The sequence below is a fragment of the Exiguobacterium sp. s142 genome (assembly GCF_018618455.1).
GTDB lineage: Bacteria > Bacillota > Bacilli > Exiguobacteriales > Exiguobacteriaceae > Exiguobacterium > Exiguobacterium aurantiacum_A.
Genome location: NZ_JACSMB010000020.1, coordinates 1 through 43,664 on the forward strand (window position 1 = coordinate 1; position 43,664 = coordinate 43,664).

The 43,664-nt window shown below is 52.1% G+C and carries 44 protein-coding genes and 2 tRNA genes; 2 read left to right on the forward strand and 44 right to left on the reverse strand.

Translation table 11 applies throughout. The features are described 5' to 3' along the window. The coding region (locus KNP77_RS13755; protein WP_214891315.1) for a hypothetical protein at positions 1-268 on the forward strand (268 nt) is incomplete at its 5' end. 43 nt (positions 269-311) lie between these two features. On the opposite strand, the gene lysS is transcribed toward KNP77_RS13755, so the two are convergent. The 35 genes from lysS to metG form a co-directional block, all read right to left on the reverse strand. Then, complete coding sequence (gene lysS, locus KNP77_RS13760) at positions 312-1,802, reverse strand: lysine--tRNA ligase (RefSeq protein ID WP_070329362.1); 1,491 nt, start codon at positions 1,800-1,802, stop codon at positions 312-314. Between the two features lie 148 nt (positions 1,803-1,950). Further along, positions 1,951-2,946, reverse strand: coding sequence for a tRNA dihydrouridine synthase DusB (dusB, locus tag KNP77_RS13765; protein WP_016509635.1), 996 nt, complete (start codon positions 2,944-2,946; stop codon positions 1,951-1,953). 22 nt (positions 2,947-2,968) lie between these two features. Then, complete coding sequence (gene folK, locus KNP77_RS13770; protein ID WP_070329364.1) at positions 2,969-3,472, reverse strand: 2-amino-4-hydroxy-6-hydroxymethyldihydropteridine diphosphokinase; 504 nt, start codon at positions 3,470-3,472, stop codon at positions 2,969-2,971. Continuing rightward, on the reverse strand, positions 3,469-3,834 hold the full coding sequence (folB, locus tag KNP77_RS13775) for a dihydroneopterin aldolase (RefSeq protein WP_201739247.1): 366 nt from the start codon (positions 3,832-3,834) through the stop codon (positions 3,469-3,471). The genes folK and folB overlap by 4 nt, the downstream gene beginning before the upstream one ends. Next, on the reverse strand, positions 3,827-4,612 hold the full coding sequence (gene folP, locus KNP77_RS13780) for a dihydropteroate synthase (RefSeq protein WP_131466528.1): 786 nt from the start codon (positions 4,610-4,612) through the stop codon (positions 3,827-3,829). The genes folB and folP overlap by 8 nt, the downstream gene beginning before the upstream one ends. After that, positions 4,609-5,442: an aminotransferase class IV gene (locus KNP77_RS13785; RefSeq protein WP_214891317.1), complete on the reverse strand. Its 834-nt coding sequence runs from the start codon at positions 5,440-5,442 to the stop codon at positions 4,609-4,611. The genes folP and KNP77_RS13785 overlap by 4 nt, the downstream gene beginning before the upstream one ends. Beyond that, complete coding sequence (gene pabA, locus KNP77_RS13790; RefSeq protein ID WP_131490782.1) at positions 5,426-6,010, reverse strand: aminodeoxychorismate/anthranilate synthase component II; 585 nt, start codon at positions 6,008-6,010, stop codon at positions 5,426-5,428. The genes KNP77_RS13785 and pabA overlap by 17 nt, the downstream gene beginning before the upstream one ends. After that, positions 6,007-7,386, reverse strand: coding sequence for an anthranilate synthase component I family protein (locus KNP77_RS13795; protein ID WP_353048835.1), 1,380 nt, complete (start codon positions 7,384-7,386; stop codon positions 6,007-6,009). The genes pabA and KNP77_RS13795 overlap by 4 nt, the downstream gene beginning before the upstream one ends. Positions 7,387-7,480: 94 nt before the next feature. Beyond that, entirely contained in the window at positions 7,481-8,434 is a 954-nt protein-coding gene (cysK, locus tag KNP77_RS13800; RefSeq protein WP_214891319.1) for a cysteine synthase A, read from the reverse strand. A gap of 86 nt (positions 8,435-8,520) precedes the next feature. Then, positions 8,521-9,447 (reverse strand): Hsp33 family molecular chaperone HslO, encoded by a 927-nt coding sequence (gene hslO / locus KNP77_RS13805; protein ID WP_285801030.1) that lies wholly within the window; start codon positions 9,445-9,447, stop codon positions 8,521-8,523. Between the two features lie 21 nt (positions 9,448-9,468). Continuing rightward, positions 9,469-10,233, reverse strand: a complete 765-nt coding sequence (locus KNP77_RS13810; RefSeq protein ID WP_070329371.1) for a type III pantothenate kinase — start codon at positions 10,231-10,233, stop codon at positions 9,469-9,471. 94 nt (positions 10,234-10,327) lie between these two features. Next, complete coding sequence (ftsH, locus tag KNP77_RS13815; protein WP_131458693.1) at positions 10,328-12,355, reverse strand: ATP-dependent zinc metalloprotease FtsH; 2,028 nt, start codon at positions 12,353-12,355, stop codon at positions 10,328-10,330. A 106-nt stretch (positions 12,356-12,461) separates the two neighbouring features. After that, on the reverse strand, positions 12,462-13,007 hold the full coding sequence (gene hpt / locus KNP77_RS13820) for a hypoxanthine phosphoribosyltransferase (RefSeq protein WP_016509617.1): 546 nt from the start codon (positions 13,005-13,007) through the stop codon (positions 12,462-12,464). A 35-nt stretch (positions 13,008-13,042) separates the two neighbouring features. Continuing rightward, complete coding sequence (tilS, locus tag KNP77_RS13825; protein ID WP_251139099.1) at positions 13,043-14,278, reverse strand: tRNA lysidine(34) synthetase TilS; 1,236 nt, start codon at positions 14,276-14,278, stop codon at positions 13,043-13,045. Between the two features lie 69 nt (positions 14,279-14,347). Beyond that, positions 14,348-14,419, reverse strand: a tRNA-Glu gene (locus tag KNP77_RS13830). 9 nt (positions 14,420-14,428) lie between these two features. Continuing rightward, positions 14,429-14,505: transfer RNA gene (locus KNP77_RS13835), tRNA-Met, on the reverse strand. A gap of 143 nt (positions 14,506-14,648) precedes the next feature. Next, entirely contained in the window at positions 14,649-17,051 is a 2,403-nt protein-coding gene (locus tag KNP77_RS13840) for a YhgE/Pip family protein (protein ID WP_251139100.1), read from the reverse strand. A gap of 199 nt (positions 17,052-17,250) precedes the next feature. Continuing rightward, positions 17,251-17,805, reverse strand: coding sequence for a S1 domain-containing RNA-binding protein (locus KNP77_RS13845; protein ID WP_070329375.1), 555 nt, complete (start codon positions 17,803-17,805; stop codon positions 17,251-17,253). 75 nt (positions 17,806-17,880) lie between these two features. Then, positions 17,881-18,255 (reverse strand): FtsB family cell division protein, encoded by a 375-nt coding sequence (locus tag KNP77_RS13850; RefSeq protein WP_071398636.1) that lies wholly within the window; start codon positions 18,253-18,255, stop codon positions 17,881-17,883. A 45-nt stretch (positions 18,256-18,300) separates the two neighbouring features. Further along, complete coding sequence (locus KNP77_RS13855; RefSeq protein WP_070329377.1) at positions 18,301-18,573, reverse strand: RNA-binding S4 domain-containing protein; 273 nt, start codon at positions 18,571-18,573, stop codon at positions 18,301-18,303. Further along, entirely contained in the window at positions 18,570-19,985 is a 1,416-nt protein-coding gene (gene yabN, locus KNP77_RS13860; protein ID WP_214891325.1) for a bifunctional methyltransferase/pyrophosphohydrolase YabN, read from the reverse strand. Before yabN ends, KNP77_RS13855 begins: the two co-directional genes overlap by 4 nt. 1 nt (position 19,986) lies before the next feature. Then, the gene (locus KNP77_RS13865; protein WP_214891327.1) at positions 19,987-21,534 is read right to left on the reverse strand and encodes a polysaccharide biosynthesis protein; all 1,548 of its coding nucleotides are present in this window, start codon (positions 21,532-21,534) and stop codon (positions 19,987-19,989) included. After that, entirely contained in the window at positions 21,518-25,045 is a 3,528-nt protein-coding gene (gene mfd, locus KNP77_RS13870) for a transcription-repair coupling factor (RefSeq protein WP_214891329.1), read from the reverse strand. Before mfd ends, KNP77_RS13865 begins: the two co-directional genes overlap by 17 nt. A 45-nt stretch (positions 25,046-25,090) precedes the next feature. Further along, positions 25,091-25,648, reverse strand: coding sequence for an aminoacyl-tRNA hydrolase (pth, locus tag KNP77_RS13875; protein WP_070329381.1), 558 nt, complete (start codon positions 25,646-25,648; stop codon positions 25,091-25,093). 55 nt (positions 25,649-25,703) lie between these two features. Next, a complete protein-coding gene (locus KNP77_RS13880) occupies positions 25,704-26,660 on the reverse strand; it encodes a ribose-phosphate diphosphokinase (RefSeq protein ID WP_016509622.1) in 957 nt (318 codons plus the stop codon). A gap of 45 nt (positions 26,661-26,705) precedes the next feature. Further along, a complete protein-coding gene (gene glmU, locus KNP77_RS13885) occupies positions 26,706-28,061 on the reverse strand; it encodes a bifunctional UDP-N-acetylglucosamine diphosphorylase/glucosamine-1-phosphate N-acetyltransferase GlmU (protein ID WP_070329382.1) in 1,356 nt (451 codons plus the stop codon). Positions 28,062-28,244: 183 nt separating this feature from the next. Next, positions 28,245-28,544 (reverse strand): septation regulator SpoVG, encoded by a 300-nt coding sequence (gene spoVG / locus KNP77_RS13890; RefSeq protein WP_070329383.1) that lies wholly within the window; start codon positions 28,542-28,544, stop codon positions 28,245-28,247. A 138-nt stretch (positions 28,545-28,682) separates the two neighbouring features. Next, positions 28,683-29,507 (reverse strand): pur operon repressor, encoded by an 825-nt coding sequence (gene purR, locus KNP77_RS13895; RefSeq protein WP_071398630.1) that lies wholly within the window; start codon positions 29,505-29,507, stop codon positions 28,683-28,685. A gap of 73 nt (positions 29,508-29,580) precedes the next feature. After that, complete coding sequence (gene ispE / locus KNP77_RS13900) at positions 29,581-30,444, reverse strand: 4-(cytidine 5'-diphospho)-2-C-methyl-D-erythritol kinase (protein ID WP_131466514.1); 864 nt, start codon at positions 30,442-30,444, stop codon at positions 29,581-29,583. 101 nt (positions 30,445-30,545) lie between these two features. Continuing rightward, positions 30,546-30,782 (reverse strand): Veg family protein, encoded by a 237-nt coding sequence (locus KNP77_RS13905; protein ID WP_070329386.1) that lies wholly within the window; start codon positions 30,780-30,782, stop codon positions 30,546-30,548. An 83-nt stretch (positions 30,783-30,865) separates the two neighbouring features. Next, positions 30,866-31,744 (reverse strand): 16S rRNA (adenine(1518)-N(6)/adenine(1519)-N(6))-dimethyltransferase RsmA, encoded by an 879-nt coding sequence (gene rsmA / locus KNP77_RS13910; protein ID WP_071398628.1) that lies wholly within the window; start codon positions 31,742-31,744, stop codon positions 30,866-30,868. Continuing rightward, positions 31,741-32,301 carry a ribonuclease M5 gene (gene rnmV, locus KNP77_RS13915; protein ID WP_016510695.1) on the reverse strand — a complete coding sequence of 187 codons (561 nt, stop codon included), beginning with the start codon at positions 32,299-32,301 and terminating at the stop codon, positions 31,741-31,743. Before rnmV ends, rsmA begins: the two co-directional genes overlap by 4 nt. Further along, a complete protein-coding gene (locus KNP77_RS13920) occupies positions 32,294-33,598 on the reverse strand; it encodes a 3D domain-containing protein (protein WP_251139101.1) in 1,305 nt (434 codons plus the stop codon). Before KNP77_RS13920 ends, rnmV begins: the two co-directional genes overlap by 8 nt. Then, positions 33,598-34,365: a TatD family hydrolase gene (locus tag KNP77_RS13925; RefSeq protein ID WP_214891333.1), complete on the reverse strand. Its 768-nt coding sequence runs from the start codon at positions 34,363-34,365 to the stop codon at positions 33,598-33,600. The genes KNP77_RS13920 and KNP77_RS13925 overlap by 1 nt, the downstream gene beginning before the upstream one ends. 53 nt (positions 34,366-34,418) lie before the next feature. Beyond that, positions 34,419-36,377, reverse strand: coding sequence for a methionine--tRNA ligase (gene metG / locus KNP77_RS13930; RefSeq protein ID WP_214891335.1), 1,959 nt, complete (start codon positions 36,375-36,377; stop codon positions 34,419-34,421). Between the two features lie 330 nt (positions 36,378-36,707). Here metG and KNP77_RS13935 point away from each other — a divergent pair, with 330 nt between their 5' ends. Then, positions 36,708-37,001, forward strand: a complete 294-nt coding sequence (locus KNP77_RS13935; protein ID WP_070329391.1) for a transition state genes transcriptional regulator AbrB — start codon at positions 36,708-36,710, stop codon at positions 36,999-37,001. Positions 37,002-37,017: 16 nt separating this feature from the next. On the opposite strand, the gene rsmI is transcribed toward KNP77_RS13935, so the two are convergent. The 9 genes from rsmI to KNP77_RS13980 form a co-directional block, all read right to left on the reverse strand. Continuing rightward, the gene (gene rsmI / locus KNP77_RS13940) at positions 37,018-37,887 is read right to left on the reverse strand and encodes a 16S rRNA (cytidine(1402)-2'-O)-methyltransferase (protein ID WP_070329392.1); all 870 of its coding nucleotides are present in this window, start codon (positions 37,885-37,887) and stop codon (positions 37,018-37,020) included. Further along, the gene (locus KNP77_RS13945) at positions 37,859-38,137 is read right to left on the reverse strand and encodes a GIY-YIG nuclease family protein (RefSeq protein ID WP_016510809.1); all 279 of its coding nucleotides are present in this window, start codon (positions 38,135-38,137) and stop codon (positions 37,859-37,861) included. Before KNP77_RS13945 ends, rsmI begins: the two co-directional genes overlap by 29 nt. Next, positions 38,130-38,864, reverse strand: a complete 735-nt coding sequence (locus tag KNP77_RS13950) for a tRNA1(Val) (adenine(37)-N6)-methyltransferase (protein WP_070329393.1) — start codon at positions 38,862-38,864, stop codon at positions 38,130-38,132. Before KNP77_RS13950 ends, KNP77_RS13945 begins: the two co-directional genes overlap by 8 nt. Positions 38,865-38,929: 65 nt before the next feature. Further along, positions 38,930-39,265: a DNA replication initiation control protein YabA gene (gene yabA, locus KNP77_RS13955; protein ID WP_016510808.1), complete on the reverse strand. Its 336-nt coding sequence runs from the start codon at positions 39,263-39,265 to the stop codon at positions 38,930-38,932. A 23-nt stretch (positions 39,266-39,288) separates the two neighbouring features. Next, positions 39,289-40,119: a PSP1 domain-containing protein gene (locus KNP77_RS13960; RefSeq protein ID WP_070329394.1), complete on the reverse strand. Its 831-nt coding sequence runs from the start codon at positions 40,117-40,119 to the stop codon at positions 39,289-39,291. A gap of 6 nt (positions 40,120-40,125) precedes the next feature. Continuing rightward, the gene (locus KNP77_RS13965; protein WP_251139102.1) at positions 40,126-41,136 is read right to left on the reverse strand and encodes a DNA polymerase III subunit delta'; all 1,011 of its coding nucleotides are present in this window, start codon (positions 41,134-41,136) and stop codon (positions 40,126-40,128) included. Further along, a complete protein-coding gene (locus tag KNP77_RS13970) occupies positions 41,136-41,465 on the reverse strand; it encodes a cyclic-di-AMP receptor (protein ID WP_070329395.1) in 330 nt (109 codons plus the stop codon). Before KNP77_RS13970 ends, KNP77_RS13965 begins: the two co-directional genes overlap by 1 nt. Further along, positions 41,462-42,103, reverse strand: a complete 642-nt coding sequence (gene tmk, locus KNP77_RS13975; protein ID WP_071398623.1) for a dTMP kinase — start codon at positions 42,101-42,103, stop codon at positions 41,462-41,464. Before tmk ends, KNP77_RS13970 begins: the two co-directional genes overlap by 4 nt. 2 nt (positions 42,104-42,105) lie before the next feature. Beyond that, complete coding sequence (locus KNP77_RS13980; RefSeq protein WP_236633567.1) at positions 42,106-43,527, reverse strand: aminotransferase class I/II-fold pyridoxal phosphate-dependent enzyme; 1,422 nt, start codon at positions 43,525-43,527, stop codon at positions 42,106-42,108. Positions 43,528-43,664: the final 137 nt, after the last annotated feature.

The following is a 43,664-nucleotide window of genomic DNA, read 5'->3' on the forward strand; positions in this document are numbered from 1 at the left end:
GCTCTTGAAAATGACGAAGCTTGCGCTTCAATCAAAACTTGTAAAACTTTTTTTGCCTCATCGTTCAGTTTTCAAAGTTCGTCTGCCGCTCTTAACGACTCTTACAATATTACAAGTCATCGACACAGTTGTCAACCACTTTTTTAATTCTTTTCCGCTGCCATCAGCGGCAACGTTTATTACTTTAACCCATCCTCAAATAGAATGCAATAGTTTCGGCAAAAGTTTTTCTGAAAAAGTTTCCTGCCACGTTATGGCTTGGCTGTAGAAACCAAAAACCTCTCACCGCAATGGTGAGAGGTCGTAACTTGTTACTGTTGGTGACGCATTGTCGGGAAGAGCAATACGTCGCGAATCGATGGTGCGTCTGTGAGCAACATGACAAGACGGTCAATCCCGATTCCGAGACCACCTGTTGGCGGCATCCCGTACTCGAGCGCTTCTAGGAAGTCATTATCAAGTTCATGGGCCTCATCGTTCCCAGCTTCTTTTTCAAGTAGTTGGGCTTCGAAGCGCTCGCGTTGATCGATTGGATCGTTCAACTCTGTGAACGCGTTCGCGTGTTCACGACGAACGATGAACAGCTCGAAGCGATCTGTGAAGCGCGGGTCTTGATCGTTCTTCTTCGCAAGCGGCGACACTTCGACCGGATGTCCCGTGACGAACGTAGGTTGAAGCAACGTCTCTTCGATTTTTTGTTCGAAGAACTCGTTGACGATATGACCGAACGTCATATGGTCTTGGACTTCTACCCCGTGCTCTTTCGCAAGTTCACGTGCCTGTTCATCAGACATCTGCTGCCAGAAGTCGACACCCATCTCTTCTTTAACCAAGTCGACCATATGGGCCCGCTTCCAACCGACACCAAGATGGATCGTATCTTCTCCATACTTCACGTCTGTCGTACCGAGTACTTCTTTAGCAACGTGCGCAACGAGTTCTTCTGTCAAATCCATGATGTCGTTGTAATCAGCGTACGCTTCATAGAGCTCGATCATTGTGAACTCTGGGTTATGTCGTGTCGAGATCCCTTCGTTACGGAAGACACGGCCAATCTCATAAACACGCTCAAGGCCACCGACGATGAGGCGCTTCAAGTGAAGCTCGATCGCGATGCGCATATAAAGTTCCATATCGAGGGCGTTATGGTGCGTCAGGAACGGACGGGCAGCTGCTCCGCCTGCAATCGTATGGAGCATCGGTGTCTCAACTTCTAAGTAACCGCGATGGTTCAAGAAGTTACGGATCTCTGAAATGATTCGGCTACGCAAAATGAATGTTTGGCGCGAATCATTGTTCGTGATCAAATCGAGATAACGTTGACGATAACGTTGTTCGACATCTTTTAAGCCATGATATTTGTCTGGAAGCGGACGGAGCGCTTTCGTCAAAAGTTCAAACGTCTCGACGTGAATCGATAACTCGCCAACATTCGTTTTGAACAGCTTACCTTTCACGCCGACAATATCACCGAGGTCAGACGATTTGAACAAATCAAACGCCTCATCCCCTACGTCATTTTTACGGACATAAATTTGAACCTGTCCCGTGACATCTTGGATGTGGGCGAAGAAAACCTTCCCTTTTCCACGTTTCGTCATAATCCGTCCCGCGAGCGTGACTTCTACGTCTTGCTCAGCGAGCGCCTCTTTCTCAATCGCTTCATATTGCTCATGTAATTCACCGGCATGGGCTGAGCGTTCGAACCGATGTCCGAACGGGTCGAGTCCTTGCGCACGCATCTCAGTCATCTTTTCAAATCGAACCTGCATTTGGTCGTTCATTTCCAACTCGTGACTCACTACTCCATTCACTCCTCTATACATATTGGGTTTGGTCCTAACAAAAAGCTGTCGACCTCACGGCCAACAGCACAGCCTAAGCTGTTCGCTCTTTGCGTATCACTTTTTCGCCAAACAAGCTTACCATAAATCACTTTTTTACACTAGTTCACACTTCTTGTGGCGCGTTCTCGATCTGTCCGACGAAATCGTAGAGCACACTCCCGACGGCATCCCGTGATTCCAACTCGAAGACTTGCTTACGGACCGGCCCGTTCCCTTTGAGACCTTTCAAGTACCAGGCCACGTGTTGACGCATTTCACGAACTGCCGCCACCTCGCCTTTCAAGTCGATCAAACGATCGAGATGCAGCATGCAAATGTCAATTTTCTCGCGTGCCTCCGGCTCGGCCGGAAGTTCACCCGTCTCGAGGTACTGCACCGTCTGATAGAGCATCCATGGATTTCCGAGGGCAGCCCGCCCGATCATGACCGCATCGACACCGTAATGGTCGAGGGCATGCTTCGCTTGTTGCGGCGTCGTAATATCACCGTTCCCGATAATCGGGATGCCCGCAATTTTCTTCGCCTCACCAATAAGCTCCCAGTTGGCTGTTCCTTCATACAATTGGGACCGCGTCCGTCCGTGAATCGCGATCGCCGCCGCGCCACCGGATTCGGCCGCTCTGACGTTATCTAGGAGGTAGATGTGCTGACTGTCCCAGCCGGTGCGCATCTTGACGGTCACAGGTTTGTCCACCGCCTTCGATACAGCGTTCACCATCTCATAAACCTTATCCGGATCGAGGAGCCACTTGGCACCCGCTTCACATTTCGTGACTTTCGGGACCGGACACCCCATGTTGATGTCGATGATATCGGCGTTCGTGTTTTGATCCACGTATTGCGCCGCTTTCACGAGCGTGTCTTTCGAACCGCCAAAAATTTGCAGGCTGAGCGGCTTTTCGCGCTCATCGACGTATAACATGCGCAGCGTTCTCGCGTTTTCAAATAAAATCCCTTTGTCGCTGACCATCTCCGCACAAACGAGTCCGGCACCGAATTCCTTCGCAATCAAACGAAATGCCGGGTTCGTCACTCCGGCCATCGGGGCGAGGACCGCCCGATTTTTTATATCAACGTTACCAATTTTGAACCCTGACATTGCTTCACTTCCTTCAATAGCGTTAAACAGAACCGACTAATGACGTTAACGACTGTAGACGTACGACGTCGCGCCGCTCCGATTCCGGCAAGGCGTCGCATAATTGTCGTACCGTCTTCCCATTAACCTCGAGCGTCGGAGCAATCTCCGCGAGCGGGGCAAGGACAAAAGCACGTTCATGCATTCGCGGATGCGGAACAGTTAAGTGCTTCGATTGTATATATTCGCCGTTATAGAGCAAGATGTCAAGGTCGATCGTACGCGGCCCGTTCTTAAACAGACGCTCTCTCCCAAGACCGCGCTCAACCTGTTGGAGACGAACGAGCGCATCGTCCGCCCCTAGCGATGTCTCGACTTCGACGACCATGTTATAAAACGATGGTTGATCTGTATAGCCGACCGGTGCCGTCTCGTATACATTCGATTGCTTCGTCACATGAAGACCGGCCGCCTCCATCTCTTGAAGGGCACCGAACAAATAACGCTCCCGTTCACCGATATTCGAACCAAGCGCCACATACATCATCCGTTACGCCTCCGCGTCATCTCAATCGCGACTGAATCATAATGACCCGGAATCGGCGGGTCCGGTTTGATGACCTTGACCGTCACACTTTGAATCTTGTCACTGTGGGCGAGCACGGCCGTCGTGATCCGTTCACCGAGTGCTTCGAGTAAGTTGACCGCTTCGCCTGTGACGATGTCTTCTGTCAGTTGATAGAGTCCGGCATAGCTGACGCCGTCCTCCAAATTATCGGACTGGCCGGCAGGGGTCAGGTCTAACTCACACATCAAATCAATATTAAATCGCTGACCGAGCCGGTTCTCTTCTTCAAATACACCGTGGTAACCGTAAAAACGCATCCCGTTCACAAACATCTTATCCAACTTGTCCGCCTCCTAACATCGCATCCATCATCCGTGACGCCCGTTTGTTCTCTAACACATCATGCACCCGTACCCAGGCGCACCCCTTCACAATCCCGAGACATGTCGTCGCGACCGTCCCTTCGACCCGCTCCTCGGTCGGTAAATCAAGTGTCTGGCCGATGAACGACTTACGTGACGTCCCGAGCAGAACGGGGAACCCGAGATTCGTGATGACGTCGAGCCGATTCATGAGCTCTAAGTTTTGGTTGTAGTCTTTGGCGAAGCCGATGCCGGGGTCTAACCAAATCTGGTCATCACGAACACCGGCGGCACGAGCGATCGCGATTGATTCTTGTATGTCGCCGACGACTTCTTCGATGAAGTGTCCATAGTTTCGATTGTCTCGATTATGCATCAAAATGATCGGGACGTTAAACTCTTTGGCCACTTCCGCCATCGATTGATCGTCCCACTTCGACCCCCACACGTCATTGATGATGTCAGCGCCTGCTTCAAGTGCCGCTCGCGCAACGATAGGTTTGTACGTATCGATCGAGATCAGGACGTCAAGCTCCTCTTTCAGGCGGCGAATGACCGGGACGACGCGGGCGATCTCTTGATCCGCCGTGACGAACTGTGCGCCCGGCCTTGTCGACTCGCCTCCGACGTCGATCGCATCGGCCCCGTCCTGAACGAGCCGTTTAGCGTGTTCGAGCGCTTGCTCGACTGCGTTATAACGCCCACCGTCTGAAAACGAATCTGGCGTCACGTTTAAAATGCCCATAATTTTTGTCATGCTGTTCCCTCACTTTCAATTGCTCGTCGTAACTCGGACCAACACGCTGTAAATCGAGCACCCTGCTTGCCTGGATACGTCCGGCCGGCATAAGCGGTGACCGGTGCGATTTGTTGCACCGAGTTCGTGAGCCAAATTTCGGACGCTTGCTCGAGTTCTTTAAACGTCACATCACGCTCGAGCACGTCAAACGTCTCCATCAGCCAGTGCCGGGTCACGCCGGCAAGCGCCCCGGTCTCAAGCGGCGTCGTCCATAGCCGCCCATCCTGTTCCACCCAAAAGATGTTTGAGACGAGTCCCTCGACGACACGTCCCGCCTCGTCCGCGAACAAACCTTCCGCTTCCCGGTCGACCAAGGCCCGTTTTCCAAGGATGTTGTTCATATAGTGATGCGACTTCAAACGAAACGCCGCTTCCGGTCGACTTCTCGGAAACGGGATTGCCTCAAGCCGTTTCTCGGTCGGTTCGAACGTGTCCGATAACGGTTTGACGAGCAGCGTCACGTTCGGCCGTGAGTAACGCCCGTCGTGCAGACCGAGCGGAGCGACACCGGCGGAGACGTTCAGTCGAATATATAAGTTCGGCGCCTCGTTTTGACGCACGACGTCTTGAATCGCCTGCACGATCTCCTGCTTCGTATAAGGTAGATCGATCCAAAGAGCGTCCATGCTTTTCTCAAGCCTGTCCCAATGGAGGTCGAACAAGAACGGGACCCCGTCAAACGTCCGGAACGTCTCGAACAATCCCATCCCGTACAAAAAACCGTGGTCCTGAACCGGCACCGTCACTTCTGAACTGCCGCGCAGTTCGCCGTTATGCCAAAGCCACATGACGATACGCCTCGATAAAATTTTTAATCATGTCTTTCCCATGTTCCGTCAAGATGGCTTCAGGATGAAATTGGACGCCCTCGATCGGCAATTCTTTATGGCGTAGCGCCATGATCTCTCCCGTGCTCGTCTCAGCCGTCACTTCTAAACAGGACGGCAATGAAGCCCGCTCGACGGCAAGCGAATGATAACGCGTCACGATCGTCTGCTGTGGGATGTCTTTAAATAACGTCTTGCCGTCATGTTCGATCGGTGACGTCTTCCCGTGCATGAGGCGGTCCGCATGGACGACTTTCCCGCCGAACGCCTGACCGATCGCTTGGTGACCGAGACACACCCCGAAAATCGGGATCTTCCCAGCAAACGTCCGAATCGCGTCGACGCTGATTCCCGCTTCGCTCGGCGTCCGCGGACCTGGCGAGATGACGAGATAACTCGGACCCATCTGTTTAATCTCTTCGATCGTAACGTCGTCATTACGACGCACGATCAAGTCCTCTCCGAGCTCACCAAAGTATTGAACCAAGTTGTACGTGAATGAGTCGTAGTTATCGATGAGTAAAATCATACCGTCGCCTCCGTCATTTCTTTCGCGGCCCATAGCGCCTTCGCTTTCGACAACGATTCTTCATATTCAGCGACCGGGTCGGAGTCGATGACGATCCCCGCCCCGGCCTGGACGTGGGCCATCCCGTCTTTGACGACCATCGTCCGAATCGTGATGTTAAAGACGAGGTCGTCGTCCCAACTGATCCAGCCGAACGACCCCGTGTAAATCCCACGTCGAACCGGTTCGAGTTCCTCAATGATTTCCATCGTCCGAATTTTCGGGGCACCGGTAATCGTTCCGCCCGGGAACATCGCCCCGAGCGCCTCTGACCCGGACACACCGTCTCGCATCGTGCCGCGCACGTTCGAAACGATGTGCTGTACGTGTGAGTACTTCTCGATGACCATCAATTCGTCGACGTGCACCGTCCCATAAGCGGCCACTTTCCCGAGGTCGTTCCGCTCCAAATCAACGAGCATGACGTGCTCGGCCCGCTCTTTCTCGTTGTCGAGCAACGTCCGCGCTAGTTCCATATCTTCTGCCTCGTCCCGTCCTCGCGGCCGTGTCCCGGCGATCGGGCGTGTCGAGATCGACGTCCCGTGTTTCTCAATCAACAGTTCTGGCGAGGCCGACACCATCGTCAAAAAATCGTCGACGAAGTATCCCATATACGGTGAAGGATTCATTTGGCGCAACGTGTCATAGACGTGGCGCGGGTCCGCGAGCAGCGCTTCCGATTGGCGGACGCTCAGATTCACTTGGAACACGTCGCCTTCGACGATGTAGTCTTGAATTTTCTGCACAGCTTCGACGAATTCACCTTGCGATAGAGACCGCGCTCGCTCGAGCGGCGCTTGCGCGACCGGTCCGAACGCGTAATGCGTCTCTGTCTGCCATAGGGCAGCCCAGCGCTTGAGCTTCGCTTCTACTTCTTCATCGGCGGTGACTAGCAAATAGAGGAGCGACGTCGCTTCGTCGAATACCGCCACTTCGTCAAACAACAAGAACGAGACGTCGGGCGTCCCTAAATCATCTTCCGCTTGACGCGGCAAGCGTTCGAGTGTCCGGGCGACATCGTAACTGACATAACCGATCATCCCGCCGAAGAATGGCGGTGCTCCTTCTGGTCTTGCGGCAACGTAACGGGCCCGCACTTGCTCGACGATGTCGAGCGGTTGGCCATAAAACGTCTCGGTCTTATCTGAAATGACGAGCGTTCCAGTCCCATCTTTCACGTGAAGCGCACCGAACGGCTCGATTCCGGCCATCGTGTAACGTCCAGCCCTCCCGCTCTCGAGCCACGCATAGCGCTCGCCCGCTTCCGTCAACGTCATATACGTCTCATACATTCTCTCTTTTGTCGTTCGCATCGTTTTGAACGCTGTCGTTCTCACGTCAAATCCCCCCGTTCCACTCATTCATGCCTCTAATTGTACACAAGAAAAGGCAGTTACCGAAAGAAGATGTCTTCTGGTAACTGCCGTTTGTTTATGCGCGAACGCTATCTGATTCTTCGTCGAACTGATAGAGCGGCGTGCTAAGGTAGCGTTCTCCGTTTGACGGGATGATCGCGAGCACGTTTTTGCCTTTTCCAAGGCGCTTCGCCGTATCGACCGCGGCCGCGATGGCTGCACCTGACGAGATGCCACCGAGCACACCGTTCGTCCGAGCCGCGAGACGCGCGTATTCGAACGCCTGCTCTGTCGTGATTTGAAGGACACCTTCGTAAATCTCAGTGTCTAAAATCGACGGGATAAAGCCGGCCCCGATGCCTTGAATTTTATGAGGTCCTGGCTTCCCGCCAGATAAGACTGGAGAGTCGACCGGTTCGACCGCTAAAATTTGCACGTCTGGATAGTGGGCTTTCAATACTTTACCCGCTCCTGTGATCGTTCCGCCTGTACCGACACCGGCGATAAAAGCATCGACTTGAAGACCTGACGCGTCGAACGCATCAACGATCTCAGGGCCGGTCGTCATTTCATGGACGTTCGGGTTGGCCGCATTATTGAATTGTTGCGGGAGGAAGTAGCCGTTTTTCTCAGCTTCTTCTGTCGCCCGACGGATCGCTCCGCCCATCCCTTCAGGACCAGGCGTCAAAATCAGCTCGGCACCGTATCCACGAAGCAGATTGCGTCGTTCCATACTCATCGTTTCCGGCATGACGAGAATTGCCTTATAGCCTTTAGCGGCACTGACCATCGCGAGTCCGATGCCCGTGTTCCCACTCGTCGGCTCGATGATTGTGTCACCCGGTTTTAAGACGCCTTCTTCCTCAGCGGCCTCGATCATCGCTAAAGCGATCCGGTCTTTTACACTCGAACCAGGGTTCATATATTCTAACTTCATGTAAACCGTCGCGTCATCCGGGCCAGTCAGCCCGTTCAACTTCACGATTGGAGTCTTGCCAATTAAGTCTGTCACTGAATCTACGATACGCATTTCATTTCCTCCTTCATAATTCCGACTATTCCGATATTGTAATAATACCCTATCGGATTGAAAATATGCAATTTGGAACGACAGCCTCAGCGTGCTAGCTGTTTCATAACTTCGAGCTGTTCAGCCGAGAAGTGATACTTTTCGCCACAGAAGTGGCAAACTGCTTCAGCGCCGCCATCTTCTTCGATCATTTGACGGATCTCTTCGGTACCGAGCCCGATGATCGCACTCTCCATCCGATCGCGGCTACACGTACAGTTGAACTGTATCGGTTTGTGGTCGAGCACTTCTAAGCTATCTCCGAGGAGCATATGCAGCATCTCTTCCGGCGTCTTCTCTTCTCCGATGAGGACCGACACTGGCGGGAACGTCTTCAATGCGTTTTCTAACGCTTGAATCGTTTGCTCTGAAGCGTCCGGCATCAACTGGACGATAATCCCGCCGGCAGCTAAAATCGATTCATCTTCCGGAAGCACGAGCACGCCTGCTCCGACGACTGAAGGCACTTGTTCCGACGTCGCGAAGTAGTACGTGAAGTCTTCACTGATCTCACCTGTTTGAATTTCGGACGAACCGCCAACGAAGTCTTTTAGACCGAGGTCTTTGATGACCGAGACCGTGCCTCGGCCGACGACTTCGCCAACTTTCAACTTCGTCAATCCGTGGTCGTTGACGAACGTGCCGCCTTCGACACGTGGATGTGACACGTATCCGCGAACGTCTCCTGCCGTGTCCGCATCGACGATGATTTTCCCGATTGGTCCATCGCCTTCGACTTTAAGGGTGACGCGCGCGGCTCCTTTTTGCATTGAACCGATCATCGTCCCGATCGTCATCGTCCGACCGAGTGCAGCTGAGGCGACCGGTGTCGTCTGATGGCGAAGTTGCGTTTCGAAAATCGTTTTCGTCGTCCGTACGGCGAACGCCCGGACTTCTCCACCGAACCCGAGGGCACGGACGAGATAGTCGTCTTTCATTTGGTCAAGTAACGCTTGTTGTTCTGGTTGAATCATATTGAGTAACTCCTTTAAAGTTTATTTCTGGTTGCGCTCATAGATGAGACGAAGTCCATCGAGCGTCAAGAACGAGTCGACGACGTCAATCGTTTCGGCATGTTCACTGATCAAACGGGCCAGCCCACCTGTCGCGATGACGGTCGCTTCCCCGACTTCACGCTTGACGCGACTGACGATACCGTCGACTTGGGCGACATACCCGTAATACGTGCCCGATTGCATCGCTTGTATCGTATTTTTCCCGACGACGGTCGGCGGGGTCGCGAGCTCGATGCGCGGTAATTTCGCGGCCCGTTGATAGAGCGCCTCGACCGAGATCATAATCCCTGGGGAGATGATCCCGCCGTGATAACGGCGTTTGTCATCGATGTAGCAATACGTCGTCGCCGTACCGAAGTCGACAATGATCAATGGACCGTCGTACTTGGCAATACCTGCGACCGCGTTGACGATGCGGTCCGCCCCGACTTCACGCGGATTGTCGACGTGGATGTCGAGACCTGTTTTCACGCCAGGACCGACGACGATCGGCCGGACGTTGAAGTAGCGCTGTGACATCTGTTCGAGCGGGAAGATGACTGGTGGAACAACCGAAGACAAAATGACGCCGTCGATTTGGTCAAACGAGACGTTCGAGTGGTCAAACAGCGACTTGACGAGCATACCGTACTCATCGGTCGTTTTCGTGCGGTCCGTCGAGATGCGCCAATGATGGACGAGCGTCTCACCATCGTACATCCCGAGGACAATATTTGTATTCCCAACATCGATCACTAAAATCATGATATGGTTCCTCACTTTGTTGTCAATTACAGTTCGCTCGAATTATAACACGAAAAAAGACGAATGCCTTATTTAGGGCATTCGTCTCTTACACTTACCGTGATTCGTTGTTCGGGCGTTCCGTCGGTGTCGCTTCCGGCTTATCGCCTTCAGGGACAACGTCCGGCTTCGCTTCTTGAACGACTCCAGGCTGATCGATGACTTGTCCGTGCTTGACGGCCGCCTCATCTTTCTTCGCCTCATCGCTTGCATCATCTTTCGATGGTTCAGACGGCTCTTCCGGTTCGTGCGGAAGATATTCGCGCGTCTTGATCAAGTGACGAATCTGTTTCGAATCGAGCGTCTCGACTTCGAGCAACGTCTTCGCGACGAGCTCGAGATCGTCTTTACGGTCCGTCAAAATCTGTTTCGCTTTCGCGTAACAACGGTTGATGATGTCCCGAATCTCGAGGTCGATATCTTGTGCAATCGCATCCGAGTAGTTTTGTTCCGTTTGGAAATCGCGACCTAAGAAGACTTGTCCTCCATGGTTCGATCCAAGTTGGAGCGGTCCGAGCTTGTCGCTCATCCCGTAATCCATGACCATCTTCCGAGCGATACCAGTCGCGCGTTGGAAGTCATTGCTTGCTCCTGTCGATACTTCACCGAAGATGACGTCTTCCGCCACGCGGCCCCCGAGGAGACCAACGATTTTATCTTCGAGTTCAGGTTTCGTCATGAAGTAACGATCTTCTTTCGGAAGCATGACGACGTATCCGCCAGCGTTTCCACGTGGAACGATTGTCACTTTGTGCACTTCGTCTGCGTTCTCGAGTTCAATCCCGATAATCGTGTGACCCGCCTCATGATAGGCGACGATTTGGCGTTCTTTCTCCGAGATGACGCGGCTCTTCTTAGAAGGACCAGCGATGACACGGTCAATCGCTTCCTCGACATCCACGACCGAGACCGCTGAACGGTCAGACCGGGCTGCGACGAGCGCTGCTTCGTTCAACAAGTTTTCAAGGTCAGCACCTGAGAATCCAGGCGTCCGCTGAGCGATCGACTTCAAGTCAACTGTCGAATCGAGCGGTTTGTTACGGGCGTGAACTTTGAGTACTGCTTCACGGCCTTTAACATCCGGGCGGTCAACCGTGATTTGACGGTCGAATCGACCTGGACGAAGAAGGGCCGGGTCAAGAATGTCCGGACGGTTCGTCGCGGCAATCATGATGATTCCTTCGTTGTCACTAAATCCATCCATCTCGACGAGAAGTTGGTTGAGCGTTTGCTCACGCTCGTCGTGGCCGCCACCAAGACCGGCACCACGCTGGCGTCCGACCGCATCGATCTCATCGATGAAGATGATACACGGTGCGTTCTTTTTCGCGTTCTCGAACAAGTCGCGGACACGCGACGCCCCGACACCGACGAACATTTCGACGAAGTCAGAACCTGAGATCGAGAAGAACGGTACACCGGCTTCTCCCGCAGCTGCACGAGCGAGTAACGTCTTACCTGTTCCCGGAGGACCGACGAGCAAGACGCCTTTTGGAATCCGTGCTCCAAGTCTCGAGAACTTGCGAGGGTCTTTCAAGAATTCGACGACTTCGATGAGTTCTTGTTTCTCCTCATCCGCCCCGGCAACGTCATCAAACGTTACACGACGTTTTTCTTGGTCGTAGAGTTTCGCCTTCGATTTCCCGAAGTTCATCACACGACCGCCGCCACCGCCGCCTTGGGCTTGGTTGAGCAAGAAGAAGAACAAGATGAAGATGATGATAAACGGTAAGATCGCGAATACGATGCTAAACCAGCTACCACTCGACTCTGACTCTTCGATTTGAATGTCGGTATTCGCACGAAGTTGCGAGAGCACTTCGGCGTATTCGGCCTCGTTAGCCGGGATATTCGTTTCGTAACGCTGGTCTTCGTCTCCTGTAAGGTCACCTGTAATTGAGATGGCTCCCGGGATTTCCTGTACGGTTGCCGTTTCGATCCGATCATCTTCCACATATTCCAAGAACTTCGAATAAGAGAGCGTTTCGCTCTGGCTACTCGGGTTCTGTAAATATTGAAGGAACAAGATCAAGGCCAGGAAAATCACACCGAACACTAAGGTGTTTTTCACTGCACGATTCATTCTCTGCCTCCTATTCCGAGAAACGATGTTCTCGCCCATTCAGTATATGTGTATACTTTGGGATATTTCTTTTATCTTAACACGTCACATTTTCAAAAGAAAAACGTTAGCCCCCGTAAACACTCGGCTTGAGCACACCGACGTAAGGAAGGTTACGATATTTCTCTTCGTAATCGAGACCGTAGCCGACGACAAACTCGTGCGGAATCACGAAACCGCTATAGTCTGCCGATAGACCGTTCTTGCGACCCGTCGGTTTATCGAGCAACGTAACGATCTTCACCGACTTGGCTTTCCGATATTTGAGGAGATCGACGAGATAGCCGAGCGTGAGCCCGCTATCAATGATATCTTCTACAATCAAGATGTCTCGTCCTTCTACAGACGTGTTTAAATCTTTCTCGATTTTCACTTCACCTGTCGATGACGTTCCACCGTGATACGTCGATACGTCCATGAAGTCCATCTCTAAATGGATGTCCATTTCTTTGACAAGGTCTGACATGAACGGCATCGCGCCTTTCAATACGCAAACGAGAAGCGGAAACTCTTCTTTATATTCTTCGCTGAGCGTTGTCGCGAGTTCTTTCACCTTTACTTGAATCTCTTCACTTGAAATAAGCACCTTTTCCATATCGTTCATTAATGACATCTTGAAATCCTCCTCTTTCTAATCCGACACAATCATCATTTTACCATTAATCGTGGGCAAATCGCATCTGACTTATCCGGAAAATCCGAAACTCTTACTCCTACTATAGCGACAATCCTCCCTGTCGCGTCAACTACTAAGGGGACAAACGGACGATTTTCACGCCGGATTTTCGCATCGACCAAGATTCGGGCGACTTTTTTCGTCCCGATCGAGAGTTTCATCACATCCCCTGGCCGGACGGAGCGGACGGTCAACGGGAATGTGAGCGCCTCGAGGGGGATCCCGTCCTTGCCTGTGACGACTTCGAGCGAGACGTCGCGATTGCCGAACGATAGACGGGCCGGGACGCTTAACACCATGTGTTCATCCGGCGCTTGTGACGAATCCGGTCGTGCCTCCGTGACGAGGCTGATCACCCCATCATACTTTTGCAGGCGCGCGCCGCCTTCAAGGTCGTATCGTCCTGTTCCTTTTGGACTACCGAGGAGACGACGGATGGCTTCGCCCATCTCGACACCATATCTAGCCGATAAGAGTCGGCCGAGTACGTATCGTTCGGGTTCGTTCAAACCGGCCACGTCTTCAAGTTTCACATGAAACGTTTTCATATTACAACGGACGTGGCGCACCATCCACTTCCCGACGCCGTCGTAGCGCTTATGCCAGAGCTCACGCTGCCGACGGGCCGCGCTACCGACGTCTTGAACCACGTTCGGCCAAACATCAAGGAACTGCGGGACGATGTGGTGTCTGATCTTGTTGCGCAAATAATCCGTCTGCTCATTCGTCGCGTCTTCTCGCCAGACGAGTCCGTTCGCTAACGCGTACGCCAAGAGCTGTTGTTTTGTTTCCGTCAGCAACGGACGAACGATTGTCCCTCCGGCGAACGGACGACGTTCCGGGATCCCCGTCACTTCGACGACGTTTCGATGAAGCTGGATGAGTACCGTTTCGAGCTCGTCATCGCTGTGATGAGCCGTCATCAGTTCGGTATACCCGTCTTCAAGCATGACCGTTTCAAAAAATGCATACCGTGCCGCCCGATAGACGGCTTGCGATCCCCCGCCCGGAAACGCAAGACGCTTCCCGTGAAACGGCACACCGTACGCTTTCGCCAACTGTCTCACGAACTCGAACTCTTCATCGGACTCAGGCCTAAGTCCATGATGGACGTGGGCGACCCCGACATCAGCACCGCTTCTCACGACGCGGTCTAACAAGACGATCGAATCCATCCCACCCGATACGGCCACCAACACTTTCGTCATCGTCGCTCCTCCTTGATATAACAAAAGAAGCCATCTCAAGTTGAGATGGCTTCTTTTCGCTTAGGTAAGTGACCCGTACGGGATTCGAACCCGTGTTACCGCCGTGAAAGGGCGGTGTCTTAACCGCTTGACCAACGGGCCTAAATAAAATGGTAGCGGCGGAGGGAGTCGAACCCACGACCTCACGGGTATGAACCGTACGCTCTAGCCAGCTGAGCTACACCGCCATGTTATTGTGTTGTGTCCTAAGCACATTTTCTATAATAACCAGTAGCCACGTTCGTGTCAATTCTTTTTTAAAACTTTTTTCACAAAAAAACGTGTATAGTGCCATCTCATATACTATACACGATTTTCGGTTGATTGTGCATCACGCTTCCGACGGAGCCGGTCGATATTTTTTCTTCCAAGCGATGCGGAAATATCCCCAGAGCAAGAAGAAGCAACCGACCGACACGAGCGCCAAGTATAGAATCGCCCCTTGTAAATAACTGAGCCCGTCCGCCGACAAAATCTCTTTATAGCCGGCCACCGTATACGTCATTGGAAGTAACGCGTTGAACGGCTGCAAGGCACGTGGAATCAATTCAAGCGGGAACGTCCCGGCCGACGTCGTCAATTGAAGAATCAATAAGACGATGGCAACGAACCGTCCCGGGTTCCCGAGCGTCGTGACGAGCAACTGAACAATCAATAAGAACGTAATACTGACGAGCCAGCTGAAACCGAAGAAGAGAAGCGGTGACTCGACCTCGAGTCCGAGCAACGCCATCATCGCCACGTTTAAGACGAGCGCCTGAACGAAACCGATGACGATTAATACGCCCGATTTCGATAACAACCAAGATAAACTCCGCTTCGGTTTGCCAGCCGGATCATAGAGCGGATAGACGATTGACAACAAGAGCGCCCCGACAAAGAGACCGAGCGACATGAAGTATGGTGCAAATCCTGTCCCGTAGTTCGGTACGTGATGAATCGAGTCGTTCACGATTTGAATCGGCCCCGCCATCATTTCAACGTTCTCATCGCGGATGTCGACGTCAGCCGATTCCGCACCCGAGAGTAAGGCGTCACGAAGTTTTCCGTTACCCGACTCTAGTTCAGTCAGACCTTCCGCCAGGTCCGAACTTCCAGAACCGAGCGCTTGACCCCCTTCGGCCAGACGCGATGCCTCTTCAGCGATGGTACCCGTTCCTTGACCGGCCGTTTTGACCCCGTTGGCGAGTTTCGTACTTCCTTCAGACAAGGCGAGCGTGGCGTCAGCCAATTGATCACTCCCCGACGCCAGTTCTGTCGTCCCGTCATGAAGCGTCGCCACCCCTTCGTTCAATTGAACGCTTGCCGATGCAAGTTCACCCGAACGATCCATCGCGGTTTTGGCACCTTGCTCGATTTGGCTTGACCCCTCGCTCAGCGCCGCGGCCCCGTTGACGAGCTGAGTCTGTCCGTCATTCAACGCAACCAATCCGGCCGCGAGTTCAGTGGCACCGGCTTCTGCTTGTCCCAACCCGTCCCCGAGTGCCGTTTGGCCTTCCGTGACACGAGACGCGCCCTCTGAAAGCGATGTGAATCCTGCTTCCGTTGCCTGCATGCCTGTAGACAGCTCGGCGACGAGCGCTTGCAACATGTCTGGCGTTGCGGGCGTACCGGATTCGGCGAGCGCAGACAACTTGGCGATCAGTTGCTCTTGCTGGCCTAACAACTCCGTTTTCATTTGGTCAATGCCAGCGGTGACACCTACCGTTCCCGCTACAAGTGCTTCGTTTCCGGCACTAGCCGCACTAAGCGCTTCTGCGAGTGTGCTCGAGCCGTTGACGAGTTGGCCGCTTCCGGCCTGTGCGTCCTCGAGTCCGGCTGCGAGTTCATGAATTCCAGCGTCAAGCTGTTGCGTCCCGCTATGCAACTCGCCTAACTTCGAAGAGAACGCGCTCGTTCCGTCGACGAGCTGAGTCGTACCGTCTTTTAGCACGGCGGCCCCGGCGTCGACACGATGGACACCGTCTGACAGCGTGGAACTCCCAGTTTGGATACGCTGGCTCCCGTCGACGAGATCAGCCGTCCCAGACTCAAGCGCACCGAGTCCGTCATCGAGCTTGGCTGCGCCGTCCGCTAGTTCCTGCTGTTTTGAAGCTAGCAGTCGCGAGCCGTCCGCTAGCTTAACGGCCCCTTCTTTAGCGGTCGTTGATCCGTCAGCAAGCTCCGTCGCACCGGTTGCGGCTTCATCTAATCCGTCAGCGACGGTTTTCAATCCGTCCCGCATGGCGTTGACATACTGTTTCGTCACTTCAGTCGACAGTTCGCCTTTCACTTGTTCCATCGCCGAACCTCCGATTTGAGCGGCGAGGAAGTTATACGACTCGTTCGCGATGTATCGAAGTTCCAATTGCTCAGGATCAGCGGACAGCGCGCTCGTCGCTTTCTCTGAAAAGTCATCCGGGATTTCGATTGCCATGTAAAAGGCGTGATCTTGTAACCCGGCGTCCGCTTCTGCTTTCGACACTTCGACGAATTGGAACGCTTCCGAGGTCGTCAACTTATCGACGAGTTCGTCACCGACAGCGAGTTCCTCCCCTTCAAACGTGGCCCCTTGGTCATCATTGACGATCGCGACGGGCAAATCTTTCATTTGGCCGTAAGGGTCCCAAAATGCCCACAAGAACATGCCCGCATACATGAGCGGCACGAGCGCGACCGCGAGAATCGGAATCCATACCCGCGGATTTTTACCGATGCTCTGCCATTCTGCTTTCCACAACTTCCATCCGTTCATTTGTTTCTCCACCTTTACTTATAAAACATAACTATTTTTCATGTTCCCTATTGTGCTCGCTCCGTCGAAAAATTGCAACCTTTTTTAGTTATTTTTTATAACAAAAAAAGCGCCGACAATTGTCGCGCCATGAAAAAAAGCCACGGACCTGTGTCCGTGGCGTTATCGTTACGAGTAGAAGCTGATGGTTTACGAAGGGTTACCCGCGCTTGGCTCCACGTCCACCGCGTTTTGAATCAGTTTGACGCTTCAACGTTGTAAGGCGTTCGTCGCTATCTTTCAAGAACTTGGTCATCAACGTATCAAACGTTTCTGGCTCACGACGTACTTCACGACGTGCGCCGCCACCGCCACGGGGACCGCCGCCACCGCGTGGGCCACCGCCACCGCGTGGACCTTGACCAGGACCACCTGGACGGGGACCGCCCGGACGTGGGCCACCTTGACCAGGGCCGCCTGAACTAGGGCCTCGTGAGAAGCGTTCGCCGGCTGGACGTTCTGGGCGTTCGCTAACAGGACGATCGACAGTTTTTTTGATAGACAACCCGATTTTGCCATCACTTTCGATGTTCAAGATTTTGACTGTGACTTCTTGACCGACCGTTAGGACTTCATTGATGTCTTTGACATAAGAATCTGCCACTTCACTGATGTGCACCAAACCCGTTTTTCCATTAGGGAGCTCTACGAACGCTCCGAAATGCGTAATCCCTGTAACCTTACCTTGTACCTTGCTTCCTACTTCAATTGACATAAAATAATGTACTCCTTTTTTTGAATGATTCCCTACAATTATACGAGTCGATTCGTCAACGGTCAACGAACCTACTTATTCCTCTGGTGAGAAGTAAAAAATAATCTCGCCATCTTTCGAGAACAACAGCTCGTTGCGTGCAAGATTGGCGATGTATTCTTCGTCTTGTAAACGTTCAACCTGCTCTTTTAGCTCCGCTTGTTCTTCCTTCGTTTCACGAAGCTCGACACGAGCCTCGTCTTGCTTTAGCTCTTGATCCGCTACATATCCGATCTTTGAGAAATAGCTCTGGCCGATGAAGACAATCAACAACAAAAAGACAAGTGAGGCCACGGCTAGGCGGCGTCGAAGATGGATACGTCGCCGGCTCTGTTCTTTTTCCAGCTGTTCTCTCCGTTCGTCGAGAGCCCGAATCCGCTGTTTGCGTTCCATCGGGTTACGTCCATTCATCGAATCACCTTCCTCTTGACCTATTATATTCAGTATACCTTTTTTTTATGCTTCCGTACCACTGTTCACCTTTTCTTCTTTGATCAACCGGTACATTTCTTTCGCATCCTCTTTCCGGGCATGCTCGGCAATTGAATCGATAATGACCGTCACCAGCTTATTCCCGAATCGGATTTGGAGCTCATCACCGGCCTTGACGTCCGTACTGGCCTTGGCGACTTGGCCATTCAAGCGGATACGGCCTTGATCGGCCACTTCCTTCGCTAACGTCCGTCGTTTGATCAAGCGCGACACTTTCAAAAATTTATCTAGTCTCATAATCCCTTCTCCTTCGCTTCATCCCAAAGCCGATCCATCTGTTCGAGCGTCATGTCGCTGAGCGATCCGTTCGCTTCGATATATTCAAATCGTCTCTTGAATTTTTGATTGGTCCGTTCAAGTGCTTGTTCCGCGTTCAATCCGAAATAACGAGCTACGTTGACGACTGAGAACAGTACGTCCCCTAGTTCTTGTTCGTCTTCGGGACGGTCTCGCCACTCTTGTAACTCTTCTTCGAGCTTCTCGAACGCTCCGGTTACGTCATCCCACTCGAACCCGACTTGAGCCGCTTTCTTTTGGAGTTGCTCGGCACGCATTAACCCCGGTTGGGTCACGAGCACACCATCGAGCTGCGAATGTTTATTTTCCCCTTTTTCGTCTTGCTTAATCGCATTCCAGTTCGAAACCACGTCGTCGGCGTCTGCGACCGTCACGTCACCGAAGACGTGCGGATGGCGACGGACCATTTTCGTACTGATCGCGCCGATCACGTCACGAATGTTAAAGTACCCTTCGTCGGCCCCGATTTGCGCATGAAGCATGACTTGGAGCAATACGTCTCCGAGTTCTTCGATCATCGCATCATCGTCCTCTTCGTCGATCGCCTCGATCAACTCATACGCCTCTTCGAGTAAATATTTCCGCAGTGATGCGTGCGTCTGTTTTTGGTCCCATGGGCAGCCGTTCGGACCGCGGAGTGTCGCGATGATATCTGTCAACGTCGCAAACTCCCGCGCGAGGTGCGTCTCGTCAGTGAGTGGCGGGACATAGAGCGTCGTCAAATTGTCGACTTCAGCGACCCGGTCCATCTCGTAGAGCGGAACTTCGGAAATTCGCTCTCGTTTTGTTCCGGCCGCCGTGACGAGCTTGACAAGATGTTCGTCCGGATAACGTTCCATCAATTGTACTTTCACATCCCCGGCCACAAACCCGTCGTACACTTGACCGATTAACACGTGCTGCGTGACTTGGAGCCGTTCAACGTCGAGTGCGGTCGCATCGAGCAGTTGAAACCCATTGATCGGATCAATCTGGAGCGCCTGAAACATGGCGTCCAAAAAGCTCTGTCCGCCGAGGAACGTCACGTCCGCCCCTTGTTCGACGAGCAGTTCGACCGTCCGCTCGGCGACGAACGGATGGCCCGGGACCGCATATGTGATCGCCAGTTCGTCGCTCTTGTCGAGCAACGTCTCAACGATTTGTTTATAGACGGCCTCAAACGTATCGTTTGATTCGTAAATGTGGTCGAATGATTCAAAATGAACCCCTTCTGCCTCGAGTTCTTTGACGACCGGATGTTCTTTCGTGCGCAACCAGACGAGCGGTTGCTGTTTCAAATGACGATATACCCCGAGCGGAAGTTGCTCGAGTTCGCCGGAGCCGAGTCCGACGACGGTAATTCCATAACTCATATTATGTCTCCTTTTTATCAATCAAATTGATGAGTCGATTTCCAAACGGAATCATCTCCCATTCTTCGATCGTCAGCACCCGTTCCCTGACCGCTCGCCAGACGTACAAAGCGCCGCCGCACACCACCATCAAACCGAGCCAACCGAGTGCGTTGACGCGGTTATATAGTGACTCAGACGCTAACGCGTTCAAACCGAGCAAGACGATGCCCATAGGTAGGACGGTCTTTAAGAGCAGTCCGTAATGGTGCAACCGAAACGTACCGAGCGGGATGTTCTGGTCGAGCCGATTAAAATTAAAGGCCGCCATCGCTAAAAATGCGAGCGATGTACCGACTGCCGCCCCGTCAATCCCATAACGCGGAACGAGCAGCAAATTGATCGCAAACTTTACAATCATGGCAAACAGCATACCAAAGGCGGCCGTCCGCTCTTTGTCGATCGCTTGAAGGCACGTCATACTCGCGACCGCGAGCGAGGCCGCGAACGTACTCGTCGATAACAATACAAGCGCTCTTGTACCGTCAGCGTTTTCAAACAACGCTACGTTCAAAGGCCACATGACGCCCATCAGTCCGATCGTTGCAGCCGCAGCGACCGTGGTCGTCACTCGAATCATCGAACTGAGGCCCGTTGCCGTCGCCGTGAGTCGCCCGGCCCGGTAATGGCGGACTAAGTTCGGCACATTCGCCATCCCGAGTGCCGTCGTGAAGAGAATCGCAAACTGCACGAGCGGATAGCCACGGTCGAACACGCCTTTACTCACTTTGGCCGAATAATCGCCGCCCATCAAATTGACGATCGTGAATGAATCGACGAGTTGCATCCAAAGAATACCGAGCGACGCAAATCCGACCGCAAGCCCGCTCGTCAAGAGAACACGCAGTACGGCGCGCAGTGTTGCGGCACGGACCGCGACGATTCGGAACCCTTTCGCCCAAATCGATAAGACGACGACAGCAACACTCCCGCCGACTAACGTCGCCGCATAAGCATAGCGACTGAGTTCATATGCGTCACGTCCAAAGCGGACACCGACGAGCAGTGAGACGAGCAACACCGCGACCCGAATCAAGTTTTCAAGCACCTGCGACAGCGCGCTCGGTCGCAAGTCATCGATTGACTGAAACGACCCGCGCAGCACCGCAAGCGCAGGCATCAACAAGTAGCTGAGACTGATGACCTGGAGCGTCGTCGCCAGTTCAGGGTCACCGAGCAAGCGCGCGATGACAGGCGCAAGCGCGAACATCGCGACCACGAGGCCGACAGCGAGGCCGAGGAGCGCATAAAAACTGCCCCAGAGGACTTCTAACTTCTGTCTTGGACCTTGTGCCCCGACCCCGATTTTGGCAATCACGACCGGCATCGCGTAAATCCCGAGCGAGGCGACGATCGCCGCAAACGGATATACCGTCTGGTAAGCGTATAACCCAAAATCACCGGCAATGTTCTGATACGGGACCCGATAGGCAAAACTAATAAATTTTGAAATGTATCCTGCGAGCGCAAATAAAACGACACCTGTCGCAAACTTACTTGGCGTCCGCATGGACCACCAACCGCTTCACGAGTTCCTCAAGGACCGTGTCGGCATCATTCAACAGCTCGACAACCGGCATACGTCCGCTGAGTGACAGTTTGAGCGCCCCGTTGTCTTGCCCGACTCCGAGTTTTCGTCCGAGCGGCATCGTCCATTCCATAAACGACGGTACATCGAGTGCCGTCGTCGATTCCATCGATAGCACGATATCGATCCGCTCTGGTGACTGTTTGATCCGTGTCACTTTCGCCAGCTCCCCGTAAATGCGCAGACGCGTCAGTTGGATGAGCAACGCGACCGGTTCCGGGAATTCTCCGAACCGTTCGATCAGCTCGTCTTGAAGCGCGAACAATGCTTCTGGTGTATCGACATATTTGAAACGCTTATACATCTCGATCTTCAGTTCACTGTCCGACAAGTAATCGTCCGGAATGTAGGCATCCGCTTGGAACGTGACTTCCGGTTTGAAGACGACTTGTTTCGCTTGACCGCGCATGCGGTCTTTCCGCTCTTCGATTGCTTCTGACAGCATCTGTGAATACAGATCGAACCCGACCGAGTCGATGAACCCGGATTGTTGGGCACCGAGCAGGTTGCCGGCCCCGCGAATCGATAAGTCACGCATCGCGATCTTAAACCCGCTGCCGAGCTCGGTGAACTCTTTGATCGCTTGGAGGCGGCTCTCCGCAACTTCGGTCAATCGCTTGTCTTTCCGATATGTGAAGTACGCATACGCGATCCGGTTCGATCGGCCGACACGTCCTCGAAGCTGATACAGCTGCGACAGCCCCATCTTATCGGCGTCGTGCACGATGAGCGTGTTCACGTTCGGGATGTCGATGCCGGTCTCGATAATCGTCGTCGAGACGAGGACGTCGGCTTCTCCTTCAAGAAAACTGATGAGCTGACTTTCAAGCTCGGTCTCGGTCATCCGGCCGTGCGCCGTCGCAATACGGGCATCCGGCAACAGCGCCCGAATCTCTTCGGCTTTCCGCTCGATCCCTTCGACTCGGTTATATAAGAAGAACGCTTGGCCGCCACGGGCGAGCTCGCGCTCGAGCGCTTCTCGCAACACGATGCCGTCGTATTCCATGACGTACGTCTGAACCGGATAACGGTTCTCCGGCGGTGTCTCGAGGACAGATAAATCACGGATTCCGATCATCGACATATGAAGCGTCCGCGGAATCGGTGTCGCCGTCAGCGTCAAGACGTCGATGTTCGTCTTCAGCTGTTTCAGGCGCTCTTTATGCTTGACCCCGAACCGCTGTTCTTCATCGATGATGACGAGGCCGAGATCGGCGAACGTCACGTCTTTCGACAGCACGCGGTGCGTCCCGACGACGACGTCGATCGTTCCCTCTTTCAGTCCTTTTTTCGTCGCCGCCAGCTCACTCTTCGAGCGGAAACGGCTCATGACCGAGACGTTGATCGGGAATTCACTGAACCGTTCGAGCATCGTCTCATAATGTTGCTGCGCGAGCACCGTTGTCGGCACGAGGAACGCGACTTGTTTGCCCGCGAGCACCGACTTGAACGCCGCCCGGATCGCGACTTCGGTCTTGCCATATCCGACGTCGCCGCAAAGCAGGCGATCCATCGGGCGTGACCGTTCCATATCCGCCTTGATCTCGGCAATCGATCGAACTTGGTCTTCCGTCTCGGCGTACGGGAAGGTCGATTCGAACTGGCTCATCTCGTCATCGTCCGCCGGGAAGGCGAAGCCGACCGATGCCTCTCGGGCCGCATAAAGTTTGATCAACTCGTCGGCAATGTCTTCGACCGACTTGGCGACTTTTGATTTGACCTTCTTCCATTCCGTCCCACCGAGTTTATAAATCTTCGGCTCTTTCCCTTCGGCCCCGACGTACTTTTGGACGAGGTCGATTTGATCGACCGGCACGTAAAGCGCGTCATCCCCGGCGTACACGAGATGGAGGTAATCTTGATGGATCCCACCGACTTCGATCGTTTTGATCCCTAAGTATTTCCCGATCCCGTGATGGATATGAACGACATGATCATTCGGCTTCAGCTCTTGATAACTCTTGATCCGTTCGGCGTTCGTCAAATTCTTCGTCTGCCGTTTCCGTTTCGTGACCCGCTTGAACAGTTCCGTTTCCGAGACGACGACGAGGCGGCTCGTCGATAACTCGAATCCGCCTTCGACCTGTCCGATCATGACGTGGACATGGCGTGGCAACAGCTCCCCGTCAACATTCGTGAACGTAGACGGGATCCCGTAGTCTTCAAGGAGCGCCACGACTTTGTCTGCCCGCATTTGATCCCCGGCGAGGAAAACAATCCGGTGATCACTTTGTTGCCACCGCTCGACTTCTTGCTTCAACAAGTGCATCTGTCCGTGGAAGGCAGGGAGCGGGCGGCAACTGAGATGGACCGTATTCGTCTCCGGGATCCCCGAACGCCGTGATGGCAGCAGCGAGAACGCGACTTGTTTCAAGCTTCGGAACACTTTGTGCATCGGCACGGCGAGCGTATAGTTGCTGACCGACTCCCCGCGTTCGATCAGTGACGAGAACCATTCGGCCTCTTCACGGTCTTGCACGTCCGCCGCGTCCTCGATGCGGGCCACTTCGTCCAACATGAGGACCGAATCAGCACCCACATAGTCAAGCAGCGTCGACGTATAAAGTAGCGGCGTGTACTTCCCGAGCTTCTCCGGTACATCACCGCGCCCGAACTGCTCGATGTCGCGGGCGATACCTGATTCAAGCGCTTGTCGAATCGTCTCGGTTTCAATCAGCTCGAGCGTCCGGTCGTATTGCCGTTCGAGCGCTTGCCCGGCTTTTTTCAACTGTTCGACCGATGCGACGAACTCGGTCGCCGGCGTGATGACCGCTTCCGAAACGACACCTAACGACCGTTGCGTCTCCGCATCGAACGTGAAGACGGAATCGACTTCCGTGTCGAACAAATCAATTCGATACGGTCTCGCTTCCGTGAGCGGATAGACGTCAAGAATGCTGCCGCGGACCGAAAACTCACCCGGTGCCGTCACCGTGGCCGTCCGCTCGTAACCAAGTTCAATCAGTGTTGAGGCAAACGGCTTTAAATCAAGTTCTTGCCCTGGTTTGATCGTCCGATGACTCGACAGCCAATCGGTCGGACTCGGTACGAAACGACGCAAGCCACCGAGCGGGACGACAAGGACGCCTCCCTCTTCGATCAGGAGACGTGTTCTGGCTTCGATTCGCGCGGCGAGGAGCTCGGGACTGGATGTGAGCGACAGTTCACCGGCGAGCGTCTCGTCAATCGGATAGAGCAACGTCTTGCTCGGTCCGACAAGCGGCTCAAGCTGGTCGAACATCTTTTGGGCTTGGTACATGTTATGGGTGACGACGACGAGACGGCGTGTCGACTGTTTCGCCAAACCGGCCAAAACGAGCGCTTTGGCACTTGTCGTCAATCCCGTGACGAGTTGACGGTCGACTTTAGGCAACCGGTCTCGAATCACGTTCGTCTCCGGCAGTGTCACCATAAATCTCTCTAAAGCGTTCATTTGTTTTCCTCCACCTTATACGACAAAAAAGGGTGCTGTGACCCTTTAGTTATATCGATTCATGAGCGCGACCCAGTCCGTGTCCACAAAATCTGTTGCGGCGGCCACGGCTTGGTCGAGCGTATCGTTCAATTCGGACATATCTTCTTTTCGATAACTCATCAGTACCCAATCAACAACTTTGATCGGGTGCGGCGGACGTCCGACGCCAAGCTTAAGCCGTTTAAAATCCATCGTCCCGAGGTGCTGAATCAATGACTTGATGCCATTATGTCCACCGGCACTCCCTTTCGGACGCAGGCGGAGTTTGCCTGGGACCATGTCTAAATCATCATAGATGACGAGTAAATCGTCGATATCGATTTTATAGTAATCGAGAATCGGACGGACCGCTTCACCTGATAGATTCATGTACGTGAGCGGTTTGACGAGGACGACCCGCTCTCCATTGATTCTTCCCGTTCCAATGACTGCTTTAAACTTGGCTTCGTCAAGCGTGATCCCGTGCTTGTCCGCTAACCGATCAATTGCTAAAAACCCGATATTATGACGGGTCATTCCATATTTCTTGCCCGGATTCCCGAGACCGACGATACATTTCATCATGTTCCTCCTGAACAAAAAAGCCCAAAGGCGAACGCCTTCGGGCCTCGTTTTTTTAATCGAACAGCGTGCTCACCGATTTGTGCTCGTGGACACGCATGATCGCTTCCCCAAGCAAACGGGCAACCGACATCTGCTTGATTTTGCTCGAGTACTCGCGACCAGTCAAATCGATCGTGTTAAGGACGACGAGTTCTTTGATTGACGAGTTGTCGATTCGCTCCATTGCCGGGCCAGACAGAACCGGGTGGGTACATGAAGCGTATACTTCTTTTGCTCCCGCTTGGACGATTGCGTCTGCTGCGAGTGTGATCGTACCGGCCGTGTCGATGATATCATCGATCAAGATGGCTGTTTTGCCTTCAACGCTGCCAACGATGTTCATGACTTCGGCCACGTTCGCTTCCGGGCGTCGTTTGTCGATGATGGCGATTGGTGCTTTCAAACGTTCTGCGAGCTTCCGCGCACGCGTGACACCGCCGTGATCTGGTGAGACGACGACGATATCTTTTGCTTTGAACTCATCTGTCTCGAAATACGTCGAGATGAGCGGGACACCTAACAATTGGTCTACTGGAATATTGAAGAAACCTTGGATTTGAGCGGCGTGCAAGTCCATTGTGATGACGCGTGTCGCTCCGGCTACCGTAAGCAGATCGGCAACGAGTTTCGCTGTGATCGGCTCACGCGACCGTGCTTTACGGTCTTGGCGTGCGTAACCATAGTATGGGATGACGACGTTGATCGTGCGAACCGAGGCCCGTTTCAGCGCATCGATCATCACGAGCAATTCCATGAGCGTTTCATTCACTGGTGAGCTCGTCGATTGGATGATGTACACATCGTCGCCTCGGACGCTCTCCTCGATATTGATGTAAAGTTCTCCGTCGCTAAACCGCTTCACTTGGCAGTCGCTGAGTGGGACACCGATTTCTTTGGCAATTTCTTCAGCTAACGGGCGGTTCGAGTTTAAGCTAAATAGGCGAATTTCACGTTCATATACAGTAGACATGTTTAGGATTCTCCTCCATCGTTTTCCATAGTAATAGGCAGCAACTTAGCGTTTCGTGTAACCTTCTTTGTTCGTTTGACGCTCGCGCGCAATCGCGAGAGCTTCTTCAGGGACATCGTTTGTAATCGTTGAACCGGCAGCGACGATCGCACCTTTCCCGACTGTTACCGGGGCAATCAAGTTGACGTTACATCCGACAAACGCGTCTGCTTCAACGACCGTCTCAAACTTATTCTTACCATCATAGTTGACCGTGATCGATCCACATCCGAGATTGACACGTTCACCGATCGAGGCATCTCCGATATAGCTGAGATGCGATGCTTTCGCACCGTCCCCGAACGTTGATTTTTTGATTTCCACGAAATTGCCGACGCGCGTATTGGCGCCAAGGACTGCTTGTTGACGAAGGTGGGCGAACGGCCCAACTTGCGCATGACTTCCGACACGGCTATCACTGAGTACCGATTGACGAACGGTCGCACCGTCTTCAATCACACTGTTGCGGATGTCCGAGTTCGGTCCGATCACGCACTCCGAACCGATGACCGTCTTGCCAAGAATGACTGTCCCTGGGTAGATGATCGTATCTGATCCGATGACGGCGTCCGGTGAAATGTATGTCGAGGCCGGGTCCATGAAGGTCACACCTTCACGCATAAGGCGTTCGTTCGTCCGCTTGCGCATGAGTGTTTCAGCCTGCGCGAGAGCGACGCGATCGTTGACACCGATCGTCTCACCGAACGTCGGCGCGGTATGGGCCGCGACAACTTCGCCTGCTTCTTTCGCAATCGCGATGACGTCTGGCAAGTAATACTCACCTTGAACGTTATCGTTACCGACTTGTTTGAGGGCATCAAACAATAATTCGTTGTCAAACACGTAAGTTCCCGTATTGATTTCAAGAATCGCTTGCTCTGCAGCAGAGGCGTCTTTATGTTCGACGACTTTCGTCACGTTACCGTCTTCTCCACGGATGACACGACCATAACCGGTCGCATCGTCAGCGATCGCCGTCAGTACCGTTACTTTCGCTTGCTGCGCCTCATGATGGGCAAGGAGCGCCTCCAACGTTTCCGCTGTGAGAAGTGGTGTGTCACCACAGACGACAAGCGTCGCACCTGATTTACCAGCGAGCTCAGCTTCTGCCATTTGAACCGCATGGCCCGTTCCAAGTTGCTGTTCTTGGACCGCGTACTCGACGCGCGAGCCTAGCGTCTCTTGTACCGCTTCAGCCCCGTGACCGACGATGACGATTTGACGACTGACTCCGATTTTGTCGAGTTGGTCGACGACATGTTCGACCATCGGTTTTCCGAGGACCGGATGAAGCACTTTATAGAGCTTAGACTTCATACGCGTCCCTTTACCTGCTGCCAAAATGACTGCAAAACGATCCATTCTTGATTCGCCCCTATCTTAATCGACTGTTTTTATTCAATCGTTCGGTTTTTTCTATATTTAAATCCTGAATACACCGTTTCTACTATATCGAAACCGTGACGCGGTTTCAACCGTTGTAACCATTCGTAACTAATCAAACGCAAAAAGGCAGCGGAAGGGTCCCCATCCGCTGTCGAGTCATTATTCGTTTATACCGTTGTATGATTCCTGTGCTTCGTAAGTGGAAACATCGACCGTGCCGTAGGCTTCGAGCACAGCCGCCTCGACTTTTTGGCGCATATCTCCATTGATCGGGTGAGCGATGTCTCGGAAAATGCCTTCCGGCGTTCGTTTACTCGGCATCGCGACGAAGAGCCCGGTGCTTCCTTCGATGATTCGAAGGTCATGCACGACAAACTCTTGGTCAAGCGTGATTGAAGCGAGCGCCTTCATCCTACCTTCCGTCGTCACTTTGCGAATTTTTACGTCTGTGATCTGCATGTTTCGCATCCCCTTTTCTTCGTTGTCTATCCCATGGTGTACCTTCACTAAAAGGTTGAGGTGATTCAAGCGAATCGTTTTTGACTCCGTATGACTGATATACCCTCTCATCATAAAACGAAATCAAATTTTTGCCAATCACTTTAAGAACTGTTCGACGTTACCGCGTGAAATTGTGACGAGTCCTTCATCTGCATCAACGTTCGTCAACTTCATCAAGCTGACGTACTCACTCACCATTTTCTTCTCGGCACCTTCGGCTTCCATCAAGACACCGACACCCGCGAGGTTTGCCTCGAACTCATTCAACAGGCTCATCATCCCACGGATCGTCCCGCCTGCTTTCATAAAGTCATCGATGAGCAAGACGTTTGCGCCTCGTGGCAAGCTTCGACGGGCGAGCGCCATCGTACGGATTGCTTTTGACGAGCCGGACACGTAATTGATACTGACGGTCGACCCTTCCGTGACACGGCTGTCGGACCGGACGATGACGAACGGAACACCTAATTGCTCAGCGACCGCGTAGGCGAGCGGAATCCCTTTTGTCGCAATCGTCATGACGACGTCGACTTTACGGTCCGCAAACACCGAGGCGAAGATTTGTCCCATCGGTTTCACTTGACGCGGATTACCAAGCACGTCGGTTAAGTATAAATAGCCTCCCGGAAGCAGACGCTCCGGTTTCGACAGTTGATCGCACAAGCTATCGATCATCGATAGCGACTTGTCTTTGCTCCACCCTGGAATGAACATGACTCCCCCGGCCGCACCTGGGACGGTAATCAATTTCCCGGTACCGTCGTGGGCGAGCATTTCACTGACGATGACTAAATCTTCACTGATCGATGATTTAGCAGACTGATAGCGGCTCGAAAACATCGATAACGAGACGAGCTGATGTGGATGGTCAAGCATATAACGGGTCATATCGACGAGACGACCACTTCTACGAATTTTCATACGGATTCCCCTTCACTTTGTCAATAATAGACGAATGTTCTAAACAGAATATATCACTTTCATTCGTCTTTGTTCAATGTTTTTTGCCGAGAATCCGAACGACGAACACTTCCGGACAAAACCCTTTCAGTCCGTTATAGACGCGGTGCGCTTTTTGCTCGTGCTCGATGAGCGCGAATACGGTCGGGCCGCTGCCGCTCATCAACACGCCATCAGCACCACAATGCAGCATCGTCTCTTTGATTTGACGGACTTCGGGATGCAGTTCAAGCGTGACACCTTCAAGCGCGTTACCGAGGTTCGCACAAATTCCGTCAAAGTCCCGTTCACGAATCGCTTTAACCATCGCCGCAGTGTCTGGATGGACGATTTTCTCCATCTGAACGGCTCGATACACGTCAGCCGTCGATACACCGAGCTTCGGCTTCGCCAACACGACATAGCACGGCGGCGGTGACGGAATCGTCTCTAATATCTCACCGCGGCCCCGGGCGATCGCGGTTCCACCCATCACACAAAACGAGACGTCTGAACCGACCGCGGCTCCAAGCTCTGCTAACTCCTCGAGCGTTAAACCGAGCTCGAACAGTTCGTTCATTCCCCGAAGCGTCGCCGCCGCATCACTCGATCCTCCGGCGAGCCCAGCTGCGACCGGGATTTGTTTATCGAGGACGATTTCGACTCCTTCTGTGATGTCGAACCGCTTCCGCAACAAATCGGCCGCGCGATAAGCCAAGTTCCGATGATCGCTCGGGACATAGGCGTGCTCAGACTGGATTCGAATCTCATCCGTATCGAGTACGGTCAATTCGAGCCGGTCGGACAAGTCCACTGTCGTCATCACCATTTCTACTTCATGATAGCCGTCCGTCCGCTTCCCGAGGACGTCTAGTGTCAAATTGATTTTTGCCGGCGCTTTCACACTGATCGTACGCATATCGTTCACCCTTCCCAATGTATCTCCTGTTCGCCATTGTACCGTAAACGGACGCACAAAAAAAGAAGCAGCTGCCAATGCATCCGCCCCTCATTTATCGATCAATTACTGAATTCAATTTTAACTGTATCCGTTAGGACATCAGCGTAGCTATAAGAGACACGTTCCACGTTGTGATGCTCTTCATCCAACTTGACAACGAACACCGCGGGATACGTCTCAACGAGCGTTCCAAACCGAGTAACGACTTTCTTACGACCGCCGTTTGCTTTCAACGTCAATCGTTCTCCAACATGTGATTCGAGTTTTTGTCTGATTTCTTGCAACGTCTTTGGCATACGCTTCACCTCACTGTTACAAGTATAGCATATTCTAAAACGGAAATAAAGAGTAAATATTATAGCGACTCGCTATCCAGTCGTCAACTATTTTTAAGTGGTAAAATTGTGTCTGCTAAGCGTGCAAACTCTTGAAGCGAAAGCGTTTCGCCTCGCCGTTTCGGGTCGATTCCCGCTTCATTCAAGAGACGTTCAAGGTCTACTTTTTTATCTTTGCCGAGATGATTCGTCAAGTTGTTCAAAATCGTTTTTCGACGTTGCGCGAAACTAGCGCGGGCGATTTCAAAGAAAAAGGCTTCGTCTTCGACATCGACAGCCGGGCGCGGACGCATCTTGAGCGTGATCACGGCCGAGTCGACGTTTGGAGCCGGCATGAACACGCTTTTCGGTACGATAAAGCTTACACTCGCTTCCGCATAATACTGGATCGCGATTGATAAAGAACCGTACGCTTTCGTGCCAGGTTTCGCCCCGATGCGCTCAGCCACTTCTTTTTGAATCATCATGACGAGCGAACGGAACTTGATCCGGCTCTCGAGCAAACGCATGATAATCGGCGTCGTCACATAATATGGCAAGTTGGCGACGACCGCGATATCGTCAATCCCTTCACTCAAGAACTCACGTTCGACGATGCTGCGAATGTCGAGCTCGAGCGCGTCCCCATGAATGACGTGAACGTTCGGGTAAGGCGCCATCGTGTCTTCAAGGATCGGTAGAAGGCGTTGATCGATTTCAAGCGCGACCACTTTTTGCGCCCGCTTCGCCGACTGTTCCGTCAACGAGCCGATTCCCGGACCGATTTCGAGCACACCGCTCGCTTCACCTAGTTCTGCGGCGTCGACGATTTTATTTAATATATTCAAGTCGATTAAAAAGTTTTGTCCGAGCGACTTTTTGAATGAGAAGCCGTGACGTTGTAAAATCGCTTTCGTGCGATGAATCGTTGCAATATCTTTCAATGATTTTCCTCCTCTAACTGAGCGAGTGCCCGCTCCCATTCCTCGATTGTCACGCGCAACGCTTCGACTCGTTTCACAAATTGTTTGGCGTTCGGTTCCCCGATGCGGAGCAAGACGCCAAGACGCTTGCGACGAGTTGCGGCATCCGCTCCACCGATCAAATCGGCCTCGAGCACCATTTGTCGCGTGACGAGTGGCTCGTCCGTCTCAACTCGTGTTTCATAAACCGCCTCGAGCACACGACGGATTGTCGCAGGTGTCGCGTGTTCGACGCCGATTTTCCCTCGTTTGTCTTTCGCCTCGGCCCGAGGGAGGTAGGCGTGTTTACAGCCCTTCACTTGCTCTTCGACGATGGCCCGGATCCGGTCGCCCGGATAGTCCGGATCGGTCAAGATGATGACACCGCGTGTCTCCTGGGCACGTTTGATCCGTTCGATCGTCTGTTTTGACACGGCCGACCCGTTCGTTTCAATCGTGTCGACGTCGTACACTTCTTGAAGCCGGGTCGTATCATCGCGTCCTTCGACGACGATCACTTCTTGTATTTTCTCACGCATTGTCAGTTCCTTCTTTCTCTTCTTGCTTCGAGATCACCCAAATCGTCAGTGGCTTACGACCAAACGTGACCGCTTCCTCTTTCGTATCCATCATGATATCGATAATATTGCCTTTAATCGCGCTGCCTGTATCGAGAGCAATCGCCATGCCAAACCCTTCGATATAGACGCGGGTTCCGAGCGGGATGACGGCCGGGTCGACCGCAATGATCCGCATTCCTTCATAAAGGATCGTATCCGTCACGTCATAGCCGCTGCGCGTCAGTACTCTGCCGTCATACGTCACGGTGTCTTCTGCATTGTTCGTATAGGCGGTGGCCTCGACGAGGAGTTGTTTGGCTGATGTGAAGTCGAGGACATCGTCGGCCCGAGGCGTTTCCTCGATTTTGATTTCCGCTTCCTCGCGGAATGGACTTGTCGAGTCAACGGTCTCAGTCGGCGCTTCGGCTGCTTCAAACTCGGCTTCGCGCTCGGTTGCGACTTTCGTACCGACCTTAATGATTTGCGGTCGCACTGTCTGCACCATTTCGACGTCTGTCTCGGTCCGATTTGTAATTGTACCATTTTCAACTGTCAGTGCATACCGCGTCCGCTCTAGACCAGGGACGCCGACTTGTGACACTTCGGTCGTCCCGGCTGCAAGTGTCGCATCCTCTTCTTCAATGATCTCGAACGGGATTAAGCGGTTCTCATATTGAACGACGTCTCGGCTCATGTTGACGGTGATCGTCATCCCATCACGCACTTCGGCCGTGAGCGCCGGAACGACCGTATCTTTATCTGAAATCTCAATTCGGGCTTCTCGTAACGCCTCTTCCACGGTCGATGCCATCGTATAAACTTTTGTCGCATCATCTCCTATGATCAAATCAAGCGCCACGACCGGCTGATAGCGAATCGTCATGCCTGACGTGATCGGTGTTCTGACCGACGGATAGACATCATCACCTTCTCGCACGCTCACACCGTATCGGAGCAGGACATCACCAACGGTCCGCTCACGGGTATCGATCGTCTCCATTTGACCGTAACCGATCTGGAGCGACACCGTTTGGGCCCGTTCGATATGAATGACACGCTCCGGCGGGATGTCCGCACTGAGCGCCGGCGTCACATAGTCAGCCTCATCGATCGTGATCCCGGCCTCGGCGAGCACTTCGATGACCGAATCAGCCTGTGTATCGTGCTCAATCTTGACACCGTTATCGATAATCGTAATCTTCTCCGGCTGCATCATCATGTAGGCGAAGACGGCAACGACAATGACGCCTACACTCAACACGAAACGTCTAATCATCATGGAAGTCGGAACAGCCGTTTCGCATTGGCGGTCGTAGCCTCGGCGAGTGCTTCGTAAGGCATGCCGCGGAGCGCTGCAATCTCTTCAGCGACGTAAGTGACGTATGCCGGCTCATTTCGTTTACCGCGGAACGGTGTCGGCGTCAAATAGGGACAATCCGTCTCGACAAGAAGACGGTCGAGCGGTACTTGCTGCGCCACTTTCTTCGGCACTTTGGCGTTTTTGAACGTCACCGGTCCGCCGAGCGAGATATAAAAATTCAGCTTTAAACAGCGTTCGAGCAGTTCGACAGACATGCTGTAACTATGAAACACGCCGCCGACAACTTCCGCGTGCTCTTCTTCTAGCAGATCGAGCACGTCTGCCGTCGCTTCGCGGTTGTGGATGACGATCGGCATGTTCGTCCGCTTCGCGATCGCGATTTGCTGACGGAACACACGCTGCTGTACATCTTTCGGTGACTTGTCCCAATGATAATCGAGGCCGATTTCCCCGAGTGCCATCACTTTAGGATGTGCCATAAGCGCTTCAATTCGGGCGAGTTCAGCTTCGGTGCAGTCAATCGCGTCGACCGGATGCCAGCCGACGATGGCGTAGACGTCCTCATACGCCTCAGCCAACTCAATGGCACGGTCAATCGTAGGTGTATCGAATCCGACGACGAGCATCGGCGAGACGCCAGCAGTGCGAGCACGCTCGATTGTCGCCTCGACATCTTCATTGAACTGCTCAGCGTTAATATGGGTGTGCGTATCAATCAACATGATGCATCCTCCTTCTTTAGACAAAGAGAGGGAGACCGAAGTCTCCCCCAAAATTATTTGACGATGGCCCCGTTCGGCATATTCTCTGAGACGGTGGCGAGTTCTAGCTTACCATCTTTATCGGCTGCTAAAATCATTCCTTGAGACAGTTCGCCGCGGAGTTTGACCGGTTTCAAGTTGGCGACGACGATCACTTTTTTACCGACTAAGTCTTCCGGCGCATACCATTCGGCGATGCCCGAGACGATTTGTCGCGTTTCGCCGCCAAGGTCGACTTGAAGCTTCAATAGTTTTTTCGCTTTCTTGATCTTATCTGCTTCGACGATTTGCCCGACCCGAAACTCAACTTGGTCGAACACATCGATCGTGATTTCTGGACGGACGTCCTCATCTTCAGTTTCAGCCGGCGTTGCTTCCGCTTCGATGCGCGCTTGCGAAGCTTGACGCATCATCTCTTGAATCGCATCGACTTCTTCTTTCACGTCTCGACGTGGGAAAATCGGCGTTCCGTCCGTCACGACCGCTCCATCAAAGGCAGCGAACGTATCGAGCGCTTCCCATGACATGTCTTCGTCAACGAGTCCGAGCTGACGGAACATTTCTTTCGGCGCCCGTGTCATGAACGGTTGAATCATGATCGCGACATGGCGGAGTACGCCCGCGAGGTGCGTCATCACAGATGCAAGCTCATCACGCTTCGACTCATCTTTTACGAGCACCCATGGTTGTGTCTCATCGATATATTTATTGGCTCGGCTGACGAGTTGCCAAATGCTTGCGAGGGCGACCGAGAATTCCATATGCTCCATCGCTTCTTCTGTCTTGTTCGTCGTTTCGTTTACCATACGGAGAAGTTCCGCATCGAACGCCGTCACATTCCCCGCATAAGCCGGTACGTTGCCATCGAAATACTTCTTGATCATGGCAACGGTCCGGTTGAGAAGATTCCCGAGGTCGTTCGCGAGATCAAAGTTCAAGCGATCGACGAACGCTTCCGGTGTGAACGTGCCGTCTGCACCGAATGGGACTTCACGGAGCAAGTAGTAGCGAAGCGAATCAAGACCGTAGCGGTCGATGAGTGGAATCGGATCGACGACGTTCCCTTTTGACTTCGACATCTTACCGTCTTTCATGAGCAACCAGCCGTGCGCGAACACTTGCTTCGGTAGCGGTAGGTCAAGCGCCATGAGCAGCGCCGGCCAAATGATCGTATGGAAACGAACGATTTCTTTCCCGACCAAGTGTACGTCTGCCGGCCAGTAACGATTGAACAAGTCATCGTTATCTGTCCCGTAGCCGAGCGCGGAGATATAGTTCGTGAGCGCGTCGACCCAGACGTATACGACGTGTTTCGGATTCGACGGGACTTGTACACCCCAGTCGAACGTCGTCCGCGAGACTGCCAAATCCTGCAGCCCCGGCTTCAAGAAGTTGTTGATCATTTCAGTTTTACGCGATTCCGGTAAAATGAAATCCGGATGTGACTCGAAGTACTCGATCAACCGGTCCGCATACTTGCTGAGGCGGAAGAAATAGCACTCTTCGCGCACGAGTTCCACCGGATGGCCGCTGTCAGGACTTTTTCCATCAACAAGTTGTGATTCTGTATAGTACGTCTCGTCCGGGATTGAGTACCACCCTTCGTACTCACCGAGGTAAATATCATCATTTTTGAGCAGTGTCTCAAATACGTGCTCGACGACCGCTTTATGACGGGCGTCAGTTGTCCGGATGTAATCGTCATATGAGATCTCAAGCTTGTCCCAAAGCACACGGATGTCTTTGACGACTTCATCGACAAACGCTTGTGGCGTCACGCCAGCTTCTTGGGCCTTTTCTTGAATCTTCTGTCCATGCTCGTCGGTCCCAGTTAAGTAACGGACGTCAAATCCTTTTAAACGCTTATAGCGAGCAATCGCATCGCCGGCCACCGTCGTATAGGCATGACCAATGTGTAGTTTCGCACTCGGATAGTAAATCGGAGTCGTGATATAAAAAGTTGGCTTCGCCATAGTATGTTCTCCATCCTTTCGACATTTGCAATTTCCATTATACACGGTTCGACAAAAGAAATTCCAAACCAATTGTTTGGAATTATTTTGTCACTAGCTTATAAAAAATGTTCCAAAAAAATCCTTTCTTTGTTTCAGGTGCAAACTTTCGGGGAATTTTAGGTGTATATCGTTCCCTTATCGTCATTTTTCGAAAAATGTGTATTTCCAATAGTAAGCAGTTGACTGCAATTGGAAAGTTTAGTATGCTTTTTGCTGAAGCCACATTGTCGAATTTTGACGATTCATGTCACCATGAGATTTCGACATCATTGGAGGAGGAAACACAAAATGAAATCTACAGGTATCGTACGGAAAGTTGACGAGCTCGGCCGCGTCGTTATTCCAATTGAATTGCGCCGGACACTCGGTATCGCTGAAAAAGACGCACTCGAAATTTACGTCGACAACGAACAAATCATCTTAAAAAAATACAAACCGAACATGACATGCCAAGTGACAGGCGAAGTATCTGACGACAACTTCAAGTTGGCTGACGGAAAACTCATCCTTTCACCTGAAGGCGCACAGCGCGTTCTCGTCGAGTTGAAAAACATGCTCGAGAACTACTACAGCGAAGAGTAAGCAAGGATTCCCTTGCTTACTCTTTTTTGTCGACTTGATGATACGCATCGTAGACTTCGCTTCGTGCCAAGCCACGCTCTTTCGCGACTTGCTTAATGGCCGCGTTCGGTTTGAGTCCGTCTTCGATGTACCGGTCGACATGCTCTAAAGGCGACAGCGCTTCCCACCAGTCGCTCGTCGGTGCCGACTCAGTAGAGCCGCTCACCATGACGACGAATTCGCCACGCACCTCGCCCTCGCACCATGCGAGCGCCTCTTCAACCGTGCCTCTTAAAAACTCTTCGAACGTTTTCGTCAACTCTCGACCGAGCACGATTTCGCGATTACCGAGTACGTCCTTCACCCCGGTCAACATTTCTTTCAACCGATGCGGTGCCTCATAAAAGATGAGTGTACCCGGTTCATATTGAAGGGAAGCCAACACTTCGGTCCGCTCTTTCTTTTTACGAGGTAAAAACCCGTAGTATAAGAACCGTTCTGTCGCGAGGCCAGATGCGACGAGTGCCGTGAGTGCCGCGTTCGCACCCGGCAAGACGACGACTGGCAGCTTCGCCTCAATCGCGAGTCGGACGAGGTCACTCCCCGGATCTGAAATACCAGGCATGCCCGCATCCGATACGACGGCGACAGACTTACCGTTTTGAATGTCTTCAATTAAACGGGGTCCGCTAACTTGCTTATTGTGCTCATGATAGCTGACCAATTTCGTCTCGATCTCGAAATGACGACATAGTTTCATCGTTTGCCGTGTGTCTTCGGCCGCAATCAAATCGACTTCACGCATGATGCGGACGGCCCGGTACGTCATGTCCTCTAAGTTGCCGATCGGTGTCGGTACGACATAAAGCGTCGGCCCCTCAGTTTGATAACTTTTCTGTGAATTCATTGGTCGTCCCCTCCATCAGCTGCTGTTTTTGAGCGCGGGTCAATTGTTTGATCGACCATTCATACCGCATCGCTTCCTGTTTCGTCTCGAACGACTTGACGTATCGAAGACTGACCGGAAGACGCGCCCTTGTATATTTCGCACCTTTACCGGCGTTGTGCACAGTGACCCGTTTTTCGATATCGGTCGTGTAACCGGTATAGTAGGTTTGGTCACTGCATTCGAGAATATACGCATAATAGTTACGCATCGAGGATGTCTCGCATCGTTTTCGTATACGTATCATCTTCCTCATAAACGATAAACGGAGGTAAGATCGTGAGTCCTGGTTTTCCATCTTTAGACCCCTCTATAAGTAATGTGTTCGCATCTCGTCCCGCCTTCGGGTAGACGAGCTGCATCCGCTTCGGCTCAATGCGGTATGCCCGCATGAGCGTGACGATATCGAGCAACCGTTCCGGCCGATGGACGAACGCGACTTTCCCGCCTGGCTTCACAAGCTGACTTGCCGAACGAATGCAATCTTCGAGCGTACAGAGAACTTCATGACGAGCAATCGTATGGTGCTCATTTTGATTGCGAAGCGACGTCTCATTGGCCAGAAAGTAAGGCGGGTTACACGTCACAACATCATAACGGGCATGGCCGAGACTGGAGGCGGCCGTTTTCACGTCTCCTTCGATGATGTGAAGCCGCTCTTCGAGACCGTTCACCTCAATGCTGCGATTCGCCATGTCGACGAGCCGGGGCTGAATCTCGACGCCCGTCACCGTCCCTTTCGTCCGATAAGATAAAAAGAGCGGGATTGCGCCGGTGCCAGCGCATAAATCGACCAACTTTCCTTGTTGAATCGGTACCCAAACGAATTCGGCGAGTAGCACCGCATCCAATGAGAATGAAAAGACATCATCACTTTGGATGATTTTACCGGGGCGTCCAAGCAAATCGTCAAGGCGCTCCCCTTGTTTTACAGTCACGCTGTTTCCCTCCTATATAACAACAGAGGCGACGGACAGAGATTTCCTCCGTCTATCGCCCCCGATTAATGCTTATTTAACATCGACATACAAAAGAGGCAATCGCCATCTTTTCTGACTTGTCCGTAGTGCAAGTTGCAAATATGGAACCCTTCCTGATAGAGCGCCGCCAAGTTGTTCTGTCCTTTTCCGGACAAAGCGATTTGCGGATCGCCATCAGGGGTTTCGACTTCTGCAAGTTGCTCAACCTTTTCACGCAGGTGATGGTTCTCGAGATACATATGTTGGTTTTCTTCAAGCAAATAGGCGAGTTGTTCTTTGAGCACGCTTAAATGCTCCGTCAACACGTACATCTGTTGCTCAATGGCATCGACCCGCATCATAACTTCTTTTTTATCCATTCTCTCCACTGCTCAGCACCCCATCACTGTTTCAACGGTTTTCGTTTGACCGCACCGACTTCGACGAGTTCATCGATCGTATACGTCACAACACGAGTCCGGTCATTCAATTCGACTTGAATCAACTGATCCAAGATGTTGAGACCGACGACACGTCCGTCACCTTCTGGAATTTTGATTCGCTTCCCGACGTCTGGCAAGTCTCGTTTCAATTCTTCATACGTATCGTTCTCATATTTGAGACAACACATGAGACGACCGCATACACCGGAGATCTTGTTAGGGTTCAAGGAAAGGTTTTGATCCTTGGCCATCTTGATGGACACCGGTTCGAACTCGCCTAAGAACGAGGAACAACACAGCACTCGACCACAAGGACCGATTCCACTGAGTAGCTTCGCTTCATCCCGCACCCCGATTTGTCGGAGTTCGATCCGTGTCCGGAACACGCTCGCTAAGTCTTTAACAAGCTCGCGAAAATCAACGCGCCCCTCAGCCGTGAAATAAAAAATAACTTTATTACGATCAAATGTATACTCAACATCTACTAATTTCATCTCAAGTCGATGTTCGCGAATTTTTTCTTCACAGACGGCGTGAGCGTCAACAGCTGCCAATCGGTTGTCTTGAACGATTTCGGCATCTTTTTGATCGGCGACACGAAGGATTGTTTTCAACGGCAAGACGACTTCGTCTTCACCTAGTTGTTTACCAACTTGGACGATTTCACCGTATTCGATTCCCCGCACCGTCTCGACGATGACATGGTCTCCACGTTCAAGCGTTGCTTCGCCTGGTGAAAAGTAATAGATTTTTCCCGCTTCTTTAAAACGGACTCCAACTACTTCAAGCACGCTCTCCTATCCCTTCTGCAAATCGAACGTTAACCGTTCGAACGTTAATTGAGGATTGACGTTTGCCTCGAGCCGTCGAATCGCTTCATGAACGAATTCGATGGCATGGACGATTTTGTGTACCGGACGATCATTCACGAAAGCCGTATATAACAACTGCTCTTTCGTGAACAGTTCCGGGACATAATCGGTTCGAACTTTGAAGTGGAGAGCTTCCTCCAACCAACTTTCGAACAGTTCGAGGCCGACTCGGAGTTCATTGCGCCCTTTGAAGTGACCGAGCCACTTCTCTTGGGCGAACAAAAGCAACTCTTGCGGCCGTTTTGTCAATACTTCAACTAATTGTACCACTAGCCCGTACGCCTGTACAAACCAGTCGTTGTGAAGTGCCTCGCGCGCATCGTCCCATTTCGGATAAACGGTCAGGGCAAGACGTGCCAAATCGTTCGTGCATTGCATCTCTTCTGCCAGTTTTTCAGCAAGACGGACCCGGTCAATGGGGCGAAATACTAAGTGTTGAGCCCGTGAACGAATCGTCGGGAGAAGCAGTTGAGGTTGCGTCGTCACCAAAATGGCGAGTTTACCGACACCGGGTTCCTCAAAAAACTTTAATAAACTGTTCGCTGCTTGCGTCGTCATCTTATGCGCTTGGTGGATCACATAGACTTGACGATCGCCCTCGGCTCCCCGTAACGACAGGTCGCTCAATAGCTGCTGGATTTGTTCTTTTTTGATACTGGCCCCGTCCGGTTCAACTTCCATGTAGTCGACGATATTGCCAGAATCCATCCGTTTGCAGTTTCGGCAAACGCCACAAGGTTCAGCCCCGCTAGGCATCTCACAAAAAAGTGCCTTGGCAAATAATTGGGCCGTTTCAATCAGATAAGGTTCATAGTCACCCGAAAAAATGTAGGCGTGCCCGATTTTTTGAGCGGCAATCGAATTCTCAATCACTTTTGCTACGACTTTCTGTGATTCAGTCAACTCTTGGAATCGCATATGTGTGACCATTCCCATTAAAACTGATGAAATCCTTCAATCGGCAAGACGAAAATAGTCGCTCCGCCAACTTGGACTTCAACAGGATACGGAATGTATGAATCGGCATGTCCACCCATAGGCGAGATTGGCGTAATCATTTGATCGCGGCTTGAGCAGTTCGATTTGATCAAACCTAGCAAATCGTCAAGGCGTTCTTTCGGTACACCAATCATGAACGTCGTATTGCCTTCCTTCAAAAAGCCTCCGGTCGTAGCCAATTTCGTCGCTCGAAAATCCTCTTCAATTAAAGCGTCTGACAAACGCGCGCTGTCTTTATCGTGTACGATTGCGATTACCATTTTCATAATTCGTTCACTCCTCTTTCGTGTAGTCGTTCTATCGTGATATCGAACACTTCATCTTGGATGAGTTCAATCGTCTGGCTTGCGTCGATTCGGACCATTCGGCCAGGATTTTGTTGAAGTAACGTCAAGAAACCTTCATAGACGCGTTGATGAAACGCCTCGTCCCGACTCTCGATTCGATCTAACTGCCCGCGTTCTTTCATGCGATGACTCGACTGCTCTGGACTTAAGTCGAATAAGAAAGTCAAATCGGGTGTGACTCCAGCTGTCGCCCACTTATTGAGCGACACAACTTGCTCTAAGTCATACTGAAGACCATACCCTTGGTACGCGATGGATGCATCGACAAACCGGTCACAAACAACGATGGCACCCCGGTCGATGGCCGGACGAATCACCTGATCCACGTTTTGTGCACGAGAGGCTGCATACAGCATCATTTCGGTGCGTGGTGTCATTTCGTCATGCTCTGGAGACAATAACACTTCCCGGATGCTATTCCCGACTTTCGTTCCTCCTGGCTCTCGTGTCATAACAACCTCATACCCTTTTTTAGTCAAGGCGTTAGCCAGCAATTGCAACTGCGTCGTCTTTCCAGACCCGTCTGGACCTTCGACAGTGATGAACATACCTTTCACGTTTAAAACTCCTCTACGATAACATCAATTTGTTTTATCATAACATGTCTGTTCGCCTGGAGGTTCCGTCCCAACGAAATCCACTCTTTTAACACACGAATTTTCTCATCCGTCACGGTCTCACCTTTTAAAATCCAAGGGATCCCTGGCGGATAAGGGATAATCGTCTCAGCTGCAACGCGTCCGATCGCTTCATCGAACGGAAGGCGCACGACGTGTGTATCTTCTTTTATAAGATGAAGGCGCGAAACAGGCTCCGTCATCGGAAACGGATAAATTGTTTCATCCTCGTCAATGAGCGGGACATGCTGAGAAGCATTTTTAATCAGCTTCACCCAATGATGAATCTCTTGCGTTTTTAATTCCCGGAACGGCAGACAGAATAACACATGGTCCTCGGCTGCAAGCTCAATATCAATTCCAATCGAAGATAGATGTCTACTAAAAATCAAACCGTTCTTCGGATAAGTCAGTACCGTCATTTTTGTGAAATCGTCGCCCACTTTTATTGTGAAACCGGCACGTCTCATTTCCATAATAAAAGCTAAATGACTCGTTTGAATCAGTGACCAATCTCGGTCACTCAAATTTTCGAGATAAGCTCGAGCGTGATCAAGAGACGCCATAATCAAGTAAGACGGGCTAGACGTTTGGAAGGAAGAAAGCGCATGAAACAAACGCGATTCATTAATATCTTCCTTATAGTGAATCCAGGCCCCCATCGTGAATGCCGGGAGTGTCTTATGGGCGGACTGGACGACAGCGCTCGCACCTTCAAAAATCGCTGAGCGGTTTGGAAGATTCGGATGAATCAAGTGTGCCCCATGCGCCTCGTCTACAAGTAAGGGAATCGTTAACGTCTGCAGAAAACGACTGATTGCCCGTACATCTGCCATATCCCCATAGTAAGTCGGGGACGTAAGCAGTAACGCTTTTCCTCCGGGATATTGCGTAACTGCCGCTTCGACAGTACGAAGGGAAACGACCGTCGGCAGACCGCTGCCCCGTTCTAGTTCAGGAGTTAGTAAAATCGGCTCTAAGCCCAACCATTCAATTGCGTTCCAAACTGATTTATGTGAGTTTCGCTGGACGTATACCCGCTCACCTCGTTTGACTGTCGCAGCTAACATGCTCCAGTTGCCAACGGTCGATCCGTTGACTAACCACTTACTCTTACTTTGATACAGGGTCCCAAGAGCCTCTTCACCTTGCTGGATAATCCCTTCAGCGTGATGAAGGTCATCCAGATGTGCAAGTTCGGTTAAATCATACGGCATGATTTTATTAAATGCTGTCGGGAGGCTATCATCTGTCACGGTCCCGTTATGATGACCTGGCACATGAAACGACACACGTCCTTCCCGAACGTGCTGTTCAAGCATTTCCATAAACGTAAATGGATTATTTTTAGGCTTTCGAGTCATGTGGAACTCCTCCTTATCCGACACCGTACGCATAAATTATACAAAAAGAGACGACCAAGCATGTGCTTGGTCGTCCTTCATATGGCCTGGCAACGTCCTATCCTCACAGGGGGAGACCCCCAACTACTTTCGGCGCT

Coding starts and splice junctions, on each gene's coding strand:
- dusB (WP_016509635.1), bottom strand. CDS start 2,946: ATGTCAGGGTTCAAAATTGGTAACGTTGATATAAAAAATCGGGCGGTC.
- folK (WP_070329364.1), bottom strand. CDS start 3,472: ATGATGTATGTGGCGCTTGGTTCGAATATCGGTGAACGGGAGCGTTAT.
- folP (WP_131466528.1), bottom strand. CDS start 4,612: ATGACAAAAATTATGGGCATTTTAAACGTGACGCCAGATTCGTTTTCA.
- KNP77_RS13785 (WP_214891317.1), bottom strand. CDS start 5,442: ATGTGGCTTTGGCATAACGGCGAACTGCGCGGCAGTTCAGAAGTGACG.
- pabA (WP_131490782.1), bottom strand. CDS start 6,010: ATGATTTTACTCATCGATAACTACGACTCATTCACGTACAACTTGGTT.
- cysK (WP_214891319.1), bottom strand. CDS start 8,434: ATGCGTATCGTAGATTCAGTGACAGACTTAATTGGCAAGACTCCAATC.
- hslO (WP_285801030.1), bottom strand. CDS start 9,447: ATGATTCAACCAGAACAACAAGCGTTACTTGACCAAATGAAAGACGAC.
- KNP77_RS13810 (WP_070329371.1), bottom strand. CDS start 10,233: ATGATTTTAGTGATCGATGTTGGGAATACAAATATTGTCCTCGGGATG.
- ftsH (WP_131458693.1), bottom strand. CDS start 12,355: ATGAATCGTGCAGTGAAAAACACCTTAGTGTTCGGTGTGATTTTCCTG.
- hpt (WP_016509617.1), bottom strand. CDS start 13,007: ATGTCATTAATGAACGATATGGAAAAGGTGCTTATTTCAAGTGAAGAG.
- tilS (WP_251139099.1), bottom strand. CDS start 14,278: ATGACGAAAGTGTTGGTGGCCGTATCGGGTGGGATGGATTCGATCGTC.
- KNP77_RS13840 (WP_251139100.1), bottom strand. CDS start 17,051: ATGAACGGATGGAAGTTGTGGAAAGCAGAATGGCAGAGCATCGGTAAA.
- KNP77_RS13845 (WP_070329375.1), bottom strand. CDS start 17,805: ATGTCAATTGAAGTAGGAAGCAAGGTACAAGGTAAGGTTACAGGGATT.
- KNP77_RS13850 (WP_071398636.1), bottom strand. CDS start 18,255: ATGAATGGACGTAACCCGATGGAACGCAAACAGCGGATTCGGGCTCTC.
- KNP77_RS13855 (WP_070329377.1), bottom strand. CDS start 18,573: ATGAGACTAGATAAATTTTTGAAAGTGTCGCGCTTGATCAAACGACGG.
- yabN (WP_214891325.1), bottom strand. CDS start 19,985: ATGAGTTATGGAATTACCGTCGTCGGACTCGGCTCCGGCGAACTCGAG.
- KNP77_RS13865 (WP_214891327.1), bottom strand. CDS start 21,534: ATGCGGACGCCAAGTAAGTTTGCGACAGGTGTCGTTTTATTTGCGCTC.
- mfd (WP_214891329.1), bottom strand. CDS start 25,045: ATGAACGCTTTAGAGAGATTTATGGTGACACTGCCGGAGACGAACGTG.
- pth (WP_070329381.1), bottom strand. CDS start 25,648: ATGAAATGTATCGTCGGTCTCGGGAATCCGGGCAAGAAATATGGAATG.
- KNP77_RS13880 (WP_016509622.1), bottom strand. CDS start 26,660: ATGTCTACTGTATATGAACGTGAAATTCGCCTATTTAGCTTAAACTCG.
- glmU (WP_070329382.1), bottom strand. CDS start 28,061: ATGGATCGTTTTGCAGTCATTTTGGCAGCAGGTAAAGGGACGCGTATG.
- spoVG (WP_070329383.1), bottom strand. CDS start 28,544: ATGCAGATCACAGACGTAAAAATTCGCAAAGTGACGACGGAAGGTAGG.
- purR (WP_071398630.1), bottom strand. CDS start 29,507: ATGAAAATTCGTAGAAGTGGTCGTCTCGTCGATATGACCCGTTATATG.
- ispE (WP_131466514.1), bottom strand. CDS start 30,444: ATGCGTACGATCAGTGTGAAAGCGCCGGCAAAAATCAATTTGACACTA.
- KNP77_RS13905 (WP_070329386.1), bottom strand. CDS start 30,782: ATGCCAAAGACGTTGCAAGAAATCAGACAAAAACTCGAATCACATGTT.
- rnmV (WP_016510695.1), bottom strand. CDS start 32,301: ATGCGTGAGAAAATACAAGAAGTGATCGTCGTCGAAGGACGCGATGAT.
- KNP77_RS13920 (WP_251139101.1), bottom strand. CDS start 33,598: ATGATTAGACGTTTCGTGTTGAGTGTAGGCGTCATTGTCGTTGCCGTC.
- KNP77_RS13925 (WP_214891333.1), bottom strand. CDS start 34,365: ATGTTGATTGATACGCACACCCATATTAACGCTGAGCAGTTCAATGAA.
- metG (WP_214891335.1), bottom strand. CDS start 36,377: ATGGCGAAGCCAACTTTTTATATCACGACTCCGATTTACTATCCGAGT.
- KNP77_RS13935 (WP_070329391.1), top strand. CDS start 36,708: ATGAAATCTACAGGTATCGTACGGAAAGTTGACGAGCTCGGCCGCGTC.
- rsmI (WP_070329392.1), bottom strand. CDS start 37,887: ATGAATTCACAGAAAAGTTATCAAACTGAGGGGCCGACGCTTTATGTC.
- KNP77_RS13945 (WP_016510809.1), bottom strand. CDS start 38,137: ATGCGTAACTATTATGCGTATATTCTCGAATGCAGTGACCAAACCTAC.
- yabA (WP_016510808.1), bottom strand. CDS start 39,265: ATGGATAAAAAAGAAGTTATGATGCGGGTCGATGCCATTGAGCAACAG.
- KNP77_RS13965 (WP_251139102.1), bottom strand. CDS start 41,136: ATGGGAATGGTCACACATATGCGATTCCAAGAGTTGACTGAATCACAG.
- KNP77_RS13970 (WP_070329395.1), bottom strand. CDS start 41,465: ATGAAAATGGTAATCGCAATCGTACACGATAAAGACAGCGCGCGTTTG.
- KNP77_RS13980 (WP_236633567.1), bottom strand. CDS start 43,527: ATGACTCGAAAGCCTAAAAATAATCCATTTACGTTTATGGAAATGCTT.